This window comes from Micrococcales bacterium (assembly GCA_009784895.1).
Taxonomy (GTDB): domain Bacteria; phylum Actinomycetota; class Actinomycetes; order Actinomycetales; family WQXJ01; genus WQXJ01.
This window is the reverse complement of sequence record WQXJ01000004.1, coordinates 1-57,671: the sequence shown is the minus strand read 5'-3', so window position 1 is coordinate 57,671 and position 57,671 is coordinate 1. Positions and strand designations below refer to the sequence as shown.

Sequence of the window (57,671 nt, the reverse complement as noted above, 5' to 3'; positions counted from 1 at the left end):
GCCAAAGCCAAAGCCGAAGAGCTGGGTGCAGAAATCACCCTTGCCTCCGGTCGTGACCAGACTGACGCCGACGGTCAAATCCGGGCAATCGAAGATGCCATCACCCGCGGAGACACCGGCATTCTTATTGCCAACAACGGCCCGGCCGTCAACGATGCCATCTCCAAGGCCCAAGACGCCGGATTGATTGTGATGGCGGTTGATACTCCGACCACACCGCCGGACCTGGTCTCGGCAACCTTTGCCTCCGACAACCGACTGGCGGGCAAGCTGATTGGCCAATGGACTGCCGCCAAACTCGACGGCGAGAAGGCCACCATCGCCTTGCTGGACCTCTTTGCAGACAAGGTCGTTGGCATCGACTACGAGCGCGATCAAGGCTTTGTTGAAGGGATGGGCATTGACGTCAAGGATCCCAACAAGAACGCCGACGAGGACCAGACAGGCACCTACTCTGGCGGGGACTACGAGATTGTCTGCAATGAAGCGACCGATGGCGCCGAAGATGGCGGTCGCACAGCAATGGAAAAGTGCCTCTCTTTGAACCCGAACATCAATGTTGTCTACACGCCGAATGAACCTGCAGCGCTTGGCGCCTACCAGGCGCTGAAGGCAGCAGGCAACACCTCGGCCATCGTGGTCTCAATCAATGGGTCATGTGACGGCATCAAGGGTGTGGCGGATGGAATCTTTGGCGCCGACGCGCAGCAGTACCCAAGCAAAATGGGTTCAATGGGCGTTGAAGCCGTGGTCAACTTCGCCAAAACGGGCGAAAAACCTGTGACTCCGGCCGGAGCCGATTTCATTAACACTGGCATCACGCTGGTTACCGACCAGCCGCAGCCTGGCGTCGAATCAATTTCCGTTGCTGAAGGTCTAGCATCCTGCTACTGACCAATCCGGTCTGATTTGTGAGGGGAAAGGCCAATGGCTGAGCCGGAGTTGGCGGAACTAACCGCGGCCGAGGTGTATCGGCAGCGTCCGCTGACTCTGATGCAGCGACTGCGACGGCTGCTTCATCGTTACCCGCAAATCAGTCCGCTAGCGGTGTTGGTCATCACGACGGTGGTGTTTGGTCTGGTCAGCGACAGGTTCTTGTTGCCAAGCAACCTTTCGCTGATCCTGCAGCAGGTCGCCGTAATAGGCGCCCTGGCGGTGGGCCAGACGCTTGTCATTCTCACAGCAGGTATCGACTTGTCGGTGGGGGCCCTAATGGTGTTTGTATCGATGGCGATGGGCGCGCTGGCCGGGGAGGCGGGGCTACCGAGCCCTGTGGCCTTTCTGGGCGGCGCGCTTGTCGGCATCGCCGCCGGGCTGGCCAACGGCGCCCTGGTCGCCTACATCAGGCTGCCACCGTTCATTACCACCCTCGGCACCCTCAGCGTGTTCACCGCGTTGGCCCTGCTGATGTCGCACGGCAGGTCGATCCAAGGCGAAAACCTTGGTTCCTTCTTGACCTGGACCTCAAACGCATTCGCCATTGGACCGTTCCAGTTCACCACCGGCGTGGCTTTGATGCTGTCGATGTACCTAGTCATGGCCTTTGTTCTCAACAACACCGCCTGGGGTCGACGTGTTTACGCCGTTGGCAGTGACGAAACCGCCGCCAGACTGACTGGCGTGCGAACCAAACGGGTGCTTCTAAGCGTTTACGTTGTGGCCGGTTTTCTGGTAGTGCTATCGGCCTGGATCCTGATCGGTCGAAACAACGCCGCCACCACTTCGACCGCTGTAGATGTCAACCTCGATTCCATCACGGCCGTGGTGATAGGCGGGACCAGTCTTTTCGGGGGCCGAGGCCGGCTCTCGGGGACATTGCTGGGAGCCGTGACGGTTGGCGTCTTTAGGAATGGCTTGTCATTGGCCCGGCTCGATGTGCTGTACCAGACGCTGGCGGTGGGCCTACTGATTCTCGGAGCGGTGGCATTGGACCAATGGATCCGAGGCGACAGCAGGGAGTCGAGATGAGCGAGGCAATTCTCAGCGCTAGGGGTATGGTCAAAACCTATGGGCCGGTTGTTGCTCTTGACGGCGTTGACCTGGATCTCTTCCCAGGTGAAGTGCTGGCCATCATCGGCGACAACGGGGCTGGCAAGTCGACTCTTATCAAGTGCATCACGGGCGCGGAAAGCGCCGATGTCGGCACCATCAAGTTAGACGGAAGCATCGTCCACCTACGGCGGCCGCAAGACGCCCGAGACATGGGCATTGAGACTGTCTACCAGACGCTTCCTCTGGCGCCTGGGTTGGACATCGCGACGAACCTGTTTTTGAGCCGGGAGGTAAGGCGCAAAGGTCCGTTGGGTTCGGTATTCCGTCTACTCGACCACAAGGAAATGCGCCGGTTGGCCGAGCAGAAGGTCAAGGCACTAGGCATACGGACAATCCAAGACATTACCCAGCTGATCGAAACGCTTTCGGGGGGCCAGCGCCAGGCAGTAGCCATCGCCCGGGCGGTGGCCTTTGGCAGCCGAGTCGTGGTTCTGGACGAACCGACTGCAGCACTCGGTGTCCGCGAGACCGCGCAGGTGCTTGAGGTCATCAAACAACTGCGGGATTCAGGTCTGGGCATCATTCTGATCAGCCACAACATGCCCAATGTGTTTGATGTTGCCGACCGCATCCAGATCCTGCGACTTGGACAGTTGGCCGGAATCATCCGGCCCACAACGCATACATCAGCTGACGCGGTCGCCATCATGACCGGAGCCGTCTCGCTTTCGGGCGGAATAGCCCAAGACACCCTAGAGAGAACTGATGAAGATCCTGCTTGACACCGATCCGGGAGTAGGCATCCCCGGCACTGACGCCGACGACCCGATTGCCTTACTGCTGGCTCTGGCCCACCCGAACCTGGAGCTGCTGGCGGTGACGACGACCTTTGGTAATTGTCCGCCGCAGCTCTCCGCCAGAGGAGCGTTAGCTGTTCTGCAGGCTGCAGATCGGCTGGATGTTCCGGTGGCTTTTGGCAGCTCGGAGCCGGTGGCAGGCCAACTCAGCCCAATACTGGTAGAGGCCTACCGCGGACCCAGGGGCCGCGAGGGTGAGGTGGCGCTGCCCAAAGCGCCGAATTATGGGCCAGCGGCCGAGTTGATCAAAAAGGTGATCAGAGACAACCCTGGCGAGGTGACCGTTGTCGCCATCGGCCCGCAAACCAACCTGGCAACGGCGCTGCTTGAGGATCCAGGTCTGGCTGAGCTTATCCCAGGCGTTGTGGCGATGGGGGGTGCCTTCGGGCTGCACCAGCGCTACGGTGGCGGCAACATCACCGATCAGGCCGAATGCAACATCTACTTCGATCCTCTGGCTGCCGAAACCGTTCTCAGAAGCGGCATTCCGGTCAGCTATGTCGGCTTGGACGTGACGAACCCGGACACCGGACTGGTCCTAACGCCGGCCCAGCTCGAGATGGTGGGGCAACGAGGGCCAGTGGGCCGGATCTTCCACCAAGTCTGCCGAACCTACTTGGCTCATCCCATGTTTGACCTCTCTCACGGGTGTGTGCTCTATGACCCACTGGCCATGATGGCGGCGGCCGAGCCAACGACCGGCTCATGGCGTGAGGTTCGCGTGGCCATCGACACTTGCGATGGACCAGAGCGCGGCCGCACCATACTAGGAGCGGCGGCAGGGTCACCAGCCAGGGTCATGGATGGCGTGGACGGTGCTCGGGTGGTGACCGAGATTTGCCGGTTGATTGACAGGCTCGACGTCGGGTCGGCCGAACGTCAGGTAGAGACATGAATCCGACCAACAAGCTTGGCATCCACGCGCTCGTCTTTGCAGGTGACACCAGTGACGGGTCAATTGACGAGGCGATTTCTGGGGCAAAAGGCACGGGCTATGACATTCTCGAGTTGTCGCTCCATGATCTGGGCCGTCTTGACACGGACAGGACCAAGGCCAAACTGGAACAGGCTGGCCTGCAACTGGTCTGCTCACGGGGCCTCACCTTTGACGCTGACCCATCAAGCGACGACCCGGCTGTGGTCGAGCGTGGCGCCGGCCTGTTGCGAGACTCCATTCAGGCCGCGGCTGGAATGGGCGCGACGCTGTACACCGGGGCCTTGTACGGCGCCTTGGGCAAATACCCTAGGCCAGTTACGGCCAGGGGAATCGCCAATGCCACATCCGTTATCAAGGAGCTGGCCCAAGAAGCCCAGACGCTTGGAATCTCGCTGGGGATCGAGGTCTGCAATCGCTACGAAACGAATTGTGTCAACACAGCCGCCCAAGCCTTGCGGTTGATTGACGCCATTGGAGAGGACGGCGTCTACCTCCACCTCGACACCTATCACATGAACATTGAGGAAGACGACTTTGTGGCCCCTGTCGTGGCAGCTGGAGATCGCCTCGGCTACGTCCACGTTGGAGAAAACCACCGTGGCCACCTTGGCTCGGGGCATGTTGACTTCACCGGTTTCTTTCACGCACTGCGTGGCGTCAGCTACTTGGGGCCAATCACCTTTGAGTCGTTTTCCTCGACTGTTGTGGCCAAGGGGCTTTCCACTGATTTGGCGATTTGGCGCGACCTGTGGGATGACGGTTTCGCATTGGCGCAACACGCACACGCCTTCATTGAGGCTCACCTTGAGGCGACGGCAAATCATGTCTGGCGCTGAAGGTCAAACCGCCGGGCTCTTGGGAGTGGAGTTGGCCAATGAAGTGCTGGCCCGGGCCGCCGGCTTGCCAAGAACAAGCCGCGCCGTTTTGGGAATCGTTGGTGCTCCAGGCTCGGGCAAGACAACTCTGGCACGCGCGATGGCCGCGGACCTTTGTGCTGCCGGCCTTCCTTGTTGCGTTGTCCCCATGGACGGTTTCCACCTGGCTGATGTCGAATTGGTGCGTTTGGGCCGGCTGCAGCGAAAGGGCGCAATCGAGACTTTCGATGGTTTCGGTTACCTCAACTTGCTACGCCGTTGCCTTGAAGAGACCAATCACACCATCTACGCGCCGGCCTTTGACCGCGAAATCGAACAACCGGTAGCGGGAGCGATCGCGGTGGTTCCCGGCTGCCGGTTGATTATCGCGGAAGGCAACTACCTGCTCGATGAGGCGGAGCCGTGGCCAAGAGTCAGGGATCTGCTGGCGGAGTCTTGGTTCTGCTTGGCCAATGACGCTTCGCGCCGGGCTTGGCTTGAGCGGCGGCACATTGCCTTCGGCAAAACACCCGAGGCGGCCGCCAATTGGGTGGCTCAGGTTGACCAGCCCAACGCCGTCCGTGTGGTGGCCCGGCAGTCCCTGGCCACCCGCGTCCTGCCAATGATCGAAAGGATCACGTGATGAGAATTGCACGCCCCCCAGGAGTCGCCGCGGTGGGCGACCCGATTCCGTTTGCGCACGATGGTCGCGTCCACCTGTTCTTCCTCTCCTCCCCACCAGGCACGCAGGACTATCCAGAACGGGTCGCAACCACCTGGCAGCATATGGCGTCGACCGATCTGAAGAGCTGGGATCTGCTTGCACCGGCCTTGGCTCCAGGCCGCCCGGGAACGTATGACGCTGGTGGAATCTGGACCGGGTCCGTGGTCGAAAACGCCGGGATCTTCTACCTGTACTACACCGCACACGATCCGACCAACCGGGCAAATCCGCAGACAATCGCCCTGGCTACAAGCCGCGACCTGGTCAACTTCGAGCGGCACCCGGACAACCCAATCCTGTACCCCCCACCACAGTTCAGCCAGGTTGATTGGCGTGATCCCTACGTGTTCTTCAACCAGGTGGAAGAGTGTTGGTTCATGTTGGTTGCTACCAGGGTGTCTGAGGCATCAATGGTTCAGAGCCGGTGGCACGGTGGCACCTTGGCCTTGGCCACATCCAACGACCTGATCCACTGGGAGGTGGAGACAGAACCGCTCTACACCCCGGGGACAACCTTCTGTCCGGAATGCCCCGAGCTGTGGCCTTTCGGCGACAAGTGGTATCTGGTCTATTCGCGCTTCTCCGAGCAGGCTGGCACGGTATTTCGAGTCGCTGACTCACCTCGCGGTCCTTTCCGCACACCCCTGCGTGAGGAGCTCGGCGGGCGGCGTTGGTACGCGGCGAAATCGGCTCCCTTCGAGCACGGCCGGGCATTTTTTGGCTGGATCCACGACCGGGTCAACACCGAGGCGGGGCCGCGCTGGCTCTGGGGCGGGGACTTTGCCCTGAACCGGGTTCTTCGGCCGGACGAATCTGGGCAGTGGATGGGTGTCAGGCCAGTTGTCGGCGACCCGGCTTTCGATCAGTTCTTGGAGGTCCAGCTGGGCGCCCCGGGCATGTTTGGTGGGGCTGTGGCACAAGCTGAAGTGCCCCGAAATACCGTCATCAAGGCCACTTTCGAGGCTGTAGATGCCGCCGCCGTTGGCATCGACCTGGTGACGGGGGAAACGGCGTACCGAATCCTGGTTGACAACCGCCGTCGCCTGGTCCGGATAACCCAGGAACCCCAGCCTTTGGACGACTTTTGGGCAGACCTGACCGGGACGGGTTCAAGCTACCGTGAGGTCGATGGGCCTGCCTTGGCCTGCGCGAAGAGGTCGCCGGAAGCTGATTCCGGCTCGGCAACCGTCCACGTCGTCTTAGAGGGTGACCTGATTGAAGTCTTTGTCGACGACGACGTTGCCCTGACCCAACGCATCCGCTGGCCGGGCGGCCAAGTCAACGCTTTCGCGATCGATGGCGAGGCCAAGGTTTCGGTGGCCATTGCCCCGGACTAGCCGCACCTGGTTTGTGTTGGGTGGCGCTTGGCGTTTTGGCCGGACCGCGCCGGGCCCGTCCAACGCGCTTGATGACCGGTGCGAAAAGTAGCCTGGCGTTCGCGTACAGGAGATTACCGGGTCACTACGCCCGCAACACCCGGGGGAGAGACCGGCTGAGCCGGGCACGCGACATCGGGCAAGTACTGTTCTGTACAAAACCGCGGCTTCAGCGCTATACTCGCGGGCGTGAGCGAGATGACGGTAACGGCCGCCCGGGCCAGGCTGGCTGATGTGGTTGACGCTGCCCGGGTGGACCATGAGCCGGTTTACTTGACCCGGCGAGGGCGCCGGGTGGCGGCCGTAATTGACGCGTCGGATTTAGACCGCCTGATCGCGGCGGCGGAGGACCAAGCGGACCTGGAGCAGGTCAAGGCCGCCCGCAAGGAAATGGCTGCCGGGGAGGATCCGGTGCCATGGGAGCAGGTCAAGGCTGATCTAGGTCTGGAATGAACTACCGGGTCAAGCTGACCGGTCGGGCTCAGCGACAGTTGGCCAAGCTCGACCTAGCCGCTCGTCGGCATGTCCAGGTGGCGATTGATCTTTTAGCCACCGCGCCCCGCCCGCCCGGCGCGATCAAACTGGCCGGTGTCAAAGGCGCCTGGCGCGTGCGCACCGGCGACTACAGGGTCATCTATCAGATCGAAAACGACATTCTGGTGGTACTAGTGATCGCGGTGGGCCACCGCCGCGACATTTACAACCGAAACCGATGACGCGCCAGATCAGGGTCACAGTGGGTCGCATCCGGTGGCAATGGCGTGCAGTTAGGGGCCTTCGCCAACCGACCTTAAGCTGCCGTAATGGTTGATTCTGGATCATTGTCACGCTGGCCAGGCTGTATCTGGATCAGCCTGACACCGTGATGGAAGGGGCTGACCAGGATCCGTTTTGCGCGGCTTCAGCGGGGAGGTAGATCCTGAGGTAGAGGTGGAACTGCTCTTGTTTGACGGGAAGCCAGTTGCCAACCATGGCCTCGTTTGATGGCCTTTCGGCTTGGACAAGTATGTCCAGCGCGCCGTCGTCGCCCAGGACAAACTCACTGCGGTCGTTGATGGAATAGCGGCCCAGCTCGTTGTCGATGAGGAAATCGTCCTCGCCGTAGGCGGTGACCGACCAAAAGCCGTACTGTTCAACAGGCGGCAGCTGGTCCGGCGCGAAATGGACCACATAGTTGTTCGTACCGTCCAGGATCTCGCCAGCGTCATCCGTGGGGGCCATGGGGTAGATAGCCACCGAGACCGGGTTGGCGCCTAGGCCGTCAAGGGCCACCAGCGCTCTAAAGGCGTAGCTCGTGCCAAACTCGGCAATTGGTGCGCCAAAGAACTCCCAAGCGCCCCATTGCTGCTTGTACTGCTGGCTCTGTTCCATCCAGCGTGCGGCAGCATCATCAAGCATCGTCTGCCACCGATCCTGGTAGTCACTCCCCAGTGCGACCGCGTCAAATGCAAGGTCGGGGCCCACGCCGATGCCCTCCATGGCGGTCAAGGCTGCCTCGTCCTGGCCGGGCGGCGGATTGAGAGCCAACAGGGCGTTGGCCCGGTCGAAAAACTCTTGAGGGCTAAGTGACAGCACGTGCTCGACCGGGACAAAGTCACTTTCGGCCGAATAGGCGCCATCGGGAGCCTGATAGGTGTCAAATCCGCTGCTGTAGTCAGCAAGAGGCATTAGCCACATCTGGTCTTGCAGCGCCCGCACGTTGACCAGATCAGCCTCACCTTTCACCAGGGTCCGTACCACCATGAACACGCTTTCGGTCGGGAGGTCGACGCGGGTGAGATCGTCCGGCAGCGAACCGGTCCAGCTGGGGCCAACTAGGGCGTAGGTGCGCGCTTCTTGAGTATCGCCACCCGTCCCCAAAATGGCCGCAGAATTGGTGTAGGCATCGAGCAGCTCCACTGACAAGAAACGATCAGCCTCGGGTTTGTGGAACACCATTGCAGTCTGGCTGAGGTCGAGCCAGGCCTTGGAATAGACGGTGTCCACGTTCGGGGTGACGACCGTCTTGTAGCTCGCGTCGACAAGCTGGTCGCTGTGGCTGATCTGGTTGATTGGAGCCCTGGCGGCGTCCGCCTGCACAGTGTTGGTCGAGGTCTCCCGTGTGGCATCCATCATCACCAGCGGAAAAACGTAGGTGTAGGCATCGAAAACGACGGACCAGTCGGCATCCTGGCCTTCCCCCGCCTTGGGAGGATTATCCTGCCCCGAGCAGGCAGACAAGCTCACGATCAAGGCCGCCGCCAGCAACGGCCACAGCGCTGTGATTCTGGGCGTTCTTGGCATCTTGGGACTCCCCCTCCAAGACAACAACCTCAAGCGGTTGACAGTGGCTGATGGTTGCTGCCAATCCAGGTAATGGCTGCGGTTGTGTTGTCAGTCCAGTCTAGTGTCGAGGCGGCCCACGCGGTGCCCGATGACGGTTGGCTGGGGTGGTGCGAAAGCCTGGACTCGCGTAAAGGGGCTGGTCAGGCGTGGGCCAGGGCCAGGTCTTGGATGCTCAAGCGGATGTGCCTGCGGTTGTCTCGACTGGCTCGGTGTTGGCCAAAGGTTCGCAGAATAGTCCCTTCCAGGTCGCTGCCTCCAACCGATCGCTCCAGCCAAAACTCGGCCGCATTGGCGATCTCAACCGGGCTGATGGCCCAGGCCGGGCGGTCGACGGTTGAATCATTGGGCCTGAACTGGCGCCAGCCCACCCGGTCGACGGCAAATGGCCAGATGAAGTCGTCTACGTCAACCTCGAGGCCCTGGGTCAGGAGGATCTGGTCGGTGATATCGACCGAGCGCTTTGGGAACAGGCGGGGCACACCGAACGAGTGAGCGATCAGGGTGGCCAACCGGTGGACGTGAATGGGGCCTTCGAACTTGGCGATTTCCAGGGCCAGAGCCCTAATTTGGTCTCTGACGGCTGGCTGGTCGGTTCGGGAAAGCTGATCTGGTTGACCAACGGGTACCGCCACCCACGGTTCGAACGCAGGGCGGCGGCGGCCAATCAGCCGCTTGAGGCTGTCAAACGGGAGATCCCAGACTTCCGATGCCGGCACAACGGGCTGGTCTGGCTCCTTTCTTTTCGACCGAGGTTTGGCCGGCAGGTTCACTAGTTCCGGCCCCCGGATCTCATCCAAGGTCAGACCCTCTTGTTCGCTGGCCAACTCGACCAAGGCAGCCTGGCCGGTCGAGGCCGCGACGGCACCTTCACTATCGCCCAGTGCGTCGAGCAGTTGGCGGACCAGGTCGTAGGCCCGCCAAGCCTCGGGTGCGGTGAACTGGCTGCCTTGAGCCAAACGGCAAACCGTCACTCGAAGGGCCAGGCCCGAATTGGTTACCGACCCGTGGCCATCGTCGGGTTCGAACGGGTACCCCAGCTGGCCTAGCCGTTCGGTTACCAGCCGCAGCTGGGCTTTCGGGTCATTGGCTTCAAATGTGACCGGCTCACAGCCCCTGACCCGGTCGAGCTCCACCAGGGCATCAGTCCACGGCGCAGAGCCCAGCATCGGTTCTAGCCTGCGGCGTATTAGCGGCTCAAGGCGCTCGGTCAGCAGCAGGACAGCCGCACTAACGGACGGTCCGGGGTGGTGGGTCACGTCAGTTGTCCCAACGACCGCGCGGGCAGAACCCGGCCTAAGCGAAGCGCGCCCTGGTGATCGTTTTCGAGCCAGATTTGCCAATTGGCGGTGAATAGCTGTGTGATCATGACCTTCCCCGTAACAAGGTAATGCTGCCTTAGATTAACGGCAGTGACAAGCGACGCCATCGGGCAAATGCGCCCTTACCAGCCGCAATGTCGGCAAGCCGAGCCACGCCCGGGTCGCCGCAGACTTGAGCTGCAACCCAGGCCCGGCCACCTTGGAATGGGGGATAGGCGGCTCGCCGGTGGCCAATTCGCCACCTAGATGGCCCACCTGAGATTACGATGGGCCAGTGGCTTCGAGCCGCAAGATTGGACAGGTTCAATAGGGCAATGACGACCAACCAGAGCGACGCCGAGCGGTTGGCCATGGGCCTTAGCGCGCTCGAAACAGCCCTCAGATCCATGGTCGAGGCGGCCTTGCCGTCATCTGCGCAGGACCCCTTGTGGGGACAGAACAGTCAGATCTTGCCCGGAACCTGGCCCGAGCAGCCAAGGCCAAAACCAACGCCCAGGCCAGACCCGCAACCAGGCCAAGAGCCCAGCGTCGGCTCGGCCCAGAACCTAGAGCAGTTGCTGCAGGCAATCGAAGCCCACACCAGGGTCATGCCGGCCTTTGGCCAGGAGTACCGAGCCATGGTGGGGGAGATTGTCCGCCAAGCCGGCCGAGTCTCCCGGCCAGATTCCATCACCCGCCGGCAGGCCGACCGCGCTTTGGACACTATGGCCCAGCTGGCCCAGGCGCTCAACTTGGACCAAGAGGTGGGCTTCTTGATCGGCTTGCTAGACGCCGGTGATGGGCATCAATCGCTTCCCTACCAGCCGACTCTGACCGATTTTGGCACCCAAGAGATCCCGGTAGTTGTCACTGTCGCCGAGCCGGCGGACCAGAAAGGCTCCCTGGGCCCAAGGCGCCGGCCAGACCCAAAGGCGGATTCGACAGCCAAAGAACGCCCAGACCACCAGCCAGGCGCGGCACCGGGCCGAAAACCGGTTGAGGGCTCCAGAGCCGCTTTGGGCCCGACTCCTGGCGGAGGTGCCGTGGGCGTCGACGCCGGTGCGGCTGTTGGTTCCGGTCCGGGCTCAGTGACGGCTAGGGGGCTGGCACCATTCGCCGAGCGTGAACTTGGTCCCGGTATCCGATCCTGCACAACCCAGTCGAACGGCGTGGTGGCTTATCTGGCCTATCGTGACGCTTTCAACTTGGCCCTCGCTTCCAACCGGGCCACGCCGCTGACCACTGTGGCCGTGGTCAACACCACCGATACCAGGACCAAGCCGGTGACGTTATCAGTTGTGATTGATGCGCCGGGCCCAAGAACTGATGAAGTCACTGCCCAGGTTGACATCCAGGTTGGACCGTTGGGGCCGGGGGAATTGTTGGAGTTGCCCGCCACCAGGCGGGTGATTTCGGTTGATCCGGCCGTATTTGGCGGGCTGAATGAGGCCGTCATGACGACAATCCGCCTAGGACTGGACGCCGGTGAGGCCAAGGCCTGGGGATCGGGCGTGATCCGGCTACTGGCCGCCAACGAGTGGTGGGCTATGTCCGTGCCAGAGGCCATTGCTGCTTTTGTCCGCCCCGAGGACCCGGCCATTGACGCAGTGCTCAGGGCGGCCAGCCAGCGCCTCGAGCAGAAGACTGGTTCGGCCAGCCTGAATGGTTATGAGTCGGGCCCCGAAAGGGTCATGGCGATTGCCGCTGCCATCTACGACGCTTTGGCCAGCCGCCGTCTGCTGCTGTCTGATCCGGCCGGGACATTCGAGGGCTCTGGCCAGCGCATTCGCACCCACTGGGAAGTTCTGCATGACAGGCGGGGCACTTGCCTGGATTTGACCTGCATTTACACCGCAGCTTTGGAGCGGGCTGGCATCCACCCAGTCATCGCCGTCACGGCGGACCACGCCTTCGCCGGCTTTCTGACTGAGGATGCCCAACTGCCGGTGGTGGCCGTCGAAGACAAGAGAACGCTGGCCTCGGTGGCGGCGTCGAGACGTTTGGTTGGGGTCGAGGCCACCGCCTTGTGTTTGCGCTTCCAGGCGCTGACCTTTGAGCAGGCCAGCACGATTGCCGCCAAGCATCTCCAATCCGGTCAGGACCAGATCACCTACCTGGTTGATGTCCATGCCGCCCACGGGGTGGTCAAACCTCTGCCAATCGTGGGCCAGCTGGGCCAGGCTGTCGCCGGGTTGCCGCCAGGCGCGGGTCTTCGTGGCCGCGTGGCCAAAGACGGCCCGGTCCACCCGCCACAGCCGCATCCGGCACCACAAGCGAGGCCGTCGCCGCCGGAACCTGCGCCAACCGCGCCACCCGAGCCAGCCCAGCCAACTGCGCCGCCAGTCCAAAAGCCCGAGCTAACCCGGCCACCGCAGTCAACCGAGTCAGATCGGCCGGCCCAGCGGCGTCAGCCTCGCCGGCCACCGCAGCCGCGCCGGTCGCCGCAGCCGCGTCAGGCCCGCCGGCCGCTGCCGCCAGACCAAACCTCTAAGCCGTCCGGGCCGCCTGCCCAGGTGCCGCCGTCGCCGCCACCTGCCCCGGTGCCGCCGTCGCCGCCACCTGCCCCGGTGCCGCCGTCGCCGCCACCTGCCCCAGCGAAGCCACCGGCATCAGCCAGTATTGCGCCCGATGCCGCGATCCCCAGCCGGGTGCAGGCCTGGCAGCGGGCGCTAGTCGATTCGTCAGACTGCAATCCGCTGACCAAACGCAGATCCGGCTTGACGGTGCCGCTGCATCTACCTGCCGCCGGCCTGGGCCGTTTGGGGTCCGTGGTCGCCGCCGGGCGCCCGGTCAAGCTATTGCCAAAGGACTCGTTAGCCCAGGCCAGCAGGCCAGGAGGCGGCGAAGGGTCCCAAATGGCGGACGGAGGGGGCCTAATTGACGCTCTGGAGGTCTCTGGCGTGGCTTATGCCACTGTGTCAAAAGGCGCTTTCGCGGCCAGGCTGAGGAGCCTTGACCGGCGCTCGCGCCTGGCCATGGAAGAGACCAGCCAGGCCAGCCTCTACTTGGCCCTTGGTGCGCTGCAATGGATGGAAGCGGACCGCCAGGGACGCGGCGACGCGCCGCTTTGTCTGGTGCCGGTTGATTTGACCGAGTCACGCAGTGGCCAGCACTTCGAAATGGTGTTGGATCCGGCGCGCCGGGCTGTCCCTAACCTCTGCCTGGCTGAGAAACTGCGGACAGTTTGGGGCCTGGAAATCCCAGCGCTGGCTCAGCTAACCGGTGACGAAGGCAGTCTCGAAGTTGAACAGATCCTGGAGGCGACGGGCCGGGCCATCGCCGGCTCCAGGTTCGACTGTTTCCGGGTCGAGCCAGTGGCCTACCTGATTTGCCTTCAGACCCACACCATGGATATTTGGCACGACTTGTCCATGAACTGGTCTCATTTGAGCCAGCGTGAGCCTGTTCACGGCCTAGCTCTGGGAGCCAACCAGACCGGGATGGCGACTCCCGCCACACCCTCCCTGCCAGAGGCCGGCGAGTTTGCCAGCTACCTACCTTTGGCAGCCGATTCAGGCCAGGCCCAGGCCGTTCGTTGGGCTGCCGGTGGCCATTCATTTGTCCTAGAAGGCCCGCCGGGGACAGGCAAATCTCAGACCATCACCAACCTGATTGCGCATTGCCTGGTGACGGGCAAATCGGTCCTTTTTGTGGCTCAGAAGCAAACTGCCTTGGACGTGGTCAAACGGCGCCTGGACTCGGTTGGGTTGGCGCCGTTCTGCCTGGACCTGTATGGCCGGCACCAGACCGTGGCGGCCGTCATAGACCAACTGCGCCGAGCCATCGAATTCACTCCGGGCACTTCACCTGGCTGGGACGTTGCCCTAGCGGCTCAGCGCGAAGAGGTGGCGCATTTGTCGCAGTACCCGCAGCGGCTGCACAGCCCGGGCCCCATGGGCAAGTCGGTTTGGCAGGCCCACCAGGATCTTCTGGGGGCTGCGGCCGTGGTCGAAACGCGTGGCCCAGACCCGGTCTTGACGGTGGGGCCTGAGGTTCTGCGGCAGGATCAGCGGTTGGCGGCGGTGGTCGAGGCGGGAGGCCGGTTGGCCCAAGACCTAGGCCAAATGGGCGGTTTGGTGGCAGATTCGCCTTGGCGGCTGGTTGGCGCGAATCTGTCCGTGGCCGGCCAAGTTGACACAAAACCGGCCGATGCCGGCCTGGAGCGGCGAGCGGCACAGCCTGGGCTTGACCTGAAGAGCCTGGCGCAGGCAGTTGAGGCTTTAGGGGAGGTGGCGTCCGGTCTTGAAGGGCCGGTTTGGCAACTAGCCTGTGCTGCGCGTGACCCAGCCGGGTTGGACGCCTTGGCCCAGTGGCTGGACACAATTGGGGCCAAAGACGCGTTAACACCGCGCCAAGTTGAGGGCATCGGGGCCGAAGAATGGCTGCGCACGGCTGAAGTGGCGACGAAACGATTGAGGCGTCTGCGTATCGAGTACAAACCCTTGCTGGAGTGGTTTGACCCTGAAGTGATTGGTTTCGAATGGGGTGCGGTGATTGGGCTGGCCCACCGGGCTGATTCCAGCCGAATTGGCAAGGCCAGGATGCGCCGGGAGATTGTGACCGAGCTCGAGGGCTATTGGCGTGATGCCGAAAACGTGCCGCTGAAGCAATTGACGGAGATACTGCAAGGCGCTGAGCGGGCCGAATTGGCCGTACTTGATGTCGAGGCGGCCCTGGCTGCCCTTCCTGGCATCGACCTGCCCAAACGCTGGAACCCTTATGTCGAGGCCGACTATTCGCAGGTCGAACAGTCGCTCTGGCTGGCAGAAAGAGCTGTGCGGGCAGGTTGGTTGCTTCGAGGCAACGGGTTGATCGATCAGGCGACCTTCGACCAGGCGGCCGAGCAAGTGAGGGACCAAGCCGGGCACAGGGCCCGGGGTTGGTCGGCTCGAGACGTCAAACGGACGGCTGAGGTCCTGCGGGAGTTGTTCAGGCTTCTAGATGTCACGCCGGAGCGGCTGGAGCAGTGGCGAGGCAACCAATCGCTTCTCGATCAGATTGTAAACAGGCTTGATGACTGGCAGGCCGATCTGGAGAAAGGCGCGCCGCGGCTGGCGGCCTTCCTTCGGGTTCGCCGCGAATTGGACCGTCTGGCTCAACTGGGTGTGCAAGGGGCCGACCAAGTTCTCGACCAAGGCGCCGTCGATGGCGGCCAGCTAGACGAAATGATCCAGGCGGCGATCGCTCAAGCCACCCTAGTTGAGCGGTTGGATGGCACCGGTTTGCGAGGCTTCGATCCAGTGGCCTATCAGGGGCGGGTTGATCGGTTCATCACCCAGGCGGCTGATCTGCGCCAACGTCTCTGTACTGAGCTGCCGGCCCGAATCGTGGCGGCCCGCAACTTTGACGGCGATGTTTCGTTCGCCCAGATCGGCGAGTTGTTCTCTCAGCTGGCTCGGCGGCGAGGGGGGCTCACCTTCCGTCAACTGTTAGAGGTTGGCGGACAGGAGGTGCGCAAGCTGGTGCCCTGTTTCTTGATGAGCCCGGCCTCGGTGGCTCGCTACTTGCCCGGCGATCTTGAGGGCTTTGACGTGGTCGTCTTCGACGAGGCTTCCCAGATCCGGGTGCCGGAAGCGATTGGCGCCGCCGGGCGTGGCCAGGCCGTGGTGGTGGTTGGGGACTCGAAGCAAGCGCCGGCCTCAATTGGCTCAGTTTCGGCTGAACAGAACGCCTCAGATCCGGCCAGTTCTGGCCGGGAGGAGGCTAGCTTGGTTCCGGCCGCCGAGGACTCGATTCTGGTCGAGGCGGCCCGGCTGGGTTGGCCAAAGCTCGACCTGACCTGGCACTATCGATCACTCGATGAGTCGTTGTTGGCCTTCTCCAACACCCAGTACTACGGCGGGCGTTTGGCGACGTTCCCCAGCCCTCCGGCCGATGCCGGTGCGCCGCGCGGAGTCGTGTTGCGGCGGGTCACTGGCACTTGGGAAAACGACGTTACCGGGGTGGGTGGTGTCAACCGGTCTGAGGCCTACGGCGTGGTGCACGAGCTGCGCGATCAACTGGCGTCGCATCCTCAGTGGACCTTTGGAGTGGTGGCGTTCAGCGATCAGCAGCGCGATCTGATTCTGGATTTGCTGGACGAGGTACGCGTGTCTGATGCCCGGCTTGATTCGGCCCTGAGCCGGACCGACGCGCCGTTGTTTGTCAAGAACCTGGACAGTGTCCAAGGCGATGAGCGCGACGTCATCATTATGACCTTGGCGGTGGCGCCAGATGGCGAGGGACGGGCGCCGTCCAATTGGGGTCTGCTGACCCGGGTGGACGGCGAGAGGTGGCTGAACGTAGCGGTGACCAGGGCTCGCCGCCAGGTGGTGGTTTTGACCTCGTTCGACCCCACTGGTTGGGACTTGTCGGGTTCGAGTTCGCTGGGCCTGGCCCACCTTAAGGACTACCTCCTGGCGGCCGAACACGGCCAGCGCTGGCTGGTAGGGGCGGATAAAGCACCTCAGGATTTGCACCAGGACCAGGTGGCGGCGGCGTTGAGGGCGGCTGGCCTAGAGGTGGTCGAAAACTATGGGCTGTCGAGCTTCCGGGTCGACTTGGCGGTCAGGCGCGAGGGGTCGCCGTCTTGGGTGGCGGTCATGCTTGATGGGCCCAATTGGGCCAGGCGGCCCAGTGTGGGCGATCGCGACGGGCTGCCAGCTTGGATCTTGGCTGGGCAACTCGATTGGTTGGCGGTCCACCGGATTTGGCTGCCTGCCTGGCTGAAGTCACCGCAAAGCGAGGTCGAGGCAATTGTCAGACTAACCAACCCCGACCCGACCCCACCCATTTCCCGCGAGTCCGAGCTTTCGCATGACCCCGAGGTGCCACCGCCATCCCCGACTGATTTGCCTGTTTCCCGCGAGTCCGAGCTTCCGCAGCCGATGTCGGCTGACTTTGAGCCACTACCCGAGTCTGAAGTTCCACAGCCACCCCCAACTGATCTGCCCCTTTCCCGCGAGACCGAGCTTCCGCATCAACCCTCAACTGACCTGCCCCTTTCCCGCGAGACCGAGGTTCTGCAGCCGGTGCCGGCTGGGTTTGACCTACCCCCCGAGTCCGAGGTTCTGCAGCAACCCCCAACTGATCTGCCTGTTTCCCGCGAGTCCGAGGTTTCGCAGCAACCTCCAACTGATCTGCCTGTTTCCCGCGAGTCCGAGGTTTCGCAGCAACCCCCAACTGATCTGCCTGTTTCCCGCGAGTCCGAGCTTTCGCAGCAACCCCCAGCTGATCTGCCTGTTTCCCGCGAGTCCGAGCTTCCGCATGACCCCGAGGTGTCACAGCCATCCCCAACCGATCTGCCCATCTCCCGCGAGTCCGAGCTTTCGCATGACCTTGAGGTGCCACCGCCATCCCCAGCTGATCTGCCTGTTTCCCGCGAGACCGAGCTTTCGCAGCAATCCCCAACTGATCTGCCTGTTTCCCGCGAGACCGAGCTTCCGCATCAACCCTCAACTGACCTGCCCCTTTCTCGCGAGTCCGAGCTTTCGCATGACGCCGAGGTGTCACCGCCATCCCCAGCTGATCTGCCCCTTTCTCGCGAGACCGAGCTTCCGCATGCCCCCGGCACGTCGCATGAGACCGAGGTTCTGCAGCCGATGCCGGCTGACTTTGGACCGCCACCGGTGGCCGAGGCAGAGCCCAGTTCGCAAGATCCAGCGCAACCCCCGACCGCCACCCCGGCCATTGACCACGACTCCGCTGTGCCACAGGCCTTAGAGGGCCCAGAGCGAACCGCTGACACCCTAGTCTTCAAGGCCGCCGCCGAGCAGGCCGGCCACCGACCAGAGGACATGGTCAGCCGTTCCAAAAAGGAGGTCAGCCCGGTAGGCCAGGTCGCCATCGCGGTGGTCAGCGAAGAAGGCCCAGTCGTGGCTGACCGGCTGATACGGATCGTGGCGGCGCGCTTCGGCATCGGGCAAATGACCGATGAACAGCGCAAGTCCCTTCGCAAGTCCCTGCCGGTGGGGCTACTCCACGCCGCTCAAAACGGCGACTCAATCGCCTGGCCAGCTGGCGTTGACCCTCCCAGCTACGCCGGTTTCCGCGTGCCGGGTGACAGGCGGCAGCTCGACGAAATCCCGTACCACGAGCTGCGTAATGCCATGATCGAGGCCGTGTGCCGTGACCCAGGTAAGGGGCGTGACGAAACCTTTGCCAGGACCGCCAGTGCTTTTGGCGTCCAGATGGACTCCGAGGCGCGCCAGCGGCTGGACGGCGTATTGGAGGGCGCGCTCAGAGAGGGCCGTCTGGCGGTCGAAAACGGCCTGGTTACCGAAACCGAACAGCCGGTCTGAGCCGTGCCGATGACGCGAGTTCAGGCCTTGGCCGGGCCAAGTGGCCACCCAGATGATCCCACCAGGCAATTGGCTTGTGGTGCCAGGCCTGGGCTCGGTGGTTGACTGTAGATCATGTTCATCGGGGCGGGCACGGCCATCAACGTGGCGACGGTGATCGTTGGCAGCCTGATCGGCATGGCAGCGGGCCACCGGCTGCCGGCGCGCAGCCGGGACATAGTCACCCTGGTCCTAGGCCTGGTCACGCTGGTGATTGGCGGAATGTCAGTGGCTTCGGGGATGTCGGCGGCCTTCGCGGAAGAGGTTGGCGCCAACGCCCGGCTGCTGGTGGTCTTGGGTGCATTGCTGGTAGGCGGGCTGATTGGTTCCGGTGCACGCCTTGAGCAACGACTGGATGGCTCGGCCGCCTGGCTGCGCACCAAAGTTGCCAAACGTGCTGATGAAAGCACCTTTATCGAAGGCGCTGTGACAGCCACCCTGATCTTCTGCGTTGGCCCGCTGGCCATTTTGGGTTCAATTTCTGACGGCCTAGGAACGGGCGCCGAACAGCTGATTGTCAAAGCCATCATGGATGGTTTTGCCGCCATTGCCTTCGCTTCTCGATTTGGCATTGGCGTGATGGCTTCGATTATCCCGCTGACCATCTACCAGGGGTTGCTGACGCTATTGGGCTTCTGGTTGGGCGACTTTTTGCCCATCGGTTACGTCGATGCGCTGACGGTCACAGGCGGCGTTATTCTGCTCGGTTTGGGCGTGCGGCTGGCGGGGATCAAGAAGGTTCCGATCGGCGACCTATTGCCTGCCCTGATCGTGGCGCCTTTGTTGGCGGGGTTGGTGGCCTGGTTGACCTAGGGCGCGGGCGGCGCGCTTCTTGCCCGATGCCGGCTGCCGGGCCGGGTGCTTTGCTCACACTGATCGTCGAATCAGTCAGACGGATCGGGCTGTGCTTGGCTCCGGCCAATGGCGAGCACCCTTGCCAACGAACATGACACCTCATGCACCTGTTCGTCGGTCAGATTCCCGACCCTGTCGCCGAGCTCATCCTGACTGACGGTGAGTAACTTGTCTGCCATCACGTAGCTGGTCTTGTTCAGTCCGTTTGTCGGAGTGGGTTCCACCGAAACGCGCGACGGTGTCCCTCTTCGGTTGAACGACGTGAGTAGGCACACGATCACCGAGTCGAAACCCGCAAAGTCGTGTTGCACTAGGACCACTGGACGGGCCTTTGACGCGTATCGCCCGTCATGGAGGGTCCAAATGTCACCTCGCTTCATTGAGCACCTTCCGAGACAGATGGGAGGCGAATTCAACGGCGTCCTCCTCGGTCTCGAGCAACTCGACACTCCGGTCGAGGCGCACGTCGAAAGGGAAGCCGCGGTGCTGGTTAAAAGCAGCCACAAACATACGCATAGCGTCTGCCGGGGTTGTTCCCAGCTGCTTGGTGGTTTCCCGAAAGAGCCGGTCCTGAGACTCTTCGACCCTCGTGGCAAGCTGAACGGTACTCATTGTGGCCTCCTGCTAACGATTGCATGCAAATGATAGCAGCTGGTAGTGCTTCCGGTGGGTGCTCTTGGCCGATGCCGGCTCCCGGACCGGACTGGTGCCTCACGGCTTGCGGGGGACTGCGAAGAGAGTGCCGACTACTTGGTAGCCCAGCTTCTGGTAGTACGGATCGACGTCACTGGTGATGTAGACCTCGACCCCGGGATGGTCGCCGCGGACCTGTTCAATCAGGCTTTGGCCGTAGTGAAGTCCGCGGTGTTTTTGGTCAACCAGCAGGTCGAGGATGTAGACGCCATAGCCGGAGTCGTCGCGGCAGCGGGCGTAGCCGGCGAGTTCGTCCCCTGCGAAGAGCAGGTAGACGATAGACGATGCCAATGCCTTGGCGTACTTCTGCCGGTTGGCGCCCCGCCAATAGTCTTGCCACTCGGCGCCTTCGCCTTGTATCAGCCGGAAGAGGGCGTCTTCATCCTTGGGTCGGTAAGCCCGAATCTGGGTCTTGTGCGCATCCACAATAGTCATGTTAGCATATGCGCATGAACGAATGTCCGCCCGCCGGGGACGGCCGAACCCGCCTGGATGATGATCTGGCTAGTTTGACGGCCGAGGTCTTCCGGTTGCTGGCAGACGGGACACGTATCCGGCTGTTGTGGGCCTTGACCGGCGGCGAACTGACGGTTTCCAACCTGGCCGGGGTTGTGGGCAAGCCACAGCCGTCCGTCTCGCAGCATCTAGCCAAACTGCGCATGGCGCGTTTGGTAAGAGCCCGTCGGGACGGCGCCAGGATCTACTACAGTCTCGAAAACGCCCACGTTGAGCGGTTGGTCACCGACGCTGTCCAAAACGCTGAACACGCCATGCCCGGTGTTCCCTCCCACCACGTCGATGACGCCGCCGCCCCGGCCGTCGAAGGTGACAACCCGTCATGACCGGCGGTTTAGCAGCCGAGGCCCGGCCAGGCAGGCCAGGCCGCAAGCACGGCCACGGCGGCCGGTGGCATCGACTCGGTCATCGCATCAGGCCACATTCACACGCCGTCTCTACGCCCCGAAACGACCCTCTGACGAAAACGACCGAGGGCATCCGGGCCGTCAAAGTGTCGCTGGCCTGGTTGATGGCCACTGCCTTGGCCCAATTGGTCGTTGTGTTCCTTTCTGGGTCTGCGGCCCTCCTGGCCGACACCTTGCACAACTTCTCCGACGCCCTAACAGCCGTGCCACTTTGGATCGCTTTTGTCTTGGCCAGGCGCCGCCCCACCAAGCGGTTCACCTATGGCTACGGCCGGGCCGAGGATATTGCCGGGCTGCTGATTGTCGTCATGATTGGTCTGTCCGCTGTGATCGCCGCTTGGCAGGCGATTGAGCGGCTGTCGAATGCGCAGGTGATGACCCACCTTGGGTGGGTCGCAGGCGCGGGCCTGGTGGGTTGTTTGGGCAACGAGCTGGTGGCTCGGTACAGGATTCGGGTGGGCCGCCGGATCGGGTCGGTCGCACTGGTAGCCGACGGCTACCACGCCCGGACTGACGGCGTTACTTCACTGGCGGTGACTCTGGGCGCGTTCGGGGTCTGGCTGGGATTACCCCTGGCCGATCCGATTATTGGCTTGCTGATCGCGCTTGCCATTGCGGCGGTGTTCTTCGGGGCAGGCCGCGATGTGCTGCGGCGAATAATGGATGGAGTCGATCCGGCCCTGGTGGAATCGATCGAGGCGATCCTGAACCAGGAAACCGGTACCGAAAACGGAACTGTTAGAGCTCGCTGGCTTGGCCATGAACTGACCGCCGAGGCAACGGTGGTCACCAATCCCAACCTGACACTGGGTCAGGCCAGTGACCTGTCTGATCACCTCGCCGCTACGGTGCTGAACGGTGTTCCGGAACTGGACAGCGCCATCGTCCATGTCAAAGCCAAACCCGCGGAGGTGCCCAATGCCACAGCCTAAGGCCAACCGGAGAGCGCACCGGCATTGGGGGCGCCGCCACCACGCCAGCCGGGCCATCGACTTTTCGGCCGGGGCGGACCAATACGATGCCGGCCGCAAGGGGAGGCTGGCTGACCGTTATTACCGAGCCTTGATCCGCGTTGCCGGCCCCAACCTCAGGCCGGGCGACCGCGTGCTCGATGTCGGTTGCGGCACTGGCCGGCTGCTAGCCCAGCTGGAACGGAGCTTTGGGATCACGGGGATTGGCGTGGACCCGTCGGCTGCCATGGTCCGGGTGGCCCGGGCCGCTTGCCCGGATATGGAGATCCTGGCGGGCTCCTGCGGCGCCCTGCCCGTTGAGGATGCTTCAGTCGACGGGATCGTCGCTTGCCTGGCCTACCACCACTTCGATGACCGGGCCGGTTTTGTCAACGAGGCCAAACGAAGCCTGGGGCCTGGAGGCAAGGTCTACCTGGCGGAACCAGTCATTCCCGCGGTGATACGCGCGCCGGTGAACGCATTCCTGCGGCTGGCACGGTTCCGGGAGCGGCTACTAAGCCCCCAGGGGCTGGTCGAAGAGCTGCGCGGTCTTGGTCTCGAGGCTGGCCTGGCCTTGAAGAAAGGTGCCGTCTGCGTGGTGGTGGCGTCTGCGCCTTCCTCGACTTGATTGCAGCACGCCTGCGCCGATGCCGGGTAGTCCGTTGGCGCCGCGCTCACCGGTGAGCCTTGTCCGGCAGGTCCTAAGCTTGAACGGTGTTTTGGCTGGCGCTGGCGGCGGTGGTTGTGCCGACTGTGGTTTGTGTAGTGCTATCAGCGGTCGCCGGTTGGGACCGGACAATCACCATTTCGCGCCATGTGGCTATGCGCCGGGCCTCGGTGGTGGTCTTCGCGGTTGTCGAGACCACGGCCAATCTGGCGCTGGCGCTCTATGTGTGGCAGGTGCTCTACGGCCAGTCGCGCCTCTGGCTGGTGAACTGCCTGTTGATCAGCGCAATCCAGGTCCTCGTGGTGGTGGCCGCGCTGATTCCACACACCTCCGGCTGGCGGGTTCGGGTTCACCGGCGGGCGGCCTGGCGGGCGGTGGCCGGCTGCTTCATCTTGTCGTATTTGTTGGTGGCGCAAGCCTGGCTGCGGGGGACAGGCTGGCTGATCGGAGTGACAGCCGCCTACGCGGCTTTCATGTTGGTTCTGCTGGCGTTGTACCGCAGCGAGCTGCTGGCCAGGAACCTTTTGTACGCCGAGTTTGGCGTGTTTGTTGGCTTCGGCGGGGTGGTTTTGGCCTTCGGCCTGGTCTAGGCGGCGTCCAATAACGCCAGCTCAGTGTCGGTCAGAACCAAATCTGCCGCCAAAGCCGAGTCCATGATGGTTTCAGGCCGCGATGCCCCGGGGATCGGGATTACATGCGGCCCCTGGGCCAACGACCAGGCCAATCCAACCTGTTGTGGCGAAACTCCGTGCGCGGCGGCAACCTGCTGGAAGACGCCATGGGTCGCGCCAAACGACTTAGCCGACCTGATTCCGCCAAGCGGACTCCACGGCAGGAAGGCAATACCCAGGCGAGCACATTCATGCAGCGTGTCCAGGGTCGAACGGTAGGCCGGCGAGAATTCGTTTTGGACGGCCACCATTTGAGGGCCCACAATTGCTTGTGCCTGGTGGATTTGTTCGACCGAGGCGTTGGAGATGCCGGCTTGCTGAATGACTCCTTCTTGGAGGAGTTGAGTTAACGCACCGAGCGAATCCTCATATGGCACGGCAGGGTCGGGGCGGTGGAAGTAATACAGACCAATCGACTCGACTCCAAGGTCGCGGGCTGACTGTTTGGCTGCCGCCACCAGGTAGCTTGGATCGCCATTCTGGGTCCAGCTGCCGTCGCCCGGCCTGAGGTGTCCGCCCTTGGTGGCAAGCAATACTTCGTCAACGTTGCCGGTCCACGAGGCCAGGGCCCGGGCGACCAAACGCTCGTTGTGCCCAACTTCGCCCGCGTTCAGGTGGTAAGAGTTGGCGGTATCGATGTGCCGGACACCGGCATCCAAGGCCGCGTGGATGGTGCGAATGGCCTGTTCAGGCTCGGGTCGTCCCTCAATGGACATGGGCATGGCCCCCAACCCGATGGCGCCAACCGAGAAGTCGCCGATTTTCCGTTGCTGCATTGTTTTCTCCTTGTTTGTCCTGGCACTCGACCTGCGGCGAGGGGATCTTCGCCGTGCTGGTCCGCCTTGGCTCGCTCTGCGCGACCAAGCCGCCACCTACGTTAGTGCCTACCACCCCCGCCCACCGGGTGACCCCGCCCGAAAGCCAACTGGCCGGCGCCATCGGCCAAGGCTGGCGCAACGACCGGCCAAAAATGCCTTGGCGACAACGCGCCCCTCAAGGGTTGGCGCAAACTAGGATGGCGTTTCGTGCCGAAACGGGAGCATCTATCGCAGTCGCTGCGCGCGGCCCTACCGGTGATGCTCGGTTATTTGGTGATTGGCATACCCTGCGGTGTGCTGAGCGCGTCAGTCGGCATGAACGCCCTGCAGGTGCTGCTCCTGGCGGTCTTGTTCTATTCCGGCGCCGGGCAGTTCATGATCCCGAATATGTGGATCGCGGCCAATCCGATCGCTTCGATTGTGGCAAGTGTTTCGCTGGTCAACACCCGGCAAATTCTTTACGGCGTGTCCTTGGCACGGCACTGCCAAAACACCGACAAGCGACTGACCTACTTGTTTGCCGCCAGTGTGACCGACGAAAGCTTTGGCGTGAACACCCACCAATTTGCGTCGCGAGAGTGGTCGGTGGGACGGGCCACACTGGTCAATTTGTTTTCGCAGACCTCATGGACGGCCAGCTGCGTGGCCGGGGTTTTTGTTGGTAATGCCCTGGACATCCCTTTGCCGATTGCGTCCTTCGCCATGACGTCAATCTTCATCTGCCTGCTGTTGATGCAGCGGCGGTCGTTTGGGACCGTGTTAGCCGCCCTGGTCGCGGCCGGCGGGGTGGTGATGGCAAAGCTGGTTGGTCTGGGTGGAGCGGCCATACTCATCGGTGCCTTGCTTGGGGTAGCAGGCGCGATGGCGGCGACTTCAGTTCGGCAGGAGTGGCGCAGTTGACCTGGACCAGTTTCTCCATAATCTTCGCCGGCTGCGCCTTGTCGATGTTGGCCTGCCGGGTATTGCCCGTCTTTTTGCTTCGGGGTAGAAAGCTGCCACCGCAGGCGGAGAAGACAATTGGTTTCATCCCGCCGGCAGTGTTTGCCGCTCTGGTGGCGACCGACCTGTTTAATCCCGGTGCCCTGGCTTCGGGCGAGCTGAGCGCCTTCTTGCCGTTGCTGGCGGCCATTCCGGTGTTCCTAATCGCCTGGTTGTCCCGGTCACTGGTGTGGAGCGCGGTGGTCGGCGTCACCGCCTTCGCCATCCTCTGGGCTGTCTTTTGACCTGAGCCATGGTTGAGTGCCCAGGCGGTTGGCCTTGGACTGGTTGGCAGGGGCCGTATCGGGATGCCAACCAACGAACAGAAGACGGAGCGCATTTGCACGTCAAGAAAAGCTCAAATCGTCACTGTCGTGGTGCCGAAAGCCTGCCCCACCAAGCCCGGTTGGCATGGTAGTTAATTGAGGTGAAGAATCCTAAAGCTCCGGTAAATGCCTCAGCGTTGATGTCGATGGCGGCCCGCGACGCCACCGGACAGGACTACGCCAAGGCCCTGGCCGCTGCACTGGGCGGCCAAGAACCATGGCTCTCGACACCCAGCCCCGGAGAAACCGCCCGCTGGTTGGAAGCCGCTGGCTGGCGTGGGGTTCGTGCTGTCGAGGAGGCCAATGCGGTTCCGGTCGGGTTCTGGGACCGCCGTGACGCACTTCAACCAATGCGGCTGGTTCGCCTGATCCACGCCACCCGCTGAGTCCGGGCTGGAGTTGAGGCCGGGCAGAGCTTACTCGCCAATGACTGCCGTCTCATCTCCGAAATCAAGGCCCAGTGGCGGTTTGGCTAACCCTCAGCCAGTTCGCCACTCAAGCCGGCACCTCCCGCCCGTCGGTGGTTCGGCTGGTGGGGCGGTCATCCGAGGGCGTATTCGCTCTTGGGTACTGCTACACACGCCACGTTTGAGAACCTGGCTGATGGGGTCAACTCCAGCAGCGGTGTTTGGGCAGGTGGAAAGTGGAACGGCAGATCTGGGCTCGGGGACTGTGGATGGGGCCGTGGGGGAGGCGGTTCATGGAACCGCAGGTTCAATCTTGAACACTCAAGGGTGGCTGACGGGACTTGAACCCGCGGCCGCCTGGACCACAACCAGGAGCTCTACCAACTGAGCTACAGCCACCATGGCGCTGGCCGCTAGGCCAAGGCCGGTGATGGAGTCTACCGGTTTTGCTGGCGGGCTGACACCGCCAGCGCCCGTCACCGGGCGAGCCAGACGGGTTGGCCCCGTTTGGCTGAGCGTCGTGGCAACTACCGGACGACGCGCTGCCGGCCCGGGCACACGGCATCGGGCAAGGGTACGGGCTTAGCCGCGAACTGAGGTCTCGGCGATTTGGGCCGCGATGGCCCTGGAGGTGTCGGTATCTGGGCCCGGCGATTCGGCGAAGAGGGCTTGTCGGTAATAGCGCAGCTCGTCGATGGAGTCGAAAATGTCACCCAGCGCCCGGTGGCCGCCGTGCTTTTCCGGGGCGGCGAAATAGGCCCTTGGATACCAACGCCGGGCGAGCTCCTTAATGGACGACACATCGATGGTCCGGTAGTGCAGAAACCGACCCAGTTTGGGCAAATCCCGGTCGATGAAGCCGCGATCAGTAGACACCGAATTGCCGGCCAAAGGTGCCTTTCCGGCGTGCGGCACATGAGAGCGGACATAGGCCATGACCTGGCGTTGGGCCTCGTCTAGAGCGAGGCCAGCATCAAGAGCGTCCAACAAACCCGAAGTAGTGTGCATCCGCCGGACAAAGTCCGACATCTGGTCGAGGGCGGCCTGCGGCGGCTTGATGATGATGTCCAGGCCCTCGCCCAGGGTCCCCAGGGTCGAATCGGTCACAACAACGGCGATCTCGATCAAGGCATCGGCCGTCAGGTCGAGGCCGGTCATTTCACAGTCGACCCAGACAATTGGGCCGGTCACGCCGTGTTCGGGAACGCTCATTCTTCAACCCTACCTGCGTGGGTTAGGCTGACTGGGCGCCCATGCCCCCGTAGCTCAGTGGATAGAGCACTGGACTTCTAATCCAATGGTCGAAGGTTCGAATCCTTTCGGGGGCGCGTTGTGATGTCTCGGGACATAGGAAACCGGTGAACCCACGAAACGTGGGTTCGCCGCGTTTTTGTCTAGCCTTGTGGTTGATAGTTCCTGGTGGGATCGAGTACGAGTTCGCGGAGTATTTCTCCGGTGGCGGTGGCCACGATCGTAACGTCGAGGTTTTGGATCAACATGGTGATGTGGGTTCCGGCGTGGGGTCGGCCAACACCAATGTGGTAGAGCTTGCCGCCGTGACGGCCGGCACGGATCTGCCGCGACTTAGCATCAAAGCAGCTGGGCCGGCCGTGACTTAGTGCAAAGACAGGTCGGGGTTTTGAGGCCGCGGTGGTGACCAGGCCAGACGCGTGTCCCCCGAAAGTCGCACCTGTTTCTGTGCAAGGTCGTGGTGGTCTGGGCTGCTTTGATACAAGGTCACGGCGAGTCGACCTGCTTTGGTGCAAGGTCGTGGCGGCCTGGGCTGCTTTGATACAAGGTCGCGGCGGCCTGGGCTGCTTTGATACAAGGTCACGGCGAGTTGACCTGCATCGGTACTAGGTCAGTCAGCGCCGCAGCCGCCAAGCCGCTACAAAGGTGCCTAGGAGCGATGGCGAATCAGCCAGCGCCACCCGGGCTTGGGCCCAATCACTGCCTGCCGGGCGCGCATCGTTGCACAAGGCCTTGATGTAGGCAAAACTTGGATGATGCGGCCTGAGCAGGGCGACGGCGCCACGCTTGAAGTGGTCAGCGCGCTTCGCAGCGAACTGGACGCCGTGACATTCCCTTTTCCCTCGATAGCCTCGGCTGAGGCTCGCCTGGCGCAGGACCAATTGCGGTACTACCTGGATCATGAGCTGTTGCCTCGGCTGCGTCAAGTGGGCGAACCGAAGGTTATTGGTGTGGCCGGACCGACCGGTACCGGCAAATCAGTTGTGGCCAACACCCTGGCGGGGCAGGATCTGGCGACAGTTTCGGCTCTGCGACCGACCACAGCCCAACCGCAAATCCTGGTCAGGCCGTCGACGGCGGCCCTCATGGCCGGCCACCCAGCCTTGACCCAAAGCGCGCTTTGCCTGGGAGATGAGGTGCTGCCGGGCCGGGCGGTCCTAGACCTGTCCGATCCTTTCGCGGCCGGAAACCCAGACAATTTGGACCAGGTGGAGTTGCCGGTCGACTGCTGGATTGTGGTGGCCAGTGGTCTGCGTTACGGCGATGCACTGGTTTGGGATCTGCTCGGCGCCATCATGCCAGCCCAGGTGCCGACACTTTTCCTGATCAACCGGTTGCCCAGGGAGTCAGTCGACGTGGTTGTGGCAGACGCCAAGCAGATGCTGGCTGATCGGGGCTGGCCGGACTTGCCGGTTATGACAGTGCTGCGAGCCAAAGGCCCTGTCACCGCCCTCGACACGGTCGCTGCTGAGCCAATTCAGAGCTGGTTGGCGGAACAAGGCCTCGACCCATGGCCGCAGGCCGTGGACAACGTCAGTTCGATTCACGAGTCAGTTGTCAGAGCGCTAGACAAGACAAAACGCCTGGTTAGAGCGGAAAAGGTGCATCAAGCGACCTTGGACTTGCTGCGCCAGGCGACCGATGAAGCCACCGCCGAGGTGGTCAACCAGGCGGCTCAGGCCCTCCGGGCGGCCGTCGATGCAGGCGGCGCCGCCACCAGCGCCGCGCTGGCCGCCACCGCGCCTAAGGCCGCTTTGGGCGCCGGAAACGGGCCCACCGCCAACGCTGACGCCATCGAACCCGAGGCCCAGCTGCGACTGATTTGGGAATCAGAGACCGAGGGGCTGATTGCCTTCATCGACCAGCACAAGGAGCTGGCGCCGCATGCGGCGGTGGCAGAAAAGGTCAGGCTGGCGCTCGACCGGCTCGAGCAGCCCTTGGCCCAGGCGGTCAAACAGGTGGCAGACCAAGTCACACGGCGGGCGCGCCGCCGGGTTGTTGGGCTGTGGCAATCAGGCCAGGTGCCGGAAGGTACCCGCGCGCTGGCCCAGCCGGGGGGACTGCTCCGGCCCGATGACGGCCCCAGCCAGGCCAGCAAAACCAGTCACCCTCGCCATTGGTTGCGTTTGAGGCCCGGTGACAACGACCCGCATCTGCTCTGGAGGCGACACCTGGCCAGCCGGCTAGCCGAAACCGGGGACGAGACCATTGTGCTCGCCACCAAAGCACTAACCAAGGACGGAATGGCCCGACTAGTCCAGGCAGTAGCCCTGGGCGCGGACAACGCTGCGGTCTACCTTGAGGCCCTGGCACCAGACCGCGTCAACGACCTGGTTAGACTTGGACTTGAGGCCCAGGCTCGAGCCTTGGCCGGGGCCGTTGACCTGGACTTAGCCCTGTTTGGCGAAGCCATCGAAACGGCCACGGCTCAGCCGACGGGCCTGTCCGGCCTGGCCCGCCGTCTGTCCCTATGCGCCAAGACGGTCGACGCTATCCCGGAGGTGGTGGCAACAACACCATGAGCGGAATCGAACCCCTGCGCCAAAGGGCCAACCGGTTGTACCAGCTATGCGATTTGCTGACCAAGCGCCTAGGGGACGAGGCCTGGTCAGGTTGCCCCGAAAGCTTGGCCGGCGTCATCGGGCGCCTTGAGCGAGGCGTTGACCACACCCTGGTGGCGTTGGTTGGTGGCAGTGGCTCGGGCAAGTCCTCACTTTTCAACGCACTGGCCAAAATGGAGTTTGCGCAGGTCGGGGCACTGCGGCCGACAACGACTAAGGCTAACGCCTGCGTTTGGGGGCCCGGCGCGGCGCCGCTGCTGGAGTGGGCCGGGGTCAACCCGGATGACACCATCCAACGCGATTCGGTGCTCGAACCGGAGCTGGGGGAGTGGGGCGGCATGATTCTGGTTGATCTGCCGGATTCGGATTCAGCCGATGTTGAGCACCACAAGGTGGCCCAGCGGATACTGCCCTTGGCGGACATTTTGATCTGGGTGACCGACCCGCAGAAGTACGCCGATCCAGGCTTGCGTGAACTGTTTCTGCCCTCAGCCTTGGAGCAGGTCAGCCGGGTCAATTTGGTGGTCTTGAACCAGGTCGATCAGTTGTCCCAGGCCGATGCCGCCCCGGTGAGCGAGGCTTTGACCTCGCTTTTGGAGTCAGGTGGGTGGGCCAACCCCAAGCTGCTGGTCACCTCGACGGTGACGGGTGAGGGGATCGAGGATTTGCGCTCAGTCTTGGTCGAACGGACGGCGGAGGAGACTGTGGCGGCCCGGCGAGTAGCCGGTGACCTGGCCCGGGAGGCCGGCGAGGTGTTGGCTCAGGCGCCTTTGGCGGAATACCTGGGCGCAGATCAAATGGCCGCTTACGGCCAGGGCCTGGCGGCGGCGGGGAAAACGGTGGCCGAGGCCCTAGAGGCGCTAGCGCTCGACGGCTCGCCGGAGCCATTTTCGCCTGGGTTGGTCGAGGTGACAGCAGCCGAAGTGCGCCCGCTGGTCAAAGGCTACATCGGGGCTGCCACCGCCGTGTTGCCCGAGCCGTGGCAGGATGTCGCGGCACTGGCCACTGCATCGGCGGCCAACCTCGCCACCAGGCTGAACGAATCTTTGGCGGACCTTAGCCAGCCTGCCAAGCCAGGTTGGCTGAGCCGACTTTTTGGCGGGGCTGGTGCCAGGGAGAAATGGCGGGCGGCCTGGCTGGTCAAGGTCAAAGGCTCGGTTGTGACCGTTGTCGAAAAGGCGCTGAGTGATCCGGTGAACTATGCCCTGTCAGATCTGAAAGACGTCGCCGCCGAGTTGCGCTCCTTGGCCAGCTCGCCCGGGGGCCTTGGTGGTGCCGAAACCGGCCAGGCACCCGATCAGGGATCCGCCGAGGTTACCGGCTAGCGACCCGGCTAGGCCACCGGCTCCCGACCAGAGGCAAGTCTGGGTTGTCGACTGATAACGTCCGGCAAACCGGTCCTCCACAGGCGAGGCAGCGGTGGTCGTCTAGGCGTCGGTGGTCCACGCAATGATGCTTGGCGATAGGCCGGCGTGGGGCCGGCCGCAGCCAAACTTTTGGGAGAAAAAATGGAAAACGATGTGCGGGTGACGGTCAATGGCTGGGTCTCGTCCGAGCCGCAGTTGCGAGCGGGACCAAATGGCGACTTTATGACCTTCAGGATGGGGTCAACGCCGCGCTACCGCCAAGCCGACGGCGAGTACGCCGAGCTGAAAACCGAGTGGTTCGACATCAAGATCCGGGGCAAAGCCTTGAGCAACAACGTGCGCCATTCGGTGCGCAAGGGCGACCCGGTGATTGTGGTTGGCCGGCTGACAAGTCACCAGTGGGAGGCCAAAGACGGTTCAACCAATTGGGCCATGCAGGTCCAAGCTGATCTGGTGGGCCATGACCTGCGCTGGGGAGACACTCGTTTCACCAAAGTGGCCATGGCGGCCCACCGTCGGGGCCCGGAAGGGCAGGATCAAGCGGCAGGGCAAGACCAGGTGGATGATCTTGCCCGTGGCGGACCAGCCGGTGGCACAGGCGGCAGTCCCGTTAGCGGGGCCGAGGGCGAGCCGGCCGGCCTAAGCCCCGGGGCTGCCCTGGCTCCAACCCAGCCCGGGCAGGAAATGCCGGGCCAAGTTGGTGGCCAGGAGGCGCCAACACGGCGCCAGCAGGGCCCCGAAGGTCAGGTGGCTGCTCAGGCGCCGCTGGCGGCCTAGGGGGCCACCAATCGCCTAGATGCGACTTTGGTTCAGCGACTGGCCGTATCCTTATGCGGTGCCTGAATTCATTTACGTAATGAAACGTGCCCGTAAGGCCCACGGTGACAAGTTGATTTTGGACGATGTCACCTTGGCGTTTTACCCGGGAGCCAAAATTGGCGTGGTTGGGCCCAATGGTGCTGGCAAATCCTCGGTTTTGAGGATCATGGCTGGCTTGGACGTGCCATCGAACGGCGATGCCACGCTGACCCCTGGTTACAGCGTTGGCATGCTGCAACAGGAACCATCGTTGGATGACTCGACCACGGTTTTGGGCAACGTTGAGCAGGGCGTGGCCCAAATCAAGGCTCAACTTGACCGCTTCAACCAGATCAGCGAGCAATTAGCTGACCCCGAGGCCGACTACGACAAGCTGCTGGCAGAAATGGGAGAGCTTCAAGAAAGCCTTGACCACGCTGGCGCCTGGGATCTCGACTCGCGGTTGGATCAGGCCATGGACGCGTTGCGCTGTCCGCCGCCTGACACACCGGTCAACGTCCTGTCGGGGGGCGAGAGGCGGCGAGTGGCGCTGTGCAAGCTTCTATTGGAGCAGCCCGATCTGCTGCTCTTAGACGAGCCGACTAACCACCTTGACGCTGAGTCGATCCAATGGCTGGAGCAGCACCTGGACAAGTATCCCGGCGCCGTCTTGGCGGTCACCCACGACCGCTACTTCCTTGACAATGTGGCTGAGTGGATTTTGGAGCTTGATCGTGGCCGGGCTTATGCCTATGAAGGCAACTATTCGCTTTACCTGGAGAAAAAGCGCGAGCGGCTCGAGGTCCAGGGCCTAAAGGACGCCAAGCTGGCCAAGCGCCTGGCCGAGGAGCTGGCCTGGGTGCGCCAAAACGCCAAAGGCCGCCAGGCAAAGTCCAAAGCCAGGTTGCAGCGTTATGAAGAAATGGCGGCCGAGGCCGAGCGGACCCGCAAACTCGACTTTGACGAGATCCAAATCCCACCGGGCCCGCGCCTGGGTTCGATAGTCCTGGAGGCCTCAAAGCTGCGCAAGGGCTTTGACGACAGGGTTCTGGTAGACGGGTTGTCTTTCACCTTGCCCAAGAACGGCATTGTCGGGGTGATTGGGCCCAACGGGGTGGGAAAGACAACCTTGTTCAAGGCCATAGTGGGAGAGGAACCGCTTGACGGTGGCGACCTCAAGATTGGCGAGACGGTCAAAGTGGCCTACGTTGACCAGGGGCGCAGCGGGATTGACCCGAAACGTTCGGTCTGGGAAGTGGTCAGTGACGGGCTGGACTACATCCACGTTGGCCAGGTCGAAATGCCATCTCGGGCCTATGTCTCGGCCTTTGGGTTCAAGGGCCCCGACCAGCAGAAACCGGCTGGCGTGCTGTCAGGCGGAGAACGCAATCGGCTCAACTTGGCCATGACCCTAAAACTAGGTGGCAACCTGTTGTTGCTGGACGAGCCAACAAACGACCTAGACGTTGAGACACTGGGTTCGCTCGAAAACGCCCTACTGGAGTTCCCGGGCTGCGCCGTGGTGGTCTCTCACGACCGCTGGTTCCTAGATCGGGTGGCCACCCACATCCTGGCCTGGGAAGGCACCGATGAGGACCCGAGCCGTTGGTTCTGGTTCGAAGGCAATTTCGCCGCCTACGAGGCCAATAAGGTGGACCGTCTGGGGCCCGAGGCGGCCAGGCCGCATCGGGTGACTCATAGGCGCTTGCGGAGAGACTAACCGTGGCGGCGAAGGTTTTTCGCTCGCCTGGAAGTTGGCGAATAGTGCGCATCGACGGCCAGAAGCTACTGCGGGGAAAGATTCACCGGCCCCCTAAACTGGCGGTGGTGCCAACTAAGGAGGGCTCAATTGAACACGGCTGAGCTGGTCCTACAGCATCTTGGTGGCCGGGACAACTTGGTCAGGGTGACACCGGTCCAGGCGCATCTAAGGGTTGAGCTAAAGGACGCCAGCCTGGTTGACGAGGCTGCCTTGAAGTCCCTTGGCGCCTATGGCGTGGTCATCTCTGGCCGAGTGGTCCAAGTCGTGCTTGGCGCAAAGTCAGGCCAGCTAGCGGCCGAGATCAGCGCCGCCACAGGCTAACTGGTCGCCGCCTCGCCGGTGGCTGGTGGCCGGTGCTGGGAGGAGTTGCCGATTCGGGTGACAGTGCCGTTGGGCACATACCAAATAACGCCGTCATCATCCCTCAGTGTGGTGATGCGCAGAGACATCGACACGACCTTGCCGCTGGCCTGTTCGGCGTCGACCTGGTCGCCAATACCGAATTGGTCCTCGGCCAAAATGAACATCCCGGCAATCATGTCTTTGACCATCGACTGCGCACCCAAGCCAACGCCAACGCCTAATACGCCCAAAGTGGTAATAATCAGGCCCATCGACACACCGAGCCGCTCCAGGACCAGGCAGATCGTCAAGATCCAGACCACGGCTTTGACCGTCGAATGCGCCACCGAACCCAGGGTCTTGATCCGGGCCTCTCTGCGAGCTTGGTTGTGGGCTCGCTCGGCTTCGCTGACATCGCCATCCCCACCTAGCGTCCACGGTTTGGCTGCCAACCTCTTAACAGTGTGACCGATAACAGCGTGGGCAATGGCTAAGACAACCAGCGCCCCCAGCAGATAGAGCACCACCGCCAGCGGGTCGCCAATTAACCAGCGAGCCCACTCCGGCCAGTCAGTGGCGAATTCGGGTGTTGCCAAGTAAGTCATTAGAGTCTCCTTATTGCCGGGCTGGAAGACCGGTGAGTAACACCCGTTTCCTAGCCTGAAACTGTGTTGTCCTGCCGCGTTTGCCGATGTCAGCGCGAGGCGCCAACCGAGTCGACTGAGGCCGCGGGACCCGGCTCATGGCCAAGCCCCCGGGGGCGTTTAGGCGGCATGGGCTCCGGCCCAACCACCGAAGCTACTCTAGCGCCCGTGGCGAGCTTGTCAGACCACGTCCCCAAGCCGGCCGGCCAGTGACGCCCCTCTGGCTGCGTCGCAAGCCTGGGCGGCCAAGGCTCGCTGAACACCTGACATGCCCTCTACCACCAGCCGCCTCAGTGGTGGCTTGCGGTCACCCAATGCGGCCAAGAAATCACTGGTCAAGGCCAAAACGTCGACTTCGGGGTCGTTCAGAAGCCAAGCCGGGTAGAGGCCCTCAGCCACATTGGCGGCCATCTCACCACTGCGGGCATCCCAAACCCGTTCGACCGAATCAAAGTAGGTCTGGGCGAAAGGCCGCAACAAGCTGCGGTCAACCACCCGGCCAAAGCCGTCGATCAGTTGACGTTGAGTGGCGTTGGCGGTGGCCGGGTCCTCCACGGCCCGCAGCCAGGCCGCGGTTTTGGCTTCGCTATTGGGCAGCGCTGCGCGAAGGGCCGCGGCCTGCTCACGACCTGTCGCGGTTGGGTCGGCCGCCAGCTGGGCGTCGATGGCTACCTCGCCTTGGCGCCCGGCCGCTATCAGCGGCATTAGCAGCTCCCAGCGCAGGTCGGTGTCGATCGACAGCCCAGGAAGGCTACGCTGACCGTTCAGCAGCGCTTCGACCAGGTCAAGGGCCGCAGGGTCTTGGGCCTGCCGGGCCAGTGTTTTGATCAACAAGAGCTGACTGTCTGATCCCGGACCGGCCGCCTCAGCCAGGCTCGCCAGTCTTTGAGTCGCATGACGCAGCTGGTCTAGGCGCCTGGCCGGATCGACGTACCAGCGCAGACAGGTGTCCAACTGACGCAGCAGGATCTGGCGGGCGGTGGCATGGGACTCGTTGCCAATGCTACGCAGAACCGCGCGGACATAACCCGAGGCCGGGTACTCGCCATCGCGCACGGCGTCAAACAAGGCTCCCCAGATCACCGCCCTGGCCAGCGAATCGTCGACTTGCCAAACATGGAGAAGGGCCACTTCAAACGAAGCCGGGTCGAGCCGGATCTTGGAGTAGGTCAGGTCACGGTCGTTTAGCAGCACCAGATCGCCGGCCTCGCCATCGAGCAGAAGACTGACGCCGTCAGGTGGCACGTCAATCTCGCGATTCCAGATCCGGGTCAGTTGGCCGCCCGCCAGGCCGAAGCCGCCCAGACCCATTCGATGGGGCCGCAGCGTGGGGTGTTCCTTTGGTGCTGATTGCCGGATGCTCAGTGTCTGGCCGGTCAACTGGCCGGTCATAGTGTTGACACCGGCGGTCTTGAGCCACTTTTCAGACCACTGGCCAAGGTCTCGGCCTGAGGCCAGAGCCAACTCGGCCAGCAGATCGGCCAAAGTGGTGTTGGACCAGGCGTGCTTGGAGAAATAGGAGCGCAAGGCCTCAATGAAGGCGTCCTGGCCAACCCAGGCGACCAGCTGGCGCAGCACCGAAGCGCCTTTGGCGTAGGTGATGCCGTCGAAGTTGTTTTGGACATCATCAAGGTCTTCGATAGGGGCCAGGACTGGATGGGTGGTTGGCAGCTGGTCCTGGCGATAGGCCCAGAGCTTTTCCGAATAGGCGAAAGTGGTCCAAGCCTGGCGCCATTCGGTCACGGCCACAGCGGCCAGATGCGAGACAAACTCGGCGAACGATTCGTTCAACCAGAGGTCGTCCCACCAGCGCATAGTCACCAGATCGCCAAACCACATATGGGACAGCTCATGCAGAATGGTGATGGCGCGCCGCTCAAGACGGGCCTGAACTGGTACTGAACGGAAAACATAACCTTCCGTGATGGTGACCAGGCCGGCGTTTTCCATGGCGCCAAAGTTGTATTCCGGGCAAAAGACCTGGTCGTATTTGGAGAACGGGAAGGGGAAATCGAAGGTCGGCTCAAAGAAACCAAAACCTTGTTTGGTGGTGGCAAAGATATTGGCGGCGTCGACGTGTTGGGCCAGCGAGGCGCGGGCGTACAGACCCAGCGGAATTGTCCGGCCATCGGTCGAGGTGACCTGGTCGTGCCAGGCGGCCAACGGGCCGGCGCAGATGGCAGTCAGGTAAGAGGACAGTTTGGCCGTGGGCTCAAAATGGTGGATTTGGTTTTGGCCGCCAGCTGTGGGTTCAACCAGGCGGGCTGGCTGGTTTGACAGCACCGTCCAGGACTTAGGCGCCCAGACAACAAAGCTGAAGCTAGCTTTGATATCGGGCTGTTCGAAGACCGCGAAGACCCGCCGGGCGTCGGCTGGTTCGAACTGGGTGTAGAGATAGATTTCCTGGTCAACTGGGTCGACAAAGCGGTGCAAGCCTTCGCCACTGTGAGAGTAGGCCGGCCGGGCTTTGACCACCAACCGGTTCTGGGCGGCCAAGGCTGGCAGGGTAATCCGACAGTCTTGGAAGACCTTGTCTACTTCAAGTGCCTGGCCGTTGAGTTCGACCGAAGTCACTTCTGGGGCGATCAAGTCGATGAAACTGCTCGCTCCGACCTGGCGGCAGCCAAACTCCACGGTGGTGACCGAGTCGAATTGGGCGGCCCCGCCGGTTAGATCCAGTTCGACCCGATATGTCACTGTGTCGATCAGTTGGGCTCGGGCTTGGGCCTCGGCTCGGGTCAAGTTGCTGCCTGGCACCGGTTGTGTCTCCTAGTCGCTTGGTCTGGCTGCCGATCCGCCCGCTACTGGGTAAGCGTCAAAATCTCGGATCCTGTTTCGGTGATTAAGATGGTGTGCTCAAATTGGGCGGTCCGTTTTGAATCGGCCGTCACCACGGTCCAACCGTCGTCCCAGAGCCGCCAGTCGTAGGTACCTAAAGTCAGCATCGGTTCAATCGTAAAGACCATGCCTGGCTCAATTAGTTGATCAAAGTCAGGGGCGGTGTCGTAGTGGGGGATGACCAAGCCGGAGTGAAAGGCCTGGCCAACGCCGTGGCCGGTGTAGTCACGTACCACGCCGTAGCCAAAGCGTTTGGCGTAGGCCTCGATCACGCGACCAATCACGTTGATTTCCCGCCCGGGTTTGGCGGCCTTGATGCCGCGCGTCATAGCCTGGTGGGTGCGCTCAACCAAAAGCCGGGACTCTGGGTCAACCTGACCGGCCAAGAAGGTGGCATTAGTGTCACCGTGAACGCCATCGGTGAAGGCGGTGATGTCGATGTTGACAATGTCGCCGTCTTGGATCACGGTCGAATCGGGTATGCCGTGGCAAATCACCTCGTTCAGCGAAGTGCACAGCGACTTGGGAAAACCCTTGTAGCCCAAAGTCGACGGGTAGGCGCCCCGGCCAATAAGGAAGTCGTGGCCAAGCCTGTCCAGCTCATCGGTGGTGACACCTGGTGCCACGTGTTTTCCCACATAGGCCAGGGCCTCGGCCGCCAACTGGCAGGCCCGCCTAATCGCCGCAATGGTGACGGCATCGTTGATTTCGCTGCCGGGCCAAGGTTCTAAGTCGGGTTGTGCCTTGCCAACGTATTCGGGCCGCTCTATTTCCTTCGGCACCAAGCGGGTGGGGCTAACAACGCCCGGCTTGAGTGAGCCAATTGGGGCCAAAGCGGAACTCATTCGAAAGAGTGCTCCTGGTCGGGGTACTGGCCCAGCCTAACGGCCCGGGCGTAGGCGGAAGCGGCATCGGCCAAATCTTGGCGCAGCTGGCCAAAGCGCCGCACAAAAGACGGTGTCCAGGCTTCAAGGCCAGCCATATCAGTCCAAACCAGCACCTGACCGTCGCAGCCAGCGCCGGCCCCAATGCCGATGGTGGCGATATCAAGATCAGCGGTCAGCTGGCTGGCCAAGGCGGCCGGCACCATCTCAAGTACCAGCGCAAAGGCGCCGGCTTCTTGTACGGCCCGAGCGTCTAATGCCAGCGCGCGGGCGGCCTGGTCGCCGCGACCTTGAACCCGGTTGCCGCCCAGGGTGTTGACCGATTGCGGCGTAAAACCGAGATGTGCCATCACCGGAATACCTGAGCTGGACAGCAGGCGGATCTGGTCTCTAACCCGCGCGCCGCCTTCAAACTTGACGGCTTGGGCGCCGGCTTTCATCAGCCGCACAGCTGAGTCAAAACAGCCTTCAGGGCTGGACTCGTAGGTGCCAAAGGGCAGGTCTACCACCACTAGGGCCCGTTTGACCGCCTTGGCCACGGCCCGCGTGGCGCTTTCCATCTGTTCCAATGTGACCGGCAGGGTCGTGTCATAGCCCAACATGACGTTGGCCATGGAATCGCCTACCAGCAGCACATCGATGCCGGCCTGGTCGAAGACCTCGGCCGTGGGCCGGTCGTAGGCGGTTAGCATGGTCAGCTTTTCGCCGGCCTGTTTGGCTTGGCCAAGGTGGTGGATCCTAACCTTGGCCTGCTGCGATAGGGCCGATGCCGCCCCCTGGCCGGTTGCGGGCAAGCTCGCCTTGGGCGCCGGGTTGTAAGCGGTGGGCATCTCGGTCACGTCGTTTCAAACCTCCTGCCAGCGGTTGGTCATGGGCAAACGCCGGTCGCGCCCGAACGCCACGGCGGTGACCTTTGGGCCAGGCGGGTACTGGCGACGTTTCCATTCTGCCTTGTCGGCCAGCCTGACTGCCAATTCGACCGCTGCGGCCGGGTGATCTTCACTGGCCAGCTCGGCCGGGCCCCAGCCTTGTTCGACATATCGCTGCAAAACCGGATCGAGGATGTCGTACTCGGGCAGCGAGTCGGTGTCGAGTTGGCCGGGACGCAGCTCGGCCGAAGGCGGCTTGGCAATCGACCGCTCCGGGATCGGTTCGACTTGACCGCTTTGGCGGGCCAGGGTGTTGCGCCAGCGGGCCAAGGCCCAAACCTGGGTCTTGTAGACATCTCTGATTGGCGCGTAGCCGCCTACGGCATCGCCGTAGATAGTGGAATATCCCGCTGCCAACTCGGATTTGTTACCGGTGGCCAAGACCAGGTGGCCCTCCATGTTGGAGATCCCCATCAGGACCATGCCGCGCACTCTGGCCTGGATGTTCTCCGCCCCCACCGCCGCCAGGTTGAGCTTTCGCACAAAAGGTTCCACCAAGTCGTTGATCGGTACGGTACGGAAATCCAGGCCCAAGCGTGAGGCCAGATCTGCGGCATCGTCCAGGGAATGCTGTGAGGAAATGGCCGAAGGCATGGCCACACCGGTGACATTGGCCGCCCCCAAGGCGTCAACTGCCAAAGTCGCCACCAGGGCTGAATCGATGCCGCCGGAAAGACCCAAGATGGCTTTGGCGAAACCGCCCTTACGGGCGTAGTCGCCTAGACCCAAAGTGATGGCCCGGTAGACCGCTTCTTCTTCGGCCAGTTCAGGTTTTGGCACCAACTCGGTGGCAGGTTCAGCCAGGTCGAAAGACACCAACTCCTGGGCGAAGCGGCCGGCCTGGCAAACCAGGTCGCCCTGGGCGTTGAGCGCAAAAGACCCACCATCAAATACAAGATCGTCTTGGCCGCCAACCAGGTTGACGTAAACCACCGCGGCGTCTAGCCGTTTGGTCTGCCTGCGGGCGTGGGCCAGACAGGCCTGGTCTTGGCCCAGCTCAAAGGCGGAGCCGCCCAACACCAAAAGGGCGTCGAGGCCAGGGGCGCCCTGATCCTGGTCCAGGGCCGGGGATCGGTTGGCCAAACGGCCAGCGGGCTGTTTGCCTGCCTGGCCGGCGCCTGTCGCTTGGCCGGCCGACCAAATGTCGTGGCCAATGGCGAGACCTAATCTGGCGCCGTGGGCGGCGAAAGTAGCCGATCGGTGGCCAGCGGCGAAAACGCGACACTGGTCATAGTCGCCGGTGGCTGGCAGGTGGCGTTTGGCGTAAACCTGCTGGACCTGGCCTCGGTGCAAGACGGCGGCAATGTCAACGGGCTGGCCCTGGTCGTTGGTACCAAGCCCACCGACCACTACCTGGCAGGCGCCCATGCCGCCGCGGTCCAGTCTTTGGGCCAGCTTGGCTATGGCCAGTTTGGCGGCTCGCTGCAAGCCGGGTTTGCCCGCCAGGTCGTCAATCGGATAGCCGGTCAGGGCCATTTCCGGGAAAACGACCACCTGGGCGCCGCTTTGGGTGGCCTCGGCGGCCCAGGAGTAGATCAAATCTGCGTTGCCTGCCAGGTCACCCACAGTCGGGTTGATCTGCGCTAGGGCAATGCGAGGTGACATGGCATCCCAGTCTAATCTGGCCCGAACCGCGCCGCCGCCCAGCCAATTCTTTGGGCCAGGCCGGCGGCAGCATTTGGAGGGATCGCACAAGGCGGGGCCAGACTTGTTGGATACCAGTGGCAGGGCGATCGGGCCGCCACAGAAGTAGTCTGCACAGGCGCAAGTCGCTACCAGCCATGGAACCAGCCAGGAGACAACATTGGACAGTAGACGTAGTGTTTTGATCACCGGCGCGGGCCGGGGGATAGGCGCGGCCATCGCCCAGGACTTTTTGGCGGCAGGCGACAACGTGGCCAGTTTGGACCGCGCGGCGCAACCAGACGCCGCGGCGGCAGCGGCCGGCGCAGTGCGGGGCCAACTCCTCCAACTGGAAGGCGACGTCACGGATGCGGCATCGGTCGAGGCGGCGTTCGCCGCTGCTGCAAAGGCCCACGGCCCGGTCGAGGTACTAGTCGCCAACGCCGGGATTGTGCGTGACCAACTGCTGATGAGGATGAGCGAGGACGAGCTGACCCAGGTAATCGACGCCAATCTGGTTGGAGCGCTGCGCTGTGCCCGGCGAGCCGTCAAGTCGATGCTGCGGCTCAAGCGGGGCCGGATCGTGCTGATCGGCTCGGTTGTTGGCCTGTCCGGTGGTTTTGGCCAGGCCAACTACGCGGCCTCGAAGGCCGGTCTGGTTGGCGTGGCCCGGTCGCTGACCCACGAACTGGGTGGCCGCGGCATCACCACCAATGTGGTGGCGCCGGGTTTCATCGAAACCGCCATGACCGCCGAACTGGGCGAAGATAGGCGGCAGGCCATTTTGGCGCAGGTGCCGGCCGGCCGGTTGGGTCAAGTGGCCGATGTCGTCGCTGCGGTTCGTTGGTTGGCCTCAGCTGACACAGGCTATGTTTCCGGTGCGGTCATTCCGGTTGATGGCGGTTTAGGTATGGGGCACTAGCCCCCAGGCAGAAAGGGACCATGGTGGGACTCCTCTGTGGCAAAAACATCCTGGTGACAGGCGTATTGACGGACGCGTCGATTGCGTTTCAGGTGGCCCGGTTGGCCCAGGAAGAAGGCGCCAATGTGGTTCTAACCGCGTTTGGCAAAGGCGCCCGGCTGACGGCTGCCACGGCCAAGCGGCTGCCGGTCGAGGCGCCGATGGAGCTGCTTGACGTCACCGACGCGGCCGATCTTGATTCTCTGGCCGGGCGGCTCCAACAGCATCTGCCCAGTTTGGATGCGGTGGTTCACTCGATTGGTTTTGCGCCGCAGGCGGTCATGGGAGGCAATTTCATGGAAGGCACCTGGCAGGACGTCTCAACCGCGGTCGAGACCTCGGCCTTTTCACTGAAGTCCTTGGCCCAGGCGACGCTGCCGCTGCTGAGCCCTGGGGCCGGCATCGTCGGCTTGACCTTTGACGCTAGTTTCGCTTGGCCGGTCTACGACTGGATGGGTGTGGCCAAGGCCGCCTTCGAGTCAACCGCCCGCTACCTGGCACGAGACCTTGGACCCCAAGGCGTCAGGGTAAATCTGGTCAGCGCCGGACCGGTCAAAACCACGGCGGCCAAAGCCATCCCTGGCTTCGACCAAATGGAAGGGGCTTGGGCCAAGCGGGCACCTTTGGGCTGGGATTCGGCTGACCCGGTGCCGGCGGCCAAAGCCGTCTTGGCACTGGCCTCAGGCTGGTTTCCGGCCACCACGGGCGAAATTGTGCACGTCGACGGCGGGGCGCACGCCATGGGGCAATAGGAGCTGGCCCACCGGACCTTGGTTGGTGCGAAGACATAGGCGAGACCCGATCACGCTAGGTTGGTTGTGTGAGCCCCAACACCGCCCCGGCCGGGCGGAGCCCAAGCCCAATCGACCAATTGGCCGAGCGCTACCACGACGGTGTAGTCGCGCTTAGCCCCATCCTGGCCACCTCGCTGGGTGTCAAGGGACATGACGCAGAGCTCGATGACTTTTCGCCCGCCGCTCAGCAAACCCGCATTGACTTGGTCCGCCAGTCGCTGGCCAGACTCGACAAGCTGACCCCGCAAGACTCCACTGATCAAGTGACGGCGGCGGCGCTGCGTGAACGGCTGGGCCTGGAGCTTGAACTAGACCAGGCCGGTGAGTTCACGCGAAACCTAAACAACGTCGACAGCCCAATCCAGTACATACGCGATGTCTTCGACCTGATGGAGACCACCACTGAGCACGATTGGGCCACTATCGCTCGCCGCCTGGCCGCCGTACCAGAAGCCTTGCGTTCATACGCGCGGACCCTTGACCTGGGCCTGCGCACGGGCCAACTGCCGGCTGGCAGGCAGGTGAGTGTCGGCATCGGGCAAGCCGAAGAACTGGCCCAGGCGGGCTCGAGTCTCGATCAATTGGCCCAGCGAGGCGCCGCGCAAGTCGGTCCGGCCCTGGCTGGGGACCTGGCCGTAGCCGCCTCCGAGGCCCGGCGAGGCTTCGCCGACCTGGCGGAACACCTGGCCACCCAGATCGCCCCGGCCGCCCCAAAGCCAGATGGTGTTGGCCGCGAGCGCTACAAGCTGTGGTCGCGCTACTTCCTGGGCACGGCCGTCGACCTGGACCAGACCTACCAGTGGGGTCTGGACCAACTGGAGGCGATCACGGCCGAGCAAGGCGACTTGGCCCAGGCGCTGTACGGCCAAGGCACCAGCGTCGAGGCGGCCTACCAGCGCCTCGACCAGGACCCGCGCTACACCCTAACCGGCGCGGACGCCCTTGAGCGATACATGAATGACCTGGCCAACCAAGCCATGTCTGAGCTGGACGGGACCTCTTTCGACCTGCCCGAGCCGGTCAAACGTCTAGAGGGCAGAATCGCGCCGAGCGGCTCCGGAGGCATTTACTACACTGCGCCAACTGAAGACTTCTCCAGGCCAGGCATCATGTGGTGGTCGGTGCCGGCCGGCATCGAGACCTTCCACACCTGGCGCGAGCGGACCACCGTTTTCCACGAGGGCGTGCCCGGCCACCACCTCCAGCTCGGCCTGGCCACCTACTTAGCGGACAGTCTCAACCGCTGGCGGCGACTGGGCCTGTGGTGTTCTGGTCACGGCGAAGGCTGGGCGCTTTACGCCGAGGCTCTGATGGGCGAGCTGGGCTTCATGGACGATGCGGGCGACCGCCTGGGCATGCTCGACGCGATGCGGCTGAGGGCAGCCCGCGTGGCCCTGGATATCGGCGTTCACCTGGGCAAAGACTTCCCTAAGCGTTGGGGTGGCGGCGGGAGGTGGGATGCGGCCAAGGCGCATCGTTTCCTGCGCGCCAACGTGGCCATGGATGATTCGTTTGTCGACTTTGAGCTTGAACGTTACTTGGGTTGGCCAGGCCAGGCACCCAGCTATCTAATTGGCCTGCAACAGTGGCAGGACCTGCGCCGCAGCTGCCAGGCGGCGGCTGAAGCGGGCGGCGCGAACTTCGACCTGAAGTCGTTCCACGCCCAGGCGCTGGCGCTGGGGTCGCTTGGGTTGGACACGCTGCGCCAAGCGCTGCTCGGGCTGCCCGATGTCGTCTAGTCACCTTGAGGTCCAAGCTTTCGGCGCTCGCCGGCTGGTTTTGTTGCGTCACGCCAAGGCGGTCACCGGCGAATGGGGTCTAGACAGCGAACGATCATTGGCCCCTCGCGGCCAGCGTCAGGCCGCCGCTGTGGGCCGCGACCTAGCTGCAACCGGTTTCGAACCGGATTTGGCCTTGGTCTCCAGCGCCAAAAGGACCGAGCAGACCTATCAGCTGGTCGCGGTGAACGCCGGTTGGAAGTTGGCGCCCCAGCTAAGCGGCGAGCTCTACCGGGCCTACGTCGATGAGCTGCTCGAGCTGTTGAGACAGGTCGACCCGGCCTGGCACCGGGTGCTTGTCGTGGGCCACGAACCGACTATGTCCGCCACCGCCAAGGCCCTGGCGGGCCCAGCCTCAAACGGCCAGGCCTTGGCCTGCTTGCAGCGGGGCATGCCCACTGCGGCCCGAGCAGTCCTTGATTTCGCCTGCACCTGGGCGGAGCTGTCCGCCGGTGCCGGCGCCCTGGCTGAGCTGGTCGCCTCAGGTCACTAACCGACCAGGTCCAAGCGAACCGCGACGGCTCCGCGAGCCGTGGTCAATCGATCAGGTCCGCTCTAAACCGGAGGGTCGCCAACAAGGTCTCGACATCACCAGCCGTAGGGCGAAGCCGGATGCAACGGTGAGCGGAAGGCCAGGTCAACCGCGTGTGCTGGGGAGGAATCGCGGGCTTGGATCAAGCCCCCTGCGACCAAGGCGGCGGCCGAGATGCCGCCGAAGAAAATCGCTCCGACTTCCCTGATGTCGAGTGTCAGATCGGCCACAGTCGGGTCAACCGGCGGCTCGCCCAATCGAGTCACGGTGGCCCGATCTGGCCCACCGACCAGTCTCCACAAACCAGCGTTCGACGGAAAATGTCGGTCGGTTACCGCCATGGCGACATCGATCGGCGCGCCGTAACGCCGCGCCTCCAGGGCTGCCGGCAAGTCCAGGACACGGGCGTGCAGGCAGTCGATGACTGGTGCGCGAATTGGCCGCGGGTCAGTCACCTGGGCGAAGAGCGGCTCGTCGAGCGGCATCAAATCAGTTTTGATGGTCTTGACCAGATCCATGTGGAGCAGAGTCGACCAAAGCGAGTGGTGACTGGCTGGGTCTAGGGCCACCAAAAGGATCACCTCTAAGGTGGCTTCGGGCACCCAGTCGCCCCATTTGCCGTCCCGGCGGAAAATGGCCACCCCGGTGGGCCGTCCGTCCGTCCAAACCACCGCGATGCGCCGTCTTTCGACTTTGCGATGGGTCTCTGGTGGGTTGTAGAACCACCGGCGCCACTCGCCCTCAGTTGTCGGCAAGGTCCAGGCCGGCCGGGCCAAGGGCCCTTGGCCTGCGGCCAGGCAGACTTCCTTGACTATGGCGGCGTGGCGATCGTATTCGGCCGTCTCTATGACCACCGACGTGGCGTCGCAGCCCGGAACGGGCCTCAGTTCGGTGCCGCGCGGGATCGTTAGGCAGGCTGCCCGGCTGGTAACGCCGTAGCCAAAGCGACCGTAGATCTCCGGTTCACTGGCGAAAAGCAGTGAGACCGGTTCGCCCCGGTCCCAACAGTCCTGGAAATGCCTGGCCAGGAGGGCTTTGAGGAAACCGCGCCGGCGGTAGGCCGGATGAACTCCCACAGCGGTCAGCCCGCCAATGTCGAGGCGCTGGCCGCCGGGCACCGGCACATCGAAGCTAAAGGCCGAACAAAAGCCAACCAATTGCCTGTCGGTCTCCAGGCCAAAGCTGCGGTCCCATTCGATCAGGTCACGCAGGTAGGCAGCCTCCGATGCCGGGTGTTCCTCGCCCCAAACCAAACCGTCGAAGTCCATCACTTCTTCCAGCCGGTCCGGGCCAACCGACACCACCTGGGCCGGAACGATGGCGGCTACGGCGTCGTCAGTAAAGCTCATCGCCCCATCCTAAGGGGCCGGCCAATGGACTAAATCCGGCCCCGATGGCGCGGCGTGGCCTTTGGGCTGGCAACCTCTGGCCCGGCCAATGGCCTAACTCCGGCCACAATGAGGCGGCGCGCAGGTCAGGCAGACCTCGCGCCCACCCCGATCAGTCCTCAGTGTCTTCAGGGTCTTCAGAGCCCTTAGGGTCCTTAGAGCCTTCAGCCGGCGCGAACCAGACCGCACCCAGCGGGCCAATCCGGATGACAGCAGAATGATCGCGACCGTGCCAGGGCAGGGCCTCGGCCTCAACCGCGCCAAGGTTGCCCACGCCAGAGCCGCCATATTCGGTGGCGTCAGAGTTCATGATCTCCGTCCAGGCGCCGCCCTTAGGCAAGGCCAGCCGGTAGCCCTCATGCGGAGTGCCGGCGAAGTTGATCACAGCCACCACCATTGAGCCATCCTCGGCCTTGCGAATGTAGGCCAGTACGTTGTGGTCGGCGTCATCGGCGTCGATCCACTCAAAGCCGGCCGGGTCGGAATCCTGCTGCCACAGCGCCGGGTGCTGCTTGTAGACCGTGTTGAGCCGCGCCACCAGGGCAGCCACACCGGCCTGATCGGCGTTGTCCATCGACCACCAGTCGAGCGATTGGCCAGAGTTCCACTCGGCTTCTTGACCAAACTCGCTGCCCATAAAGAGCAGCTGTTTGCCCGGATGGGACCACTGATAGGAGTACAGCCCGCGCAGACCGGCCAGCTTTTGCCAACGGTCGCCCGGCAGCTTGCCGACCAGCGAACCCTTGCCGTGCACAACCTCATCGTGCGACAGCGGCAGGATGAAGTTCTCTGAGAAGGCGTAAACCAGCGAGAAGGTGACCTCGCCGTGGTGATACTTGCGGTGAACCGGATCCTCTTCTAAGTAGCGCAGAGTGTCGTTCATCCAACCCATATTCCACTTCAGCCCAAAGCCCAGCCCACCGGCTGAGGTCGCCTGTGTCACCCCGGGCCAAGCGGTCGATTCTTCGGCAATCATGATGACACCGGGATAGCGTTTGTAGGCTGTGGCGCAGGTTTCCTGCAAGAAGCCAATGGCCTCGAGGTTTTCGCGTCCGCCATAGGCGTTTGGCACCCATTGGCCCTCGTCGCGCGAGTAATCGAGGTAAAGCATCGAAGCGACCGCGTCGACCCTAAGAGCGTCGACATGGAACTCCTCGTACCAATAGCAGGCGTTGGCCACCAGGAAGTTACGCACTTCGGTCCGGCCATAGTTGAACACCAGCGTGCCCCAGTCCGGGTGTTCGCCCTGGCGGGGGTCGGCATATTCGTAGAGAGCCGAACCATCGAAACGGGCTAGCGCAAAGCCATCTTTGGGGAAATGCGCCGGCACCCAGTCCATGATGACGCCGATGCCGGCCTGGTGCAGTTTGTCGATCAGGTAGCGCAGGTCGTCTGGTGAGCCAAAGCGGGAAGTCGGGGCGAAGTAGCCGGTGACTTGGTAACCCCATGAGGGCGCGTAAGGATGCTCGGCCAGCGGCATAAACTCAACGTGGGTGAAACCCAAGGCGGAGACATATTCGACCAGTTCATCGGCGGCCTGAGAGTAGCTCAAACCTTCCTGCCACGAACCCATGTGAACTTCGTAGACCGACATCGGGCCGTGGTGCGGGTCAAACGAGGCCCGCTGGTCGAGCCAGTCCTGGTCTTGCCAGGTGTAGGCGGATTCCTCCACCATCGAGGCGGTGGCGGGCGGCAGTTCGCAGCGCCGGGCCATCGGGTCGGCCTTTTGCACCCACATGCCGTCCTTGGTCTGGATTTCGTAGCGGTAGAGGTTGCCCGGGGTGACATCGGGTACGAACACTTCCCAAACCCCGGTGTTGCCCAGGGAGCGCATGGCTGTGGCGCCCGAGGTCCAGGAGTTGAAATCGCCAATCACCCTGACGGCTTGGGCCTCAGGAGCCCAGACGGCAAATGAGGTACCCCGGACCTCACCTAGGACTGAGGGGTAGGTCCGCACCTGCGAGCCCAGGGCGCGCCAGAGCTCTTCGTGGCGGCCCTCGTGGATTAGCTGCAAGTCGAGTTCACCCAGTGATGGCATGAAGCGGTAAGGGTCGTCGACCAGCTCGACGGCGTCACCGTAGGTGGTCCTGACGCGGTAGTCCGGTACCTCTTCGCCTTCGATCACGGCCACCCAAATGCCGTCCTGTTCGTGCGAGGCTTCGACCCGACCATCAGGTGTCACAATCAGGACTTCGTCGGCCAGGGGTCGCAGGGTCCTAATGGTGACGCCGCCCTGGTAGGCATGCGGCCCAAGCACTGCGTGTGGGTCGTGGTTCATACCGTGGGCGACTTCCCAAAGTACTGATGAATCAACCGGGACGGGGACGAGGTCCATGCTCATACTCCACCTTTTCGCAAATCGGAGGCCGTCGGGGCACGCCATTGGCCCCAGACGATCACTCCTCGCCAGTCTATCTGCTGCCACGCCGATAGATCGTGGTCATGCCAAAGCCTGGACTCGCGGGATTTGGGGTTCGGTTAGCTGGCGCTGGCCACCAGGCCCATATCGGCTGACGAGACCAGGTGGCGATGGCGCGGCACAATCCGCACGGTGTAACCAAATGGTCCGGAAATGTCCAAGGTGACATCGCCAACAAAACCGAAGTTACCGGCATCGTAGGTGTGGAGAACCCCAAGCGGCAGTGTGGCATAGCCGGGCTTCAGGCTGTCGCCCTCTGTCGCCCGGCCGAAGGCCACCTGCACTTCGACATCATCAGGCGTTAGCTCGCCCAGGCAAACGTAAGCCGTCACCGTCAGAGTGTCGCCAACCTGGACCACGTCGTCGACGCCACCAGATTCGACATGTTCGACTTTGACCTGGGGCCAAGCCCGGCGAATCTTGGCTTTCCAGGCGGCCAGTTCTTTGGCCGCGGTGGCGCCGTTCTGGCTCAAATCCCGGCCCAGGGCGGCGGCCGGGGCGTAGAGCCGGTCGACGTATTCCGCCACCATCCGGGTGGCCTGAACCTTGGGCGCCAATGTGGCCAGGGTGTGGCGGACCATCTCGAGCCAAGTCGCCGGCAGACCGCGGTCATCATTGTTGTAGAAACGCGGCGCCACCTGGTCGGTAATCAGGTCGTAGAGGGCGGCTGCTTCCAAGTCGTCGCGCCGGCCGGCGTCTTGAACGCCATCGGCCGTGGGAATGGCCCAGCCGTTGGTGCCGTCGTACCACTCGTCCCACCAGCCATCGAGGATGGACAGGTTCAGCGCGCCGTTCAAGGCGGCTTTCATACCACTGGTGCCGCAGGCCTCCAGCGGCCTAAGCGGATTGTTTAGCCAAACGTCACAGCCCGGGAACAAGGTCCGGGCCATGCCCATGTCGTAGTTGGGCAAGAAGACAATGCGGTGGCGCAATTCCGGATCATCGGTGAAACGGACCAGCTCGCGGATCAATGACTTGCCTTGTTCGTCAGCTGGATGGGCTTTGCCAGCAATGACCAGCTGGATTGGCCGGTCGGGGTCCAAGAGCAGCTGCCGCAGTCGTTCTGGGTCACGCAACATCAAGGTCAGACGTTTGTAGGTCGGCACCCGCCGGGCAAAACCGATTGTCAGGACGTCAGGCGAGAGGGCCTGGTCGATCCAGCCGAGCTCGGCTGGGCTGGCGCCGCGGCGCAGGTGGCTTTGGCGCAACCGTCGCCTAGCGTCAAGCACCAACTGGGCTCGGGCTTCACGCCGCAGGGTCCAAAGACGTTCATCGCTGACATCGGAAGGGTCAAGCCAGGCTGCCGCAGCGTGGGCCCAAGCCCCGACTCCAGAGCCGGCGTCGACCCCAAACGAAGCTTCGATCTCGCTGAAAGCCGGTTCGGTCCAGGTCGGCGCGTGCACGCCGTTGGTGATTGAGCTGATTGGCACCTCGCTGGCATCGAAACCAGGCCACAGGCCGGAAAACATTTTCCTTGAGACCTCGCCGTGCAGCAGCGAGACACCGTTTGACCGCCCGGCCAGGCGCAGGCCCATTACCGCCATGTTGAAAACCTGCCGGTTGCCGCCTTCGTAGTCTTCGGCGCCAAGGCTCAAGATGTCTTCGGTGCTGATCCCTTCGATGGCCAGATCGCCGCTGAAGTAGTGCGCCACCAAGGAGGTGTCGAAACGGTCAATGCCAGCCGGCACCGGGGTGTGGGTGGTGAAGACGGTTGAGCCGCGCACGGCCTCCAACCCCTCGGCGAAGCTCAAGCCTCCGGCCACATATTCCTTGATCCGTTCGATGCCCAGGAAGCCGGCGTGTCCCTCGTTTGTGTGGAACACCTCCGGCGCGGTGGTTGATGTTAGGGCGCAGTAGGCCCGCACGGCCTTGACCCCACCCATGCCGAGCAGCAGTTCTTGTTCTAGCCGGTGTTCGCCACCGCCGCCGTAAAGCCGGTCTGTCACCAAACGGGCCTGTTCGTCGTTGGCAGGCACATTGGAGTCCAACAGCAGCAGCGGCACCCGACCGACTTGGGCCTTCCAAATGTGGGCTCGCAGCCTGCGATTCTCCGGTAGAGCCAGTTCGACCATGACGGGCCTTGCGTCTTGGTCACGCAGCAGGCATAAGGGCAGCCCATCTGGGTCGAGCACGGGATAGGTCTCAGATTGCCAGCCGTCGCGAGTTAGGGCCTGTTTGAAATAACCCGAGGAGTACAACAACCCCACCCCGATTAGGGGAACTCCCAGGTCAGAGGCGGACTTGAGGTGGTCGCCGGCCAAAATGCCAAGGCCGCCGGAGTATTGCGGCAAAGCCGCGGTGATGCCGAATTCAGGTGAGAAATAGGCAATACCAGCTGGTAGATCAGCCGGTTGCTGTTGGTACCAGCGCGGCGAGTGCATGTATTCGCTCAAATCATTGGCTGCGCCGTTGACCTGGTCAATAAAGCCGGCGTTGGCGGCCAGTTCATCAAGCCGGCCAGGTCCAAGTGAGCCCAGTAGTGCGACCGGGTCACCGTGCAACTCATCCCAGGCCTCTGGGTCGATCTGCCTGAACAGTTCACGGGTGGGGGCGTGCCAAGACCAACGCAGATTGGTAGCCAGTTGGTCCAGGGCGGCGATGGCCTCAGGCAGGACGGTCCTTACGGTGAAGCGACGAATCAGTCTCACGCGCAAAGACACTACCGGTATTCGGCCGCCGAGGGTGGCGCCAACCGGCCCGGTGAGCCGTCCAGGGCCCTGGCCGGCGGCGTTTGCTTAGGCCAGCGCCTCAGGTAGACGGCGGTGAGGTCACCGACCCAGCGCAATTCGACCGGCTTGTGGCCGCCCGGATTTCCCCTGGGCGCGATAGATTTGTTGGCGTGAACTCAACGGCGAAAGACACAGCCCCTGTCATCCATTGGCAAGTCAGGACTCCCCGCCCAGCTGATAGAGCCGGCATCGGTCGGATCGGCGTAACTGAGGTCTCACCGACCTGCGAAGGCGGGCGTTGGCCGGCCAAGGCGGTGGTAGGCGAGGCCGTGCCAATCGAGGCCACGGTTTTCAAAGAGGGGCACGATGCCGTAGGCGCCACGGCGGTACTGGTTTCGCCAACCGGGCAGGTCACCCGGTGGCCGATGACGGAACTCAGCCGAGGCTTGGCCCGTTGGGGCGGGTCGGTAGTGCCGGACGCGCTCGGTGAGTGGTCTTTTAGGGTCGAGGGCTGGTTCGACCCCTATGCCACCTGGCACCATGACGCGGTTATCAAGGTCGAAGCCGATGTTGACACCGACCTGATGCTGGAAATGGGTGCCAGGCTGCTGGAACAGGCGGCCACGGCCCTGGGCGGCGAGGCTCCGGCTAAAGGCCAAGGTGGCGGCAAACACGCCAAGGAATTGACCGATGGGCCGGCAGCGGACGGCCGCCAACTGCTGATTGAGGCCGCCGCCAAAATGCGCAACGGCGCCTTGCCGGCGGCCGAACGTCTGGCCGCCGGGGCTGGAGGTGAGGTCTTCGACCTGATGCGGGCCAAACCGTTGCGGCTGGATGTAACTAAATCGGCCACCTACCACCTGGTGGTGCAGCGCGAGCGGGCCTTGGTCGGTTCTTGGTATGAGGTTTTCCCACGTTCGGTTGGGGCGACCTTTTCACCTGAAACCGGTTGGGTTACAGGCAACTTCAAGACCCTGGCCGCCAACCTTGACCGGATTGCGGAAATGGGCTTTGACGTGCTCTATTTGACGCCAATCCACCCCATTGGAGCAACTAATCGCAAGGGCCGGAACAACTCGCTCAACGCCAGGCCAACTGACCCGGGTTCGCCTTACGCCATTGGCACCGCCGAAGGTGGGCATGACGCCCTGCACCCAGACCTGGGTAGCTTTGACGACTTTGACGCCCTGGTGGCTCGGTCGCGGTTGTTGGGCATGGAAGTGGCCATGGACATTGCCCTGCAATGCTCACCGGACCATCCCTGGGTCAAATCACATCCCGAATGGTTTATTCAGCGGCCAGACGGCTCGATCGCCTACGCCGAAAACCCGCCCAAGAAGTATCAGGACATCTACCCGCTGAGCTTCGACCAGGATCCGGATGGACTTTATCTAGAGATCTTGCGGATCATCAGGTTGTGGGTCAGCCATGGCGTGACGATCTTCAGGGTCGATAACCCGCATACCAAGCCGCTGGTCTTCTGGGAGCGGTTGATTGCCCAGATTGCGGCCGAGTCCCCGGATGTGATTTTCCTGTCCGAGGCTTTCACCAGGCCACCTATGATGCACACGCTGGCTTTGGTCGGCTTCCAGCAGTCCTATACCTATTTTGCTTGGCGTAACACTAAAGAAGAGGTCTGCGAATACCTCGAAGAGCTGGCCGGCGAATGGGGCAGCTTCATGCGGCCGAGCCTTTGGCCCACCACGCATGACATTTTGACGCCTTATATGCAGCAAGGCGGGCTGGCGGCGCACCGGATCCGGGCCATTTTGGCTGCTACGGGGGCGCCCAACTACGGCATTTACACCGGCTATGAGCTGGTCGAGGATGTCGCTAGGCCCGGGGCGGAAGAGGCCATTGACAACGAGAAGTACGAATACAAGATCCGCGACTTCAACACCCCGGTGGCTCAGGAGCTATCAGCCCTGCTGACGCTGCTCAACCGGATCAAACGGCAACATGTCGCCCTGCGACGGCTGCGCAATTTGACTATCCACACCACGACTGATGATTCGACCATTTGTTTCTCTCGCCACGTCCCGGCCGAGCATTCGCCTGATGGCAAAGCCGACACCATCGTGGTGCTGCTCAACCTCGATCCGCATTCCGTGCGCGAGGGCGAGGTTCAATTTGACCTTGAAGCCCTTGGCCTGGACCCGGATCAGGACAGTTTCGAAGCCTATGACCTGCTGTCAGACCAAGCCTTCACTTGGGGCGAGACAGCCTTCTTCCGGCTCGATCCAAATGGACAGGCCGGCCACGTAGTGCACGTACGCTAAAGCCCTCACGGCCTGCCGCTTGGCAGCCCTCTAGCTCAGATTGAAAGGTAGAGGCGGGTCGACAGCGGGTTGACCGGCACGGTGTCATGCCTTGGGGTAACGACATCAGGGCCTTCGGCCTGGGTGGCTGAATCCCTGTCGCCGGGGTGATCCCAGGTCGAGTCCCAGATCAATTCCCAACGCCTTGACTCCTGGCCGGCCGGCAAGACAGCGTCGGTTGACTCCAACTGGCCGTTGATCAAAACCAAGGCATCGCGAGTAGCCGCGTCAGGGACATGGCGCAGCATTTGGACGGCTCTGAAATCGTCCTGATGCCAACGGTCGTGCGAGACGACCTCGCCGTCCATGGTGTACCAGCTCAGATCCGCCAGGCCGGTGCCGGTGTCGCGACCGGTCAAATGAGTGGCCGGGCGCAGAGCCGGGTTGAGCCGACGCAGCTGAAACAGGAAGCTGGCGGTGTCCAGTTGGTTCAGCTGCCAGGGTTGCAGATCCCAATTGATCCAAGAGATGTCGTTGTCCTGGCAGTAGGCGTTGTTGTTGCCAAACTGGGTCCGGCCAAACTCATCGCCCGCCACCAGCATTGGGGCTCCTGCCGAAAAGGCCAGCATGGCCAGCAGATTGCGGGTTGAGCGCAGCCTAAGGCTCAAAATGGCGTCGCTGCCCAGGCCCAGACCAGTCGGGTCATCGTGCCGGGCATCAAGCGGTCCTTCCAGGCCGTGGTTCCAGGACCGGTTGTCGTCGGTGCCGTCGCGGCCGTCCTCGCCATTGGCTTGGTTCAGTTTGTGCTCATAAGCGGTTAGATCATGCAGCGTGAAACCGTCATGGGCGGCCACGAAGTTGATCGAACCGGCCGGGCCGTGGTGGGCCATCGGGTTGGCGTGGGCAAAGAGGTCAGCGCTACCTGACAGGCGGGTGGCCAGGTCACGGGCATTGCCGGCCGGGCGGGAGGCGGCCAGCTCCTTGGGTCCGGCCAGCCAGAAACTGCGCACGTCGCCGCGGAAGGAGTCGTTCCAAGAGGCTATTGGTGGTGGGAAATTGCCGGTTTGCCAGCCGCCAGGCCCCATGTCCCAGGGTTCGGCGATGTGTTTTAAGCCGCGTAGGACCGGGTCGGTGATCAAAGTCACCAAAAACGGATGGTCGGGGTCAAAACCGGAGTAGCCCCGGGCCATGGTCACCGCCAGGTCGTAGCGGAAACCGTCGATCTGATAGTCGTTGGCCCAATGGCGCAGCGAGTCCAGGGCCAAAGCCACGGTTTTGGACCGGCGGAAGTCCAGGGCGTTACCGGTGCCGGTGACATCGGCATAGCGGGCTGGGACCGAGCCGTCATGGAGATACCAGGCCAGGTTGTCCAAGCCGCGCCACGACACGGTTGGGCCGCCCAGACCAACTTCGCAGGTGTGGTTGTAGACAACGTCCAAAATCACTTCAATGCCAGCTTGGTGCAGGCAGCGAACCATGTCCTTGACCTCACGCACCACCGCTTCTGGGCCGGCTGCCTGGGCGGCGGCGGTGGCGTAAAGAGGGTGTGGGGCGAAGTAGTTGAGTGTCGAATAACCCCAATAGTTGGCCAAACCCTTGGTGGCCAGATGAGGTTCTGACATCGAATAGTGGATCGGCAGCAGCTCGATTGAAGTCACGCCCAAGCGCTGCAAGTGCTCAATCATGGCCGGGGCGGCCACACCGGCGTAGGTGCCGCGCAAAGGCTCAGGCACGTCAGGGTGGTTCTTGGTCAGGCCGCGCACGTGGGCTTCGTAGACGACCATTTGGCTCCATGACACATTGGGGCGTTGGGAGCCAGCCCAGTCATAGTCCGCTTCACCGACAACGCCAAAAGCCATAACCGGGGCCGAATCGCGCGGGTCAGCTCGCCAAGGATCAAATACCGGGCCTAAGTTCGCATCGACCACATGGGAGTGCAAGGCCCCAGTCAGTTGGGGCATGCCCTCGACCAGCTTGGCGTAAGGATCGAGCAAGAGCTTGGCCGGGTTATGCAAGTGGCCAGCAGACGGATCCCAGGGGCCGTGGACCCGCAGGCCGTAGCGTTGGCCTTGGCCTATGCCGGGAATGTGGGCGTGCCAAACGCCGGCCTCGGGGCCAAATAGTGGGTATCTGGTCTCGTTTTGGTTTTCAGTGCCTACCTGATCAAAGGCGCAAAACTCAACCAAAGTGGCGTGGTCTGCCTCAACTACAACGTCGATACCGGCATCTGACAACCTGACCCCGGGCTGACGGGTTGCCTCATACGCCAGAGGCTCTATACGGCCTGCCGTGTGGTCCACGCAACATAGTCTGCCAAAAGCTGACACGCCTTGCATTAGTGGTGTTCAGAGCGCTGGCGACGGTAAACTGTGGCGCGGCCCCTTTAGACACGAACCAATACGAGGTAGCCCAAATGATGTTTCTTCCCCCAAACAAAGGCCCAGGCCACAGCGCACGGAAAGGCTGGCGACAAGCGGTAGCCGCCATTGGCGCCGGCGTTTTGCTGGCTGGCGTTGGCTTGGCCGCACCGGCTGCGGCCGGCCAGACAAACGCGGCCAACACGCCTGCGGCCGGTCTGTCTGACCCTGAGGTGACCTCACCGGATGAAGTCACGGCGGCAGTCGACCGGGCGATCGAGGCCGAGGGCCAGGACATCAACGTCGCTCCAGGCGATGACGCCCCGGCTGACTTGGACGCCGTGGTTGACCCGGCGTCGCCAGGGGAGGTAGACAACCTCGATCTAAGCGCCACTCCGGCCCAAGAGGTGGCCCTTGACGACCCGGCCGGAGCCATCACGGGCTGGGTCTCCCCGGCCTTGTTGACTGAGGAGTTCTACGTTGCCGGGGTCAGTTGGTCTGAAGGACAGGAGCCCGGTCGGGTCTTGGTGCGCACGGCTGATGACAACGGCTGGAGTGAGTGGTTTGACGTTGAGGCGGGGGCCGATGACGGCGACGCGCCGGATCCGGGTACGGCAGAGGCGGCCAATTCCAAGGCTGGCACCGAGCCGCTGGTGGCCCCAGAGGCGACCGCCATCCAGGTCCAAGTTCTGTCCCAGCCTGGGGCGGACTTGCCACTGGGCATCACCCCGGTGGTGGCGTCAGGTGCCCTGCCCGCAGGCGCGGCCGTGCCTCAAACTGCGCCGGCCCAGCCCCAGGCGACCGCCAAACCGGCCATCCATTTGCGCACTGAGTGGACCACCAGGAAACCAGGCAAGTTCGATCCGGCCCCGGCCAAGCTCTCTGGCGCCGTCCTGCATCACACTGCCGGCGCCAACGGCACCACCACGGCCCAAGCCCCGGGAGTCTTACGCGGCATTCAGAACTACCACATGGATAGCCGCGGTTGGAGCGACATTGGCTACAACTTCGTTGTTGACAGCCAAGGTGGCATTTGGGAGGCGCGCTCCGGTTCACTAGGCGCCTACGTGGTTGGGGCTCACGCCGCCCCGTATAACACTGGTTCGGTTGGCGTGTCGATCTTGGGCACCTACTCCTCTGTTGAGCCGCCCGGTAAGGCGGTTGACGCCGCTGGTCGTCTGATGGCCTGGCGTTTGAGCACATCAAACGTCTCTAACCTCAAGGCCACGGTGAAATACCCAGGCAAGACAGTGGCGGTTCCAGTGGTAGCCGGGCACCGCGATGTCAATTCGACCGATTGCCCCGGCAACAGGCTTTACGCCAAGCTGCCGACTTTGCGCACCTACGACGCGAGCAGCCCCAAGCCGCCGCCACCGCCGCCACCGGATCCTGGTCCGCCGCCGGTGACGCCGTTTGGCCAGATTATGGCTTCGCCAGATATGGATCGTGATGGTCGTGGCGAGGTTTTGGGGGTTGACCAGGTGGGGAACTTGTACCGGTATCCCATGATGGCTAACGGCAAACTCGGTGCCCGGGCCCATATTGGT

General features: G+C 62.9%; 45 protein-coding genes and 2 tRNA genes (1 of these 47 running past the window's edge). 31 read left to right on the top strand and 16 right to left on the bottom strand.

All coding sequences use genetic code 11. The annotated features are described in order from the left end of the window. The 9 genes from FWD29_01520 to FWD29_01480 all read left to right on the top strand — a co-directional run. Positions 1 to 894, top strand: the 3' portion of a protein-coding gene (locus FWD29_01520; GenBank protein MCL2802624.1) for a substrate-binding domain-containing protein. Its footprint begins 201 nt before the window's first position; the window shows 894 of its 1,095 coding nt (coding positions 202-1,095); its start codon lies off the left edge, out of view; it ends in the stop codon at positions 892 to 894. 33 nt (positions 895 to 927) lie between these two features. Then, a complete protein-coding gene (locus FWD29_01515) occupies positions 928 to 1,968 on the top strand; it encodes an ABC transporter permease (protein MCL2802623.1) in 1,041 nt (346 codons plus the stop codon). Beyond that, complete coding sequence (locus FWD29_01510) at positions 1,965 to 2,774, top strand: ATP-binding cassette domain-containing protein (GenBank protein ID MCL2802622.1); 810 nt, start codon at positions 1,965 to 1,967, stop codon at positions 2,772 to 2,774. Before FWD29_01515 ends, FWD29_01510 begins: the two co-directional genes overlap by 4 nt. After that, positions 2,758 to 3,744 (top strand): nucleoside hydrolase, encoded by a 987-nt coding sequence (locus tag FWD29_01505; GenBank protein ID MCL2802621.1) that lies wholly within the window; start codon positions 2,758 to 2,760, stop codon positions 3,742 to 3,744. Before FWD29_01510 ends, FWD29_01505 begins: the two co-directional genes overlap by 17 nt. Further along, on the top strand, positions 3,741 to 4,622 hold the full coding sequence (locus FWD29_01500) for a sugar phosphate isomerase/epimerase (GenBank protein MCL2802620.1): 882 nt from the start codon (positions 3,741 to 3,743) through the stop codon (positions 4,620 to 4,622). The genes FWD29_01505 and FWD29_01500 overlap by 4 nt, the downstream gene beginning before the upstream one ends. Beyond that, complete coding sequence (locus FWD29_01495; GenBank protein MCL2802619.1) at positions 4,609 to 5,283, top strand: nucleoside/nucleotide kinase family protein; 675 nt, start codon at positions 4,609 to 4,611, stop codon at positions 5,281 to 5,283. The genes FWD29_01500 and FWD29_01495 overlap by 14 nt, the downstream gene beginning before the upstream one ends. Then, positions 5,283 to 6,701, top strand: a complete 1,419-nt coding sequence (locus tag FWD29_01490; GenBank protein ID MCL2802618.1) for a hypothetical protein — start codon at positions 5,283 to 5,285, stop codon at positions 6,699 to 6,701. Before FWD29_01495 ends, FWD29_01490 begins: the two co-directional genes overlap by 1 nt. 237 nt (positions 6,702 to 6,938) lie before the next feature. Then, positions 6,939 to 7,193, top strand: a complete 255-nt coding sequence (locus tag FWD29_01485; GenBank protein MCL2802617.1) for a type II toxin-antitoxin system Phd/YefM family antitoxin — start codon at positions 6,939 to 6,941, stop codon at positions 7,191 to 7,193. Beyond that, complete coding sequence (locus FWD29_01480; GenBank protein MCL2802616.1) at positions 7,190 to 7,456, top strand: type II toxin-antitoxin system RelE/ParE family toxin; 267 nt, start codon at positions 7,190 to 7,192, stop codon at positions 7,454 to 7,456. The genes FWD29_01485 and FWD29_01480 overlap by 4 nt, the downstream gene beginning before the upstream one ends. A gap of 133 nt (positions 7,457 to 7,589) precedes the next feature. Here FWD29_01480 and FWD29_01475 read toward each other — a convergent pair whose 3' ends face one another. Beyond that, on the bottom strand, positions 7,590 to 9,023 hold the full coding sequence (locus FWD29_01475; GenBank protein MCL2802615.1) for a DUF1254 domain-containing protein: 1,434 nt from the start codon (positions 9,021 to 9,023) through the stop codon (positions 7,590 to 7,592). Positions 9,024 to 9,205: 182 nt separating this feature from the next. Further along, complete coding sequence (locus FWD29_01470) at positions 9,206 to 10,321, bottom strand: hypothetical protein (protein MCL2802614.1); 1,116 nt, start codon at positions 10,319 to 10,321, stop codon at positions 9,206 to 9,208. 377 nt (positions 10,322 to 10,698) lie between these two features. Between FWD29_01470 and FWD29_01465 the strand changes: the two genes are divergently transcribed. Together FWD29_01465 and FWD29_01460 are read left to right on the top strand one after the other, a co-directional pair. Continuing rightward, entirely contained in the window at positions 10,699 to 18,642 is a 7,944-nt protein-coding gene (locus FWD29_01465; protein MCL2802613.1) for a DUF4011 domain-containing protein, read from the top strand. A 114-nt stretch (positions 18,643 to 18,756) separates the two neighbouring features. Then, a complete protein-coding gene (locus FWD29_01460; protein ID MCL2802612.1) occupies positions 18,757 to 19,494 on the top strand; it encodes a DUF554 domain-containing protein in 738 nt (245 codons plus the stop codon). A 408-nt stretch (positions 19,495 to 19,902) separates the two neighbouring features. On the opposite strand, the gene FWD29_01455 is transcribed toward FWD29_01460, so the two are convergent. Together FWD29_01455 and FWD29_01450 are read right to left on the bottom strand one after the other, a co-directional pair. Then, positions 19,903 to 20,148 (bottom strand): type II toxin-antitoxin system RelB/DinJ family antitoxin, encoded by a 246-nt coding sequence (locus FWD29_01455; protein ID MCL2802611.1) that lies wholly within the window; start codon positions 20,146 to 20,148, stop codon positions 19,903 to 19,905. Between the two features lie 99 nt (positions 20,149 to 20,247). Continuing rightward, positions 20,248 to 20,655, bottom strand: a complete 408-nt coding sequence (locus tag FWD29_01450) for a GNAT family N-acetyltransferase (GenBank protein MCL2802610.1) — start codon at positions 20,653 to 20,655, stop codon at positions 20,248 to 20,250. A 23-nt stretch (positions 20,656 to 20,678) separates the two neighbouring features. Between FWD29_01450 and FWD29_01445 the strand changes: the two genes are divergently transcribed. The 4 genes from FWD29_01445 to FWD29_01430 all read left to right on the top strand — a co-directional run bounded on the left by FWD29_01445 (position 20,679) and on the right by FWD29_01430 (position 23,359). Then, the gene (locus FWD29_01445; GenBank protein ID MCL2802609.1) at positions 20,679 to 21,071 is read left to right on the top strand and encodes a metalloregulator ArsR/SmtB family transcription factor; all 393 of its coding nucleotides are present in this window, start codon (positions 20,679 to 20,681) and stop codon (positions 21,069 to 21,071) included. Further along, positions 21,068 to 22,084 carry a cation diffusion facilitator family transporter gene (locus FWD29_01440; GenBank protein MCL2802608.1) on the top strand — a complete coding sequence of 339 codons (1,017 nt, stop codon included), beginning with the start codon at positions 21,068 to 21,070 and terminating at the stop codon, positions 22,082 to 22,084. The genes FWD29_01445 and FWD29_01440 overlap by 4 nt, the downstream gene beginning before the upstream one ends. Further along, positions 22,071 to 22,730, top strand: coding sequence for a methyltransferase domain-containing protein (locus FWD29_01435; protein MCL2802607.1), 660 nt, complete (start codon positions 22,071 to 22,073; stop codon positions 22,728 to 22,730). The genes FWD29_01440 and FWD29_01435 overlap by 14 nt, the downstream gene beginning before the upstream one ends. Positions 22,731 to 22,816: 86 nt before the next feature. Further along, on the top strand, positions 22,817 to 23,359 hold the full coding sequence (locus tag FWD29_01430) for a hypothetical protein (protein MCL2802606.1): 543 nt from the start codon (positions 22,817 to 22,819) through the stop codon (positions 23,357 to 23,359). Here the strand turns inward: FWD29_01430 and FWD29_01425 are convergent. Then, the gene (locus FWD29_01425; GenBank protein ID MCL2802605.1) at positions 23,356 to 24,216 is read right to left on the bottom strand and encodes an aldo/keto reductase; all 861 of its coding nucleotides are present in this window, start codon (positions 24,214 to 24,216) and stop codon (positions 23,356 to 23,358) included. The genes FWD29_01430 and FWD29_01425 overlap by 4 nt on opposite strands. Before the next feature lie 249 nt (positions 24,217 to 24,465). On the opposite strand from FWD29_01425, the gene FWD29_01420 reads away from it, so the two are divergent. From FWD29_01420 to FWD29_01410, 3 genes are all read left to right on the top strand, one after another. Beyond that, complete coding sequence (locus tag FWD29_01420) at positions 24,466 to 25,158, top strand: AzlC family ABC transporter permease (protein MCL2802604.1); 693 nt, start codon at positions 24,466 to 24,468, stop codon at positions 25,156 to 25,158. Beyond that, entirely contained in the window at positions 25,155 to 25,481 is a 327-nt protein-coding gene (locus FWD29_01415) for an AzlD domain-containing protein (GenBank protein ID MCL2802603.1), read from the top strand. Before FWD29_01420 ends, FWD29_01415 begins: the two co-directional genes overlap by 4 nt. A 182-nt stretch (positions 25,482 to 25,663) precedes the next feature. Further along, positions 25,664 to 25,948 (top strand): hypothetical protein, encoded by a 285-nt coding sequence (locus FWD29_01410; protein ID MCL2802602.1) that lies wholly within the window; start codon positions 25,664 to 25,666, stop codon positions 25,946 to 25,948. Positions 25,949 to 26,295: 347 nt separating this feature from the next. Here the strand turns inward: FWD29_01410 and FWD29_01405 are convergent. Together FWD29_01405 and orn are read right to left on the bottom strand one after the other, a co-directional pair. Beyond that, positions 26,296 to 26,368 (bottom strand) — tRNA-His (locus FWD29_01405). A 183-nt stretch (positions 26,369 to 26,551) separates the two neighbouring features. Then, a complete protein-coding gene (gene orn / locus FWD29_01400) occupies positions 26,552 to 27,181 on the bottom strand; it encodes an oligoribonuclease (GenBank protein ID MCL2802601.1) in 630 nt (209 codons plus the stop codon). 43 nt (positions 27,182 to 27,224) lie between these two features. Between orn and FWD29_01395 the strand changes: the two genes are divergently transcribed. The 7 genes from FWD29_01395 (at position 27,225) to FWD29_01365 (ending at position 34,029) form a co-directional block, all read left to right on the top strand. Then, positions 27,225 to 27,297 (top strand) — tRNA-Arg (locus tag FWD29_01395). 30 nt (positions 27,298 to 27,327) lie between these two features. Then, positions 27,328 to 27,588, top strand: coding sequence for a hypothetical protein (locus tag FWD29_01390; protein MCL2802600.1), 261 nt, complete (start codon positions 27,328 to 27,330; stop codon positions 27,586 to 27,588). 384 nt (positions 27,589 to 27,972) lie between these two features. Continuing rightward, positions 27,973 to 29,742, top strand: a complete 1,770-nt coding sequence (locus FWD29_01385; GenBank protein MCL2802599.1) for a hypothetical protein — start codon at positions 27,973 to 27,975, stop codon at positions 29,740 to 29,742. Beyond that, positions 29,739 to 31,106, top strand: coding sequence for a 50S ribosome-binding GTPase (locus FWD29_01380; GenBank protein MCL2802598.1), 1,368 nt, complete (start codon positions 29,739 to 29,741; stop codon positions 31,104 to 31,106). Before FWD29_01385 ends, FWD29_01380 begins: the two co-directional genes overlap by 4 nt. 183 nt (positions 31,107 to 31,289) lie before the next feature. Continuing rightward, positions 31,290 to 31,925, top strand: a complete 636-nt coding sequence (locus FWD29_01375) for a single-stranded DNA-binding protein (GenBank protein MCL2802597.1) — start codon at positions 31,290 to 31,292, stop codon at positions 31,923 to 31,925. A gap of 58 nt (positions 31,926 to 31,983) precedes the next feature. Next, entirely contained in the window at positions 31,984 to 33,666 is a 1,683-nt protein-coding gene (ettA, locus tag FWD29_01370) for an energy-dependent translational throttle protein EttA (protein MCL2802596.1), read from the top strand. Positions 33,667 to 33,795: 129 nt separating this feature from the next. Next, positions 33,796 to 34,029 carry a PTS transporter subunit EIIB gene (locus tag FWD29_01365; GenBank protein MCL2802595.1) on the top strand — a complete coding sequence of 78 codons (234 nt, stop codon included), beginning with the start codon at positions 33,796 to 33,798 and terminating at the stop codon, positions 34,027 to 34,029. Here the strand turns inward: FWD29_01365 and FWD29_01360 are convergent. The 5 genes from FWD29_01360 to FWD29_01340 all read right to left on the bottom strand — a co-directional run bounded on the left by FWD29_01360 (position 34,026) and on the right by FWD29_01340 (position 40,950). Beyond that, positions 34,026 to 34,655 carry a mechanosensitive ion channel family protein gene (locus FWD29_01360; protein ID MCL2802594.1) on the bottom strand — a complete coding sequence of 210 codons (630 nt, stop codon included), beginning with the start codon at positions 34,653 to 34,655 and terminating at the stop codon, positions 34,026 to 34,028. The two genes, FWD29_01365 and FWD29_01360, sit on opposite strands and share 4 nt — an antisense overlap. A 219-nt stretch (positions 34,656 to 34,874) precedes the next feature. Continuing rightward, on the bottom strand, positions 34,875 to 37,451 hold the full coding sequence (pepN, locus tag FWD29_01355) for an aminopeptidase N (protein ID MCL2802593.1): 2,577 nt from the start codon (positions 37,449 to 37,451) through the stop codon (positions 34,875 to 34,877). A 44-nt stretch (positions 37,452 to 37,495) separates the two neighbouring features. Beyond that, positions 37,496 to 38,377, bottom strand: a complete 882-nt coding sequence (map, locus tag FWD29_01350) for a type I methionyl aminopeptidase (protein ID MCL2802592.1) — start codon at positions 38,375 to 38,377, stop codon at positions 37,496 to 37,498. Then, the gene (gene panB / locus FWD29_01345) at positions 38,374 to 39,246 is read right to left on the bottom strand and encodes a 3-methyl-2-oxobutanoate hydroxymethyltransferase (protein MCL2802591.1); all 873 of its coding nucleotides are present in this window, start codon (positions 39,244 to 39,246) and stop codon (positions 38,374 to 38,376) included. Before panB ends, map begins: the two co-directional genes overlap by 4 nt. A 15-nt stretch (positions 39,247 to 39,261) precedes the next feature. Continuing rightward, positions 39,262 to 40,950 (bottom strand): NAD+ synthase, encoded by a 1,689-nt coding sequence (locus FWD29_01340; GenBank protein ID MCL2802590.1) that lies wholly within the window; start codon positions 40,948 to 40,950, stop codon positions 39,262 to 39,264. A 199-nt stretch (positions 40,951 to 41,149) separates the two neighbouring features. On the opposite strand from FWD29_01340, the gene fabG reads away from it, so the two are divergent. The 4 genes from fabG (at position 41,150) to FWD29_01320 (ending at position 44,994) form a co-directional block, all read left to right on the top strand. Beyond that, a complete protein-coding gene (gene fabG / locus FWD29_01335) occupies positions 41,150 to 41,890 on the top strand; it encodes a 3-oxoacyl-ACP reductase FabG (GenBank protein ID MCL2802589.1) in 741 nt (246 codons plus the stop codon). 23 nt (positions 41,891 to 41,913) lie between these two features. After that, positions 41,914 to 42,681 (top strand): enoyl-ACP reductase FabI, encoded by a 768-nt coding sequence (fabI, locus tag FWD29_01330; GenBank protein MCL2802588.1) that lies wholly within the window; start codon positions 41,914 to 41,916, stop codon positions 42,679 to 42,681. A 68-nt stretch (positions 42,682 to 42,749) separates the two neighbouring features. Continuing rightward, positions 42,750 to 44,462, top strand: coding sequence for a DUF885 domain-containing protein (locus FWD29_01325; protein MCL2802587.1), 1,713 nt, complete (start codon positions 42,750 to 42,752; stop codon positions 44,460 to 44,462). After that, positions 44,452 to 44,994, top strand: a complete 543-nt coding sequence (locus FWD29_01320) for a histidine phosphatase family protein (protein MCL2802586.1) — start codon at positions 44,452 to 44,454, stop codon at positions 44,992 to 44,994. Before FWD29_01325 ends, FWD29_01320 begins: the two co-directional genes overlap by 11 nt. 95 nt (positions 44,995 to 45,089) lie before the next feature. Here FWD29_01320 and FWD29_01315 read toward each other — a convergent pair whose 3' ends face one another. The 3 genes from FWD29_01315 to glgP form a co-directional block, all read right to left on the bottom strand. Continuing rightward, positions 45,090 to 46,382, bottom strand: a complete 1,293-nt coding sequence (locus tag FWD29_01315) for a GNAT family N-acetyltransferase (GenBank protein MCL2802585.1) — start codon at positions 46,380 to 46,382, stop codon at positions 45,090 to 45,092. A 151-nt stretch (positions 46,383 to 46,533) separates the two neighbouring features. After that, positions 46,534 to 48,762 (bottom strand): 1,4-alpha-glucan branching protein GlgB, encoded by a 2,229-nt coding sequence (gene glgB / locus FWD29_01310; GenBank protein ID MCL2802584.1) that lies wholly within the window; start codon positions 48,760 to 48,762, stop codon positions 46,534 to 46,536. Between the two features lie 137 nt (positions 48,763 to 48,899). After that, complete coding sequence (gene glgP / locus FWD29_01305) at positions 48,900 to 51,488, bottom strand: alpha-glucan family phosphorylase (GenBank protein MCL2802583.1); 2,589 nt, start codon at positions 51,486 to 51,488, stop codon at positions 48,900 to 48,902. A 191-nt stretch (positions 51,489 to 51,679) separates the two neighbouring features. On the opposite strand from glgP, the gene FWD29_01300 reads away from it, so the two are divergent. After that, positions 51,680 to 53,788, top strand: coding sequence for an alpha-1,4-glucan--maltose-1-phosphate maltosyltransferase (locus FWD29_01300; GenBank protein ID MCL2802582.1), 2,109 nt, complete (start codon positions 51,680 to 51,682; stop codon positions 53,786 to 53,788). A gap of 35 nt (positions 53,789 to 53,823) precedes the next feature. Here the strand turns inward: FWD29_01300 and glgX are convergent, their stop codons facing one another. Further along, a complete protein-coding gene (glgX, locus tag FWD29_01295; protein ID MCL2802581.1) occupies positions 53,824 to 56,067 on the bottom strand; it encodes a glycogen debranching protein GlgX in 2,244 nt (747 codons plus the stop codon). A gap of 113 nt (positions 56,068 to 56,180) precedes the next feature. Between glgX and FWD29_01290 the strand changes: the two genes are divergently transcribed. Then, positions 56,181 to 57,671, top strand: a 1,491-nt coding sequence (locus tag FWD29_01290) for an N-acetylmuramoyl-L-alanine amidase (protein ID MCL2802580.1), incomplete at its 3' end; no start/stop codon positions are given.

What these genes read in the sequence shown, in the direction of transcription:
- FWD29_01515 (MCL2802623.1), top strand. Translation starts at nt 928, where the DNA reads ATGGCTGAGCCGGAGTTGGCGGAACTAACCGCGGCCGAGGTGTATCGG.
- FWD29_01510 (MCL2802622.1), top strand. Translation starts at nt 1,965, where the DNA reads ATGAGCGAGGCAATTCTCAGCGCTAGGGGTATGGTCAAAACCTATGGG.
- FWD29_01505 (MCL2802621.1), top strand. Translation starts at nt 2,758, where the DNA reads ATGAAGATCCTGCTTGACACCGATCCGGGAGTAGGCATCCCCGGCACT.
- FWD29_01500 (MCL2802620.1), top strand. Translation starts at nt 3,741, where the DNA reads ATGAATCCGACCAACAAGCTTGGCATCCACGCGCTCGTCTTTGCAGGT.
- FWD29_01495 (MCL2802619.1), top strand. Translation starts at nt 4,609, where the DNA reads ATGTCTGGCGCTGAAGGTCAAACCGCCGGGCTCTTGGGAGTGGAGTTG.
- FWD29_01490 (MCL2802618.1), top strand. Translation starts at nt 5,283, where the DNA reads ATGAGAATTGCACGCCCCCCAGGAGTCGCCGCGGTGGGCGACCCGATT.
- FWD29_01485 (MCL2802617.1), top strand. Translation starts at nt 6,939, where the DNA reads ATGACGGTAACGGCCGCCCGGGCCAGGCTGGCTGATGTGGTTGACGCT.
- FWD29_01480 (MCL2802616.1), top strand. Translation starts at nt 7,190, where the DNA reads ATGAACTACCGGGTCAAGCTGACCGGTCGGGCTCAGCGACAGTTGGCC.
- FWD29_01475 (MCL2802615.1), bottom strand. Translation starts at nt 9,023, where the DNA reads ATGCCAAGAACGCCCAGAATCACAGCGCTGTGGCCGTTGCTGGCGGCG.
- FWD29_01465 (MCL2802613.1), top strand. Translation starts at nt 10,699, where the DNA reads ATGACGACCAACCAGAGCGACGCCGAGCGGTTGGCCATGGGCCTTAGC.
- FWD29_01460 (MCL2802612.1), top strand. Translation starts at nt 18,757, where the DNA reads ATGTTCATCGGGGCGGGCACGGCCATCAACGTGGCGACGGTGATCGTT.
- FWD29_01455 (MCL2802611.1), bottom strand. Translation starts at nt 20,148, where the DNA reads ATGAGTACCGTTCAGCTTGCCACGAGGGTCGAAGAGTCTCAGGACCGG.
- FWD29_01445 (MCL2802609.1), top strand. Translation starts at nt 20,679, where the DNA reads ATGAACGAATGTCCGCCCGCCGGGGACGGCCGAACCCGCCTGGATGAT.
- FWD29_01440 (MCL2802608.1), top strand. Translation starts at nt 21,068, where the DNA reads ATGACCGGCGGTTTAGCAGCCGAGGCCCGGCCAGGCAGGCCAGGCCGC.
- FWD29_01435 (MCL2802607.1), top strand. Translation starts at nt 22,071, where the DNA reads ATGCCACAGCCTAAGGCCAACCGGAGAGCGCACCGGCATTGGGGGCGC.
- FWD29_01425 (MCL2802605.1), bottom strand. Translation starts at nt 24,216, where the DNA reads ATGCAGCAACGGAAAATCGGCGACTTCTCGGTTGGCGCCATCGGGTTG.
- orn (MCL2802601.1), bottom strand. Translation starts at nt 27,181, where the DNA reads ATGAGCGTTCCCGAACACGGCGTGACCGGCCCAATTGTCTGGGTCGAC.
- FWD29_01385 (MCL2802599.1), top strand. Translation starts at nt 27,973, where the DNA reads ATGATGCGGCCTGAGCAGGGCGACGGCGCCACGCTTGAAGTGGTCAGC.
- FWD29_01380 (MCL2802598.1), top strand. Translation starts at nt 29,739, where the DNA reads ATGAGCGGAATCGAACCCCTGCGCCAAAGGGCCAACCGGTTGTACCAG.
- FWD29_01375 (MCL2802597.1), top strand. Translation starts at nt 31,290, where the DNA reads ATGGAAAACGATGTGCGGGTGACGGTCAATGGCTGGGTCTCGTCCGAG.
- FWD29_01360 (MCL2802594.1), bottom strand. Translation starts at nt 34,655, where the DNA reads ATGACTTACTTGGCAACACCCGAATTCGCCACTGACTGGCCGGAGTGG.
- map (MCL2802592.1), bottom strand. Translation starts at nt 38,377, where the DNA reads ATGAGTTCCGCTTTGGCCCCAATTGGCTCACTCAAGCCGGGCGTTGTT.
- panB (MCL2802591.1), bottom strand. Translation starts at nt 39,246, where the DNA reads ATGCCCACCGCTTACAACCCGGCGCCCAAGGCGAGCTTGCCCGCAACC.
- FWD29_01340 (MCL2802590.1), bottom strand. Translation starts at nt 40,950, where the DNA reads ATGTCACCTCGCATTGCCCTAGCGCAGATCAACCCGACTGTGGGTGAC.
- FWD29_01320 (MCL2802586.1), top strand. Translation starts at nt 44,452, where the DNA reads ATGTCGTCTAGTCACCTTGAGGTCCAAGCTTTCGGCGCTCGCCGGCTG.
- FWD29_01315 (MCL2802585.1), bottom strand. Translation starts at nt 46,382, where the DNA reads ATGAGCTTTACTGACGACGCCGTAGCCGCCATCGTTCCGGCCCAGGTG.
- glgB (MCL2802584.1), bottom strand. Translation starts at nt 48,762, where the DNA reads ATGAGCATGGACCTCGTCCCCGTCCCGGTTGATTCATCAGTACTTTGG.